This is a genomic window from Collimonas silvisoli, assembly GCF_018305005.1.
In the GTDB taxonomy this organism is placed as follows: Bacteria; Pseudomonadota; Gammaproteobacteria; order Burkholderiales; family Burkholderiaceae_D; genus Collimonas; species Collimonas silvisoli.
The window spans coordinates 1-57457 of sequence record NZ_JAGQEG010000010.1 but is presented as its reverse complement, the minus strand read 5'-3'; the positions used below and the strand labels follow the sequence as shown (position 1 = coordinate 57457).

The window sequence follows — 57457 nt, the reverse complement described above, 5'->3', positions numbered from 1 at the left end:
AATTCTCATGCATACCAAAACTCTCAAGCAACTGTCGGTGCTGCTGCACGAAAAGAAGATTTCGGCCGTAGAACTGGCGCAACTGTATCTGGCGCGGATCGGGCACAGCGACCTGAATGCATTTCTGCATGTCGATCAGGAATTGACGCTGCAACAGGCGCGCGCCGCCGACCAGCGCCTGGCGCAAAACGACAGCACGCCGCTGACTGGCGTGCCGATCGCCCACAAGGATATTTTCGTGACACGCGGATGGCGCGCCACCGCCGGTTCGAAGATGCTGGAAAACTATATCAGCCCGTTCGACGCCACCGTAGTGGAACATTTCAACAACGCCGGCATGGTGACCTTGGGCAAATTGAATTGCGATGAATTCGCGATGGGTTCGTCCAATGAAAATTCGCACTTCGGCGCGGTCAAGAATCCTTGGGACAAGACGGCGATTCCGGGCGGCTCCTCGGGCGGTTCGGCGGCCGCCGTGGCGGCACGCCTGACGCCAGCTGCTACCGCTACCGATACCGGCGGTTCGATCCGCCAGCCGGCTTCCCTGTGCGGCGTCACCGGCATCAAACCGACTTACGGCAGCGTCTCGCGCTACGGCATGATCGCCTTCGCTTCGTCGCTGGACCAGGCCGGCCCGATTGCCAAGACCGCGGAAGATTGCGCGCTGCTGTTGAACGCCATGACCGGTTTCGATCCACGCGATTCGACCAGCCTGGAACGCAAAAAAGAAGATTTCAGCAACGACCTGAACCAGGATTTGAAAGGTCTGCGCATCGGCATTCCGCGCGAATATTTCAGCAGCGGCCTGGCCGCCGATGTCGAACAGGCAGTACGCGCAGCGCTGCAGGAATATGAAAAGCTGGGCGCTACGCTGGTCGATATCTCGCTGCCGAAAACCGAGCTGTCGATCCCGGTCTATTACGTGATCGCACCGGCCGAAGCTTCGTCCAACCTGAGCCGTTTCGACGGTGTCCGTTACGGCCACCGCGCCGCCGATTACAAAGACCTGGCCGACATGTACAAGAAGTCGCGCGCGGAAGGTTTCGGCGAAGAAGTGAAGCGGCGGATTCTGGTCGGCGCTTATGTGCTGTCGCACGGTTATTACGACGCCTACTATCTGCAGGCGCAAAAAATCCGCCGCCTGATCGCCCAGGATTTCCAGAATGCGCTGAGCGGCCCGAACCGCCAGTGCGACGTCATCATGGGACCGGTATCGCCGACCGTGGCGTGGGATCTGGGCGCCAAGGCGGACGATCCGGTCGCCAACTACCTGGCGGACATCTACACGCTGTCAACCAGCCTGGCCGGTTTGCCGGGCATGTCGATACCCTGCGGTTTCGGCCAGGGCGAGAAGAATGCGCGGCGTCCGGTCGGCCTGCAAATCATCGGCAATTATTATGACGAAGCCAAGCTGCTCAACGTCGCGCATCAGTATCAGCGCGTCACCGACTGGCATTTGCGCAGCCCCGATTAAAAAGCCTTCGCCAAACCATGCCATCGATCTTGCGCTCTGTTCCCGTCCGTCACCCTAAGCTGTCGGCGTCGCTCTGGCTGCTGCTCAGCGCCGCGTTGTTGGCGCCGGCAGTTCAGGCACAACAGCTGCAGGCCAAATTCGGCTGCTCCCTGACGCGCGATGAAAACGGCGAAAAAGTGATTTACGGCGATACCGGCGAATTCAAGCTGGACGGCGACAAGATCGAGGTGCTGCGCTGGGAATCGGCGCAATACCGGCCGACCCATGGTTTCGAATGCAGCATCGATACTTACGACGAACCGCAGGCCGAAGTCCGGCAGGATGGGCAGAAGGACAACTGGCGCATCACCTTGAAAGATCCGGCCGCGGCGCGTCAACAGCGCGGCTACGATTTTTTCAATCACGGCATGAATTGCAGCATCCGCCTGCAGCGCGATGGCGACAAATTGCACGTTTTGCCAAGCTGCCCGGCATTATGCGGATCAAGAGTAAACTTTACTGAGCTGTCGGTGAATCTCAAAACCGGCGACTGCAGTTACCAAGACAAATGAGGAAATAATTATGCAGTGGGAAGTCGTGATCGGTCTGGAAACGCATACGCAACTCTCGACCCAGTCAAAAATTTTCAGCGGCGCATCGACCCAGTTCGGCGCCGCCCCCAACACTCAGGCCAGCCCGGTCGATCTGGCGCTGCCGGGCGTGCTGCCGGTGCTCAACCGCGGCGCGGTGGAGTGCGCGATCCAGTTCGGCCTGGCGGTGAATGCGAAGATTGCGCCGCAATCGGTCTTTGCCCGCAAAAATTATTTCTATCCAGACCTGCCGAAAGGTTATCAGATCAGCCAGTTTGAAATCCCGGTGGTGCAAGGCGGCAAGGTCTCCTTCGTCCTCGAAAAAGACGGCAAGAGCGAACTCCGGACCGTGCAGCTGACGCGCGCCCATCTGGAAGAAGACGCCGGCAAATCGCTGCATGAAGACTATCAAGGCATGACCGGCATCGACCTCAACCGCGCCGGTACGCCGCTGCTGGAAATCGTCACCGAACCGGACATGCGCAGCGCTGCCGAGGCGGTCGCCTACGCCAAGGCCCTGCACTCGCTGGTGATGTGGCTGGGGATTTGCGACGGCAATATGCAGGAAGGCTCGTTCCGCTGCGACGCCAATGTCTCGGTGCGCCCGGTCGGCCAGGCCGCCTACGGCACCCGCAGCGAGATCAAGAACCTCAACTCTTTCCGCTTCCTGGAAGAAGCCATCAATTACGAAGTGCGGCGCCAGATTGAAGTGATCGAAGATGGCGGCAAAGTGGTGCAGGAAACCCGTTTGTACGACCCGGACAAGAAAGAAACGCGCTCCATGCGCAGCAAGGAAGATTCCCAGGATTACCGCTATTTCCCGGATCCGGACTTGCCGCCGCTAGCGATCGGCGCGGAATGGGTCGAGCGGGTGCGGGCCACCATGCCGGAACTGCCAGGTGCGATGCGCGAACGTTTCGTGCGCGATTTCGGTTTGTCGGAATACGACGCTGCCGTGCTGACCCAATCGAAAGCCATGGCCAGCTACTTCGAAGCGGTGACGGTGAAAGCCGGCAAGGAACAAGCCAAGCCCGCCGCCAACTGGCTGATGGGCGATCTGTCGTCGGCGCTGAACCGGGAAAACGTCGACGTTGCCGCAGCGCCGGTGAGCGCCGCGCAACTGGCCGTGCTGCTGCAACGCATCGCTGACGGCACGGTCTCCAACAAGATCGCCAAGGAAGTATTCGGCGCCATGTGGGAAGCCAATGCGACGCAAGAAAACCTGGCCGACGAGATCATCGAGAGCAAGGGACTGAAGCAGATTTCCGATAGCGGCGCGCTGGAAAAGATCATCGACGAGGTACTGGCGGCGAACGCCAAATCGGTCGAAGAATTCCGCGCCGGCAAGGAAAAAGCCTTTAACGCCCTGATCGGCCAAGCCATGAAAGCCACCAAGGGCAAGGCCAATCCGGCGCAATTGACTGAGCTGTTAAAGCAGAAACTGACTGCCTGAAATGCATACCGCCGGCGTTGCCGCCGGTGTAGTGCTTCGTAAGTAGGGGAGCCCCAGAAGTGCTGATTTTTTGTGCCAGGCTAGTAGGCGCAAACCGGAGCGATAGAGGGACTATCGCGAGGATTTGCAACGACGCCTGGCACAAAAAAGCAGTGCTTATGGGGCTTCACTACCGCGCTACTTGCGTCTCAGGCATGGCACTGACCAACTCCCGATAATGCTTCAGCGTTTCATCGAACTTGCCGTTGACGCGTTCCAGCTCGGCTTGATGATCCGCCATATTTTTCTGGTTATGAATGATGTCGCGATTGGCTTCGTCAATCTTGTCGCGCAGCGAAACCGGCAAGGTTTTCCTGTGCTTGTAAAACTCGGCTTCGGTATTGGCAGCCTTTAACTGATTCTGTGCATCGTCGATGGCGGCCTGGTCGCGCTTGATCAAATCGTGCGACAGCGACAGATAGTAGCGGCGCGAAGACTCGATGTCGGCTTCGCTGTGATAGCGCGCCAGCAGCGCGCGATCCTGCTGGCGCCGCTGCTCTTCCACCGCCGCCTCGGCCCGGCGTTTTTCTTCCAGCGCTTGCTGCTGGCGTTTTTGCTCGGCGTTCAGCGGCGCCGGGATTTCCCGTTTGACCACCCCCGCCTTGCTCAACTCCAGGATTCTGCGATCAGCGCATTCCGGCATCGGATGGTCGCCGGTAATCGTGTGTCCGGCCGCATCCTTGCAGGTATAAATCTGGCCGTGCGCAAGCAGCGGCAGTAAACCTGCCGCACTGAAAAACAAACCCCTTTTGAGTCTGAGAGCAATACGATTCATTCCATCATCCACGACATAAGTCGACACTTTGCTTGCTGCAATCACGCTACGCCATAACGTTCCCGGTAAGCCGCCACTGCGGCTTGATACCGGTTCAGCTCGGCGTTAGCGCCAGCGCCGGAAATATATTCCAGCAAGTCGTTCAGATTGCCGATCGAGATCACCGGCATGCCATACGCTTGCGTCACTTCTTCCACTGCCGAATTGGCCGACAGCGCATCATCCTTGCCCGAACGTTCCATCCGGTCCAGCGCGATCACCACCGCGCAAGGCGTGGCGCCGGCGGCGCGAATCATCTCGACCGACTCGCGCACCGAGGTGCCGGCTGAAATCACATCGTCGATAATCAGCACCCGCCCCTTCAATGGGCCGCCGACGATGTTGCCGCCCTCGCCGTGATCCTTGGCTTCTTTGCGGTTGTAGGCAAACTGCACATTACGCCCTTGCGCCGCCAACGCCACTGCGGTTGCCGAGGCCAGCGTAATACCTTTGTAGGCCGGCCCGAACAGCATGTCAAACTGCAAACCAGAATCAATCAGTGTGCGCGCATAAAATTGCGCCAACTGACCCAGCGCGGCGCCCTCATTGAACATGCCCGCATTGAAAAAATACGGCGAGGTACGCCCTGCCTTGGTCACAAACTCGCCGAACTTCAGCACCCCGGCGTCCACCGCAAATTCGATAAATTGTTGACGTAAATTGTTCAAAATGCACTCCAGACGGTTGAGGCTGACAAATTTTGTCGCTATGTGCAGCGCATTAGCGACACCAGACCGCCATTTTAAATGGAGTTCATCCCTTCCACAGCAGTAACTGCAAACCCCGTGCCTGCCCGCGGCTCCCATCACACACAACGACGGCCCTTCGGTTATCCTTAGAACCTGTCCGCGCATCCCCCTTTTTAATTTTTTATCGATCAAACATGCCAAGAATAATTTCCGCCAATCTCAACGGTATCCGCTCAGCTGCCAAAAAGGGTTTCTTCGAGTGGTTGGCCAAACAGTCTGCCGATTTCGTCTGCGTCCAGGAACTGAAGGCGCAAGCCGCCGACATGACGCCGGAATTCCTGGCGCCCGAGGGCTACATCGGCCACTTCCATTACGCCGAGAAGAAGGGCTATTCCGGCGTCGGCCTATATAGCAAACGCAAGCCGAACGCGGTGCGGATAGGTTTTGGAATGCGATTTTGGCGATCTGACGGTGATTTCGCTGTACTGCCCGTCCGGCTCCTCCAGCGAAGAGCGGCAGATCGCCAAGTTCCGCTTCATGGAAGCCTTCCTGCCGCACCTGCAGCAACTTAAGGAAAGCGGCCGCGAAGTGGTCATTTGCGGCGACTGGAATATCGCGCATCAGGAACGCGACTTGAAAAACTGGAAGGGCAACAAAAAGAATTCCGGCTTCCTGCCGGAAGAACGCGCCTGGCTCACCCATCTGTTCGAACAAATCGGCTTGGTCGACGCCTTCCGCGAGGTCGACCAGCGCGATGAGCAATACACCTGGTGGAGCAATCGCGGCCAGGCCTGGGCCAAGAACGTCGGTTGGCGCATCGATTATCACATCACCACGCCGGGCATCGCCGCCAATGCGCATGCGGTGGCGATTTACAAGGACGAGCGCTTCTCGGACCACGCGCCGCTAACCATCGACTACTCTTGACCGGCTATTCCTGAACCTGGAAAAAACCGGCACTAGACTGGCTGCGGCTGGCCGTCGACAAAGACGATCAGCTCGCCCTCGCCAAATTTGGTCCAGACCTCATTGGTGGTCAGCGGTTCGGTGACGATCACCGCTACCCGGTCCTGCGGCGTCGTCACTTGCGAGAAATCGACACTGACATCCTCATCCGACAGATGGGCTTCGGCAAACGGAAACTGGCGCACGATGTAATACAGATTGGTGGAGCAATGCGTGTACAGGGCCGAGCCATCCGACAGCATCATGTTGAAAGTGCCGTGGCCGGCGATCTCTTGCGTCAGTACGCGCAAGGTGGCCGTCAGCTCAGCCTGCGATGGCGGCGTATCGCCGAAGCGCTGCCGCAGCTGCTGCAACAGATAGCAAAATGCCAGTTCGCTGTCGGTATTGCCGACCGGCCGGTACGGCCCGTTCAGGTGCGGCGCAAATTCCTTGAGATCGCCGTTATGGGCGAACACCCAGTAACGCCCCCATAATTCGCGCACGAACGGATGGCAATTTTGCAACGCCACCTGGCCTTGCGTGGCTTTGCGGATATGGGCAATGACGTTTTTCGACTTGATCGGGCAGCGCCGGATCAGTTCCGCTATCGGCGACGCGATCGCCGCCTCGTAATCGACAAAATGACGCACCCCGCTGCCTTCGAAGAAGGCGATGCCCCAGCCGTCGCTATGATGCCCGGTCTGGCCGCCGCGGGTGGCAAAGCCGGTAAAACTGAACACAATGTCGGTCGGCACATTGCAGTTCATTCCAAGTAACTGACACATATTCCTGAACCAAGTGAGATAAACATGAACTACAGACGCAAACTACGGATCCTTAGCTGATAACGGTATCACGCAAAAGCCGTAATAAAAAGCTAAATATGGCGACGGCGCGGCCGCATATCAGTTCGGCGCTATACCTTGTATGGCCGCCGTCAAATAGCCGGACGCCGCTTTACCAGCAATATGTGTAGCAAACGCGTGCCGACACCGGATTCGGCGCCTTATAACAAGGAAGAGACAATGCAGCCGATCCCCCATAAGTCCTGCGCAGACGCAGGCTCCGCTATTGCCAGACCGGAATGCCATGAAGCGCGTACACGCTGGTGGCTTCTATTGCTGCCATTGGCGTTGCTGCTGGCAAGCGTGAGCGCCATCAGCAGCGCCGCCGATCTGCCCAAGATCATTTATGTGCGGCCGGTGCCGAATAATGACGACGTACTGCTGCAGCAAGGAACCAGCGGCGTCAACAACGCCGCCAAGCTGTACCGGCTGCAAGCCAGCACGCTGGAAAGCCAGGCGACCCGCGCCGGCCGCCAGCAGCAGCTGGAAAACGCGGTCAGGCAAGACGCCAGGATGGTGGTGGTGATCGGCATCGAATTCAAGGAAATACTGGATCAGGTCGCGCGCCAGGCGCCGCAAACCCGCTTTGTGATTCTGGAGCATTGCATCGCCAACGCCGCTGCCAACATCACTTGCATCACGTTCCGCGAAAACGAGGCCAGCTACTTGGCCGGCATGCAGGCGGCGCTGGCGTCGAGCGCCGGCAAGATCGGCATGATCGGCGCCATCAACACTACCTTGCGCCAGAAAAACAGCCAGGCTTTCATGGCTGGCGCGCGCGCCGCCAAGCCGGGTATTTCGATCCATGAACCGTTGTGGGTGGAAGGCGCGCAGCCCTTCAACGACCCGCCGCGCGCAGAAATACTCACCAAAACCATGCTGGGCGACGGCGTCGACGTCATCTGGGCGGCAGCCGCCGGCAGCAATCCCGGCGTGTTCAAGGCATTGACGCCGCAGTCGCGCGCCAAGGCGATCGGCAGCGGCGTCAACCAATGCATACAAGCGCCCGGGCGCGTGCTCGACAACGTCGAAGTGCATGCCGACACGGCAATTGTGCTGGCGGTAGGCTTGCTGATCAACGGCTCGACCGCGCCGCGCTTTGACTTCGGCTTGAAGGAAGGTGCGGTGACCTTGACCGCACTAGGTCTGGACGCCGCCTATTCGGAATGCGAAATCCTGCACCAGCGGCCAGTGCTGCTAAAACTGCGTGAGGCCAACAGCGCCATCGTCAGCGGCAAGCTCAGCATGGATTAAATCGGGCGATTCTGATAGCGTTTGGTTTTTGTTCCGGGTGGAGCGGCATGGATCAACTGGCAGCAATGCGCGCGTTCCGGCGCGTAGTCGAGAGCGGCAGCTTCACGGCTGCCGCCGCAGAACTCAACCAGTCGCACACCATCGTCTCGCGCCAGGTGCGCCAGCTGGAGCTGCAGCTGGGCGCGCAATTGCTGAATCGCACCACGCGCCGCTTTGCGCTGACCGAAGCCGGCCAGGAATATTACGAACGCAGCCGCCAGATTATCGATCAGGTAGATGACGCCGCCCAGGCACTGTCGGCGCATCAGGCGCGCCCCTCCGGCGTGTTGCGGATCAATGCGCCGATGGCGTTCGGCACGCTGGAACTGGCGCAATGGCTGCCGCAATTCATCATGGCCAATCCGCAACTCAAGGTCGATCTGGTCTGCAACGACCGTCTGGTCGACGTGATTGAAGAAGGCTTCGATGTAGCGTTGCGCCTGACCCGCTCCCTGCCTGATTCGACCTTGGTTGCCAAGCGACTGACGCGCTGCGAGATACTGCTGGCGGCCGCACCGGCTTATCTGAAACTGCATGGCGCGCCACAACAGCCGGCCGATCTGGCCCAGCATAATTGCCTGACTTATACGCTGGCGCAAAAATCCAATGAATTCCAGTTCTACGCCGCCGACGGCAGCGAGCACACGGTGAGCGTGCACGGCAACCTGCAAGCCAACACCGGCATCGCATTACGCTCAGCGGCATTGGCCGGCCTCGGCATCGCCGCCACCAGCTCTTTCATCGTGCATGAGGATTTGCGGCGCGGCGATCTGCTGCACGTTTTGCCGGACTTCACGCTGAAACCGCGCGACCTGTACGCGATCTATCCGCAGAACCGGCATCTGTCGCCCAAGGTCAGGGCGTTTGTCGATTTTGCGACTGCCTGGTATCGCACCCCGCGCTGGGAATGAAGTCCCGCAAACTGTCTATAGGTGCAAGTGGAAATGGCCGCCGCCGAACAAACCGATCAGACCGATAGCGATCAGATAGAAGGCGACGATATAGTTCAAAAGTTTTGGCATGACCAGGATCAGAACCCCGGCGATCAGGGAAACCACAGGTACGAGCGAAAGATGAATATTCATAGGCAATCTTTTTATGATGGAAAATGGCAGGCGCAACCTGCCTCGCGCTGGGCATTTTACAAGACCGCCGCCATCATGCGGTGATTTAGCAGACGCATTTTAGAGGACCGCAGGATGTCATTTGCACCAGGCGAATTCACTGTTCGGATTGAACCAAGGGGATGGACGTTTGTTACGTCCGGCGCGATTCCCTTGCTGGAGGCTGCGCGCCATTCGGCCATCAATTTGCCGAGTTCTTGCAGAAACGGCACATGCCGCACCTGCATGTGCCGTCTGTTGAGCGGTCAAATACGTTATCAGATCGAATGGCCGGGCCTGAGCAGCGATGAAAAGAGGGAGGGCTACATATTGCCCTGCATCGCCTATCCGCAATCGGATCTGGTGATCGAAGATCCCAGGGCCAGTGCGTTACCGGCATCAGACTGACGCCAGGCTTTGCAGACGCGCCGCCACCGCCCGATGCGTTTGCGTCAGTCCGCCGAAGCCATAAGCTGCACCACGCACGTCGTGGACATGGACATAGCTTTCGTGGTGCAGTTCGCCCAGCAATGCACCTATTTCCTTGAAGACGGCATCGATATACGCCGCTTTTTCATCGGCGGTATTGGTTTCATCGGTGATCCGGATATCGAGGAAAAAGCTGGTTTTTCTTTGCGCCGCCAAGGACGGGCCGCCGACAAACCAGTGCGCCGGATCGACATGCGAAATCGCAATCGACGTCAGCTCCGGCTTCTTGTGCAGGATCGCCGCGGTCAGACGAGACAAGGTGCCGGCGACCTTGGCGGAAACGGTAGTGTCGGGTGGCGTGGACAGCAGTACGGTAAGGATAGGCATGATGCAAGCTCCATGTTTAGTTAAAAATACAAGCCTTGCTGAGTTACTCACTCAGTTACTTACTCAGTTACTTACTCAGTTACTTACTCAGTTACTTACTCAGTTACTTAATTAACCAGTTCAAGAATCGCGCTGGTAGTACGGATTTCAGCAGCCGCATCGGAGATCCCGGCCAATACCGCCCGATGCAGATCCTTGTGATTGATCACGCTGCCGTCCCAGGTTTCGAGATCGCGGGTGGCGCTGGCGTCGCTGGCGACGATGACCTTATGGCCATTGGCGACACCATCGAAGGCGGAAGCCGCCACGCAATTATTGGTCATCAAACCGCTGATGATCAGTGTCTTGATACCCTTTGCCTGCAATTGCTGCTGCAAATCGGTGCCGGCAAAAGAGCTCGCAAAAATCTTGCGGATGGTCGAATGGTGCGGCGCGCGCTGCACTTCCGGATGAATCTCGGCCATCACGGTATTTTGCGTGAACAGCGGCCGCGCAGCCGGACTCCATTGCTGGATGTGAAACACCGGCATGCCGTGCCGATCTGCCAGCGAGATCAGGCGATTGGCGTTACGCACTACCAGCATGCCGTCGGGAATCGGCAATTGGCCGCTGAAATATTCGTTCTGGATATCAATCACCAACAGGGCCGTCGACTTTGGATCGAGACTGGTGCTGGGGGCGGCGCCAACGATGGTGCGAATGGTTGGGTTGCCGTTCAGTTTGCTGGTCGAGGTGGTCATGTGAGCTCCTTGTTGTTTGTTGTGATCCGGAGTACACAGATTAAGCCCGCAGCCATGCAGAGAACAGCAGGCTGGCGGCACATGATTTGTGCTGGAATCGCACAAATGCCTGAATCGGACAAAGATGGAGACTAAATTCAGACTATAATTAGTCCGCCCAACCGTGGCAGAAACACACAATCCCCCAGGCAACAGCGTAAGGAGTTCCGTGATGAAATTCTCGACTCAGGTCAAACCGATCAGCTATCTCAAGAGCCATGCGGCCGAGATTATCAAAGAGATCACGGAGAGCCGCGAGCCCATGCTGATCACTCAGAACGGTGAAGCCAAACTTGTCGTGATGGATGTCCGTTCATATGAGGAACACGAAGAGACCCTATCCTTATTGAAGATTCTGGCGCTGGGCAACCGTGAGATTGAGCAGGGACAAACTCATACGGCGGCTGATGTATTTGCGGAACTAGACAAAGAAGATGCGAAAGAAGATGCGAAAGAAGATCGGCAATGAGTTTTCAAGTCGTTTTCTTGAATTCGGCAAAACTGGATTTGCAGGAGCTGAGGGCTTACGTCACAAAAAATCTTGGTCAGGAAACGTGGCAGCTCAGTTACAGAAAACTCAAGGAATCTGTGGATAATCTTGGGGCGTTCCCTCTCAAAGGAAAAGTACCTGAAGAAATTCAAAGCTTGAACCTCACGCAGTATCGGCAGGTAATCTCTGGCGTGAACAGAATCATTTATGAAATTCGCCAGCAGACCGTCTTTATCCACATCGTTTGCGATACCCGCAAGGACATGAGATCGCTGCTGATAAAGAGACTGTTGAGAGTCTGATTCAGGCTCCACTATTCATCGCCAGCCCTCAATCCGCCAATGGCAAGGGACTGGACGGCTTGATCTCTTCCAGGCAAACCATGGACCGCACGCCGGCCACTCCCGGCACCTGCATCAAGCGATCGGTCAAGAACGCCGACAGCGATTTCAGATCGCTGGCCGCCACCTTCAGCAGATAATCGAAATCTCCCGAAATCGTGTAGCACTCCAGGATTTCCGGAAACAGCCGGATCGCCTTTTCCAGCTTGCGCACCTGCTTGAACTGCTCGCGCGCTATGTTCAGGTTGACGAACGCAACCACGCCGAGCCCGATGGCGGCCGGCTCCACCTGCGCCGCATAACCGCGAATGATGCCGTCTTTCTCCAGCCGCTGGACGCGCCGGTAACACTGCGGCGGCGATAAACTGACTTGCTCGGACAGCTCCACATTCGAAGCGCGGCCGTTGGCCTGCAAAGTTCGCAGCAAAATACGGTCGTAGCGATCTAATTTTTCCATCCAAATCTCCTTTTATGCATGATTCGTGCAGATTACAGCGAATCGCCGAGCAATTACGCAAAAATATTTCCAACACTTGTGATTACCATGTAACCAGATGCAGCACACCTATAAAACAGCATTTTGCAGCTACCTCTAAGCGCCTCAGCCAGCGTCCGCCGCGGGCCAGATGTCATCGGCATATCGGCCCTTGTGCAGGCTAGGTTCTTAGAAGTGGCCTCACCTGGAGCCGACCATGAAGAACCATGCAATAACTCTCGAAGACCGCTATTGCGCGCACAACTATGAACCGCTGCCGGTAGTGCTCAGCAGCGGCAAAGGCATCTGGCTGTGGGATCAGGACGGCAAACTTTACATGGACATGATGTCGGCCTATTCCGCTGTCAGTTTCGGTCATAGTCACCCTGCCCTGGTGGCGGCATTGAGCAAGCAGGCTGCCCAGTTGGCAGTCGTCTCCAGGGCGTTTTATAGCGACCAGCTGGGGCCGTTCCTGCAATTGCTGTGCGAAATGACCGGCATGCCTAAGGCGTTGCCGATGAATAGCGGTGCGGAGGCGGTTGAAACCGCCATCAAGGCGGCCCGCAAATGGGGTTACAAGGTGAAAGGCATCGCCGAAGAAGGTGTCGACGGCGGCGCCGAAATCATCGTCTGCCACGGCAATTTTGCAGGCCGCACCACGACTATCGTCGGTTTTTCTTCGGAGGCGCAGTACCGCGACGGTTTCGGGCCGTTTTCCGGCGGTTTCGTCAGCGTTCCGTTTGGCGATGCTACCGCGCTGGAAGCCGCCATTACCCCCCGTACCGCAGCCTTCCTGGTGGAACCGATCCAGGGCGAAGCCGGCATCATCGTGCCGCCCGAAGGCTACTTGGCAAAATGCCGCGAAATCTGCGATCGCCACAATGTGCTGCTGATCTGCGACGAAGTGCAAACCGGGCTGGGCCGCACCGGCCGCCTGCTGGCCAGCGACCATGACGGCATCAAGCCGGACGGTTTGATTCTCGGCAAAGCACTCGGTGGCGGCCTGCTGCCGGTATCGGCGTTTTTAGCCAGAGAAGACCTGATGGCCGTATTTACCCCCGGCGATCACGGCAGCACCTTTGGCGGCAATCCGCTGGCGGCCGCAGTCGGTCATGCCTCTTTGCGCCTGCTGCGCGACGACAAGCTGGCGGACAACGCGCAACTCATGGGTGAGCGCCTACTGACCGGCTTGCGGGCGATACGGCACCCCGCGATTCGCCAGATCCGTGGCAGAGGCTTGCTGATCGGTATGGATCTCGACCCCAGCTTCATTTCTGCGCGCGAATTCTGCGAACGCCTGATGCAACAAGGGATTTTATCGAAAGACACGCATGACACCGTAGTCCGTTTTGCGCCGCCATTGATTATTAGCGCCAACGATATCGACGCTGCATTGGCAGCGATAAAACATGCATTTTCTTCTCTACCAACCCTGACCGAAAGGAGCTACGCATGACCAACCACCTGCTGGACCATACCGCGGAGGACACATTCCTGATGTGTGCTCCTGACCATTTTGAAGTTTCCTACGTCATTAATCCGTGGATGGCTGGCAATATTGCGCATGGCAACCGTAGCGTCGCCATGCAACAGTGGCTGGCACTGGTGGAAGCCATCGGGCAAGTAGCGAAAATCAAGATGATGCCGGCCATGCCGGGGGTTCCTGATCTGGTATTTACTGCCAATGCCGGCGTGGTGTTGGGTAATAAAGTGGTGCTCTCGCGGTTCCGCCATGTCGAACGGCAAGCCGAGGAAGTTTATTTCGAAGCAGCGTTTACCGCGCATGGCTTCGAAGTGCTGACCTTGCCGCAGGAACTGCCTTTCGAAGGCGCCGGCGACGCTTTGATGGACCGCAGCGAAAATCTGCTGTGGTTCGGTCACGGCCATCGCTCGGATATTGCCTGCGCCACCAAGCTTTCCGAATTGCTGGAAATTGAAGTCCAGCCGCTGAAACTGGTGGATGCCCGTTTCTATCACCTGGACACCTGCTTTTGCCCGCTCGCCGGCGGTTATGTGATGTATTTCCCGGAAGCCTTCGACGCCGTTTCGCAAGCACACATTGCAGCGCGGGTTCCAGCCGACAAGCGAATCGTCGTCAGCAGCGAAGACGCCCTGCATTTTGCTTGCAATACCGTCAACTCGGGCCGCCATATCTTCCTGAACCAGGCATCCGATGCCTTGGTCGCGCAGCTGCAAGCGCACGGCTTTATTGTTCATCAGACAGCACTGACCGAATTCCTCAAGGCTGGCGGTGCTGCAAAATGCCTGACCCTGAAGCTCAACGAGCCGCAGCAAACCGTTGCGCAGCTGGTGAGTCGGCAAGCAGCCTGAAGCATACGCAAGCCCTTGATTTAACGTATAATTTCCGGCATTGCCATTGCAAACAACCCGGCGCTATCGGCGACCGGGTTTTTTGCGTTCATACCGACCAGAGTACGCTAATGACGCCTTCCGCTACAACTTCGACCGCCGCTTCGACCACTGAGACCCGCCTGCGCCAGCTGCTGGCGCAACGCATCCTGATCCTGGATGGCGCGATGGGCACCATGATCCAGCAATACAAGCTGACGGAAGAAGACTATCGCGGCGGTCCCAAGGGCCGTTTCATCGACTTCACCGGCCCCGGCCGCGAGTTGTTCGTCAAGGGCAATAACGAGCTGCTGTCGCTGACCCAGCCGCACATCATCAGCGAAGTCCATGAGCAGTATCTGGCGGCCGGCGCCGACCTGATCGAAACCAATACCTTCGGCGCCACTACGGTGGCCCAGGACGATTATCATATGGCGCATCTGGCCTATGAAATGAACGTGGTCTCGGCAAAGCTGGCGCGTGCCGCCTGCGATAAATATTCGACGCCGGACAAGCCGCGCTTCGTCGCCGGCGCATTGGGACCGACGCCGAAGACAGCGTCGATTTCACCCGACGTCAACGACCCGGCTGCGCGCAACGTCACCTTCGATCAACTGGTTGCCGCCTATCTGGAACAAACCCGCGGCCTGGTCGAAGGCGGCGCCGACGTGCTGCTGGTCGAAACCATTTTCGATACGTTGAATTGCAAAGCCGCGCTGTTCGCCATCGATACCTTCTTCGAGGAATCGGGCCTGCGCTTGCCGATCATGATTTCCGGCACCGTGACCGATGCCTCCGGACGCATCCTGTCGGGACAAACCGTACCGGCGTTCTGGAACTCGATCCGCCACGCAAAACCGCTGACGGTCGGCCTCAACTGCGCGCTGGGCGCGGCCCTGATGCGTCCCTACGCCGAAGAATTGTCGAAAATCGCCGATACCTTCGTCTGCATTTATCCGAACGCCGGCCTGCCCAACCCGATGAGCGATACCGGCTTCGACGAAACCCCGGATGTGACATCGTCGCTGCTCAAGGATTTCGCCGAAAGCGGCTTCGTCAACATCGCCGGCGGCTGCTGCGGCACCACGCCGCCGCATATCAAGGCGATTGCCGACACCGTCGCCAGCATCGCGCCGCGCACCGTGCCTGAAACCACGCACGAAATGCGGCTGTCGGGTCTGGAACCATTCACCATCGACGACAACTCCTTGTTCGTCAACGTCGGCGAGCGCACCAACGTCACCGGCTCCAAGGCTTTTGCCCGCTTGATCCTCAACGAGCAATACGATGAGGCGCTGACGGTAGCAAGACAACAGGTTGAAAACGGCGCGCAGGTGATCGATATCAACATGGATGAGGCGATGCTGGATTCGGTGGCGGCGATGCAGCGCTTCCTGAACCTGATCGCGTCGGAACCGGACATCGCCCGGGTGCCGATCATGATCGATTCGTCCAAATGGTCAGTGATTGAAGCGGGCCTGAAATGCGTGCAAGGCAAAGCCGTCGTCAATTCGATCTCGATGAAAGAAGGCGAACCGGAATTCCTGCGCCAGGCCAAATTGTGCCGCCGCTACGGCGCCGCCGTGATCGTCATGGCCTTCGATGAAAAAGGCCAGGCCGACACCTTCGAACGCAAGATCGAGATTTGCGCACGCGCCTATAAATTGCTGGTCGAGCAGATCGGCTTCCCGCCGGAAGACATCATTTTCGACCCGAACATTTTCGCCATCGCGACCGGCATCGAAGAACACAACAACTACGCAGTCGATTTCATCAACGCCACCCGCTGGATCCGCGAGAACCTGCCGTACGCCAAGATCAGCGGCGGCGTCTCCAATGTCAGCTTCAGCTTCCGCGGCAACGATCCGGCGCGCGAAGCGATCCACACGGTGTTCCTGTATCACGCCATCAAGGCCGGCATGACCATGGGCATCGTCAACGCCGGCATGATGGGTGTGTACGATAACCTGCCGGCCGAATTGCGCGAGCGGGTCGAAGACGTGGTGTTAAATCGCCGTGAAGACGCCACCGAACGCATGATCGAAATCGCCTCGACCCTGAAGGCCGGCGACAAGAAAGAAGAAGCGACGCTGGAATGGCGCAGCGGCACGGTGCAGCAACGGCTGGCGCATGCGCTGGTGCAAGGCATCACGCAGTGGATCGTGGAAGATACCGAAGAAGCGCGCCAGGAATTGCTAGGCAATGGCGGCCGGCCGATTCATGTGATCGAAGGGCCGCTGATGGATGGCATGAACATCGTCGGCGACCTGTTCGGCCAGGGCAAGATGTTCTTGCCGCAAGTGGTCAAATCGGCGCGTGTGATGAAACAGGCAGTGGCGCATCTGATTCCCTACATCGAGGAAGAAAAACGCCTGCACGAAGAACTGACCGGCATCGCCGCCAAGCCCAAGGGCAAGATCGTGATCGCCACCGTCAAGGGCGACGTGCATGACATCGGCAAGAACATCGTCTCGGTGGTTTTGCAATGTAATAATTTCGAAGTGGTGAACATGGGCGTGATGGTGCCGTGTTCGGAAATCCTGGCCATGGCGAAAGCGGAAAATGCCGACATCATCGGCTTGAGCGGCTTGATCACGCCGTCGCTGGAAGAAATGGCGCATGTCGCCAAGGAAATGCAGCGCGATCCGTATTTCCGCAGCGTCAAGATGCCTTTGCTGATCGGCGGCGCTACGACTAGCCGTGCGCATACCGCGGTCAAGATCGCGCCGAACTACGAAGGCCCGGTAGTCTACGTGCCGGACGCTTCGCGCTCGGTATCGGTGGCGCAATCCTTGCTGACGCCGGAACAACGCGATCAGTACATCGATGAAATCGCCGTCGATTACGAAAGAATCCGCGAGCAGCACGCCAACAAGAAAGCGGTGCCGCTGCTGACGCTGGCGGCGGCTCGCGAGAATCGTACACGCTTGCAGTTTGCGCCGGTCAAGCCGAAGTTCATCGGCCGCCGCGTATTCAAGAACGTCGATCTGGCGACACTGGCGCGTTATATCGACTGGGGTCCGTTCTTCCAGACCTGGGATCTGGCCGGTCCCTATCCGGCCATCCTCAAGGACGAGGTGGTGGGCGAAGCCGCCAGCAAGGTATTCGAAGAAGGCCAGGCGCTGCTGAAGAAACTGATCGACGGCCGCTGGCTGACCGCCAACGGCGTCATCGCGCTGATGCCGGCCAACACGGTGAATGACGACGACATCGAAATCTATACCGACGAAACCCGCAGCAAGGTCGCCTTCACCTACTACGGCTTGCGTCAGCAAACCGTCAAGCCGGTAATCGACGGCGTGGCCCGTCCGAATCAATGCCTGGCCGATTTCATTGCGCCTAAATCGTCCGGGATTGCCGACTATATCGGCTTGTTCGCCGTCACCAGCGGCATCGGCATCGAGAAGTACGAAAAGCGTTTCGAAGACGCCCATGACGATTATTCGTCGATCATGCTGAAGTCGCTGGCCGACCGTCTGGCGGAAGCCTTCGCCGAATACATGCATGAGCGGGTGCGCAAGGATTTATGGGGTTACGTGCCCGATGAAAACCTGTCCAACGAAGCCTTGATCAAGGAAAGCTACAGCGGCATCCGCCCTGCCCCCGGTTATCCGGCCTGCCCGGAACACACGGTCAAGGCCGACATGTTCCAGCTGCTGCAATGCGACGAAATCGGCATGCTGGTCACCGAGTCATTCGCGATGTTCCCAGGCGCTGCAGTATCCGGCTTTTATTTCGCTCACCCTGAATCGAAATATTTTGTGGTCGGCAAGATCGGCGACGACCAGGTCAGCGATATGGCGGCTCGGCGCGATGTCAGCAAGGACGACGTCGAGCGCTGGCTGGCGCCGAATTTGTAAAAACAAAAAAGGGGTGCTATACAGCCCCCCTTTTTTAATCTACCTTGCAGTCAATCACCACCCAGATGAATGAACTTGAACAGAAAGATTGCCGCAATAATCCAGACCATCGCCGGCACTTGTTTGGCGCGGCCTGTGAATAGTTTCAGCGCTGCATAAGCGATAAAACCGAAGGCAATCCCGTTGGCGATCGAATAGGTGAACGGGATCATCAATACGGTAATCACGGCGGGTACGCTTTCGGTGCTGTCTTCCCAGTTCAGGTGCGCCAGCTCGCGCAGCATCAGGCCGGCAACATAGAACAAGGCCGGCGCCGTGGCGTAGGCTGGCACCGCGCCGGCCAGCGGCGAGATGAACAGGCAAGCCAGGAACAGGATGCCGACCGCCAGCGAGGTCAAACCGGTGCGGCCGCCTGCCTGGACCCCGGCGGCGCTTTCGACATAGGCGGTAGTGCTGGATGTACCCAGCAAGGTGCCGGCCACAATCGCCGTACTGTCCGCCAGCAAAGCCTTGTTAAGACGCGCCATCTTGCCGTTGACCAGCAAGCCGGCGCGGTTCGCCACACCCATCATGGTGCCGGTCGCGTCGAACATCTCGACCAGGAAGAACACCAGCACGATGTTCATGATGCCCATCGACAGGGCGCCCATGATGTCGAGCTTGAACAGGGTCGGCGCTATCGATGGCGGCATCGCCACCACGCCGGCGAAGGTATTGCCGCCAACCACAAAGCTCAATACGGTAACGGTCAGGATGCCGATCAGGATCGCGCCCTTGACCTTCAGGTGATCGAGCACCACGATCAGCAGGAAACCGATAATCGACAGGATCACCGGGATCTGGTGGAGGTCGCCGATTTGCACGAAAGTGGCCGGATTGGCGACCACCAGGCCCGAGCTCTTGAGCGCGATAAAACCGAGGAACAAGCCGATGCCGGAGGTGATCGCAGTCCGTATCGTGGGCGGAATGCCGTTGACGATCATGCCGCGGATGCCGACCAGGCTGACGACGATGAACAGGCAGCCGGAAATGAAGACTGCCCCCAGCGCCACCTCCCAGGACACGCCCATGCCCTTCACCACCGCGTAAGCAAAATAGGCGTTGAGGCCCATGCCGGGCGCCAGTGCAATCGGATAGTTGGCGTACAGGGCCATGACCAGGGTGCCGATGGCAGCCGCCAGGCAGGTGGCGACGAATACCGCCCCCTTCGGCATGCCGGCGTCGCCCAGGATGGCCGGATTGACGAAGATGATGTAAGCCATCGTCAGGAAGGTGGTCAGGCCGGCGATCAGTTCGGTGCGAACGTCAGTACCGTTGTCTTTGAGTTTGAAAAAATTATCGAGTAACTGCATTGCTTGTGTCTCCTTGATTATTGTTGTTTTTGGTTTTCTGGCTGCCGCGTTGCTCTGCTTGGTGCGGAGTTCCGCCAAAGTAAGGTGTTACAGGAAGGGGTCACAAATATGCTCCAGGGTAAATATCGATTATTCCAGCGTGATGATAACCGCTCCCGCCACGGCATTGATAGCCCTGCAATTGTCGCCGCCAAAAATGTCATGCCTCTTAAACACCTCGAAAATTATCAAATGCATCACAAAGAAATAATGGCTCGTCGCCGATAGTGATATTTGCATCTATGTATGACTTACGTGTTCTCTATTCCATTTCAGAGATACCTGACATTAGCCGTTTCGCTATATGGAGCGACGGCGCGAATGCTAATCTAAGCTCATAATTAATACACCGCTGCAAAGTCAGTCTAGCCATCGCTGACATGTACCTATGTACTGCTCCGCAGCCGGGAAATACCGGCAATACGGTCCAAAAGGCATGGTTCTTGCAGCAGTCGCCACATCTGATTGGAGGTCGTCTTGTCTACATCCGCATCTAATTCCACGGCCGATAATGTCATCCGTTTCTACTACCGCGGCGAAATCCATTCGGTAGATAAAACCGCGCCTACCCGCACCATCCTGCAGCATTTGCGCGAAGACCTGCACTGTACCGGCAGCAAGGAAGGCTGCGCCGAAGGCGATTGCGGCGCCTGTACCGTCGTCATCGGCGAACAGACGGCGGACGGCGTCACGCTCAAATCGGTCAATTCCTGCATCCAGTTTCTGCCGACGCTGGACGGCAAGGCCTTGTACACAGTCGAAGACTTGAAGCAAAGCAATGGCGCCTTGCATCCGGTGCAGCAAGCCATGGTCGAATGCCACGGCTCGCAATGCGGTTTCTGCACCCCGGGTTTTGTGATGTCGCTGTGGGATTTGTACCTGAAAAACGATGGCAGCCAGGCTCCTTCTTGTGCCTCGACAAGCGGCGGCGCAGCTGCGTGCCAGTCGTTGCAGCGCAAGGACATCGACATCGCGCTCTCAGGCAACCTGTGCCGCTGCACCGGCTATCGGCCTATCATCGACGCTGCGCACCGGATGGGCGAATTGCCCGCAGTCGGCTTCGACCGCCACGCCTTGCAACTGGCGCTTCAGCCCTTGCAACGCGACGAAACATTCGTCTACCGCTATGACGGCCAGACTTTCTACGCACCGCGCACGCTGGCGCAACTGGTGGCGGTACGCGCTGCCAATCCGAGCGCACGCATCTTGGCCGGCTCGACCGATGTCGGCCTGTGGGTGACTAAACAAATGCGCGATCTGGGCGACATCATCTACCTCGGCCAGGTGGCCGAGTTGAATGCGATGGCCAGCCGCGACGGCCTGCTCGAAATCGGCGCCGGCGTGACCCTGAACGATGCCTATGCCGAGATCTGCAAGCACTATCCGGAATTGTCGGAAATGTGGCAGCGCTTTGCTTCGCTGCCGATTCGCAACGCCGGCACCCTGGGCGGCAACGTCGCCAACGGCTCGCCCATCGGCGACTCACCGCCATGGCTGATCGCTCTTGGCGCACAAGTGGTGCTGCGCGGTCCTGCCGGGCAGCGCGTCATGCCGCTGGAAGCTTTGTATCTGGACTACATGAAAAAAGACATGCAGGCCGATGAGTTCGTCGAAGCTGTGCGCTTGCCATTACCGCATGCGGGACAACGTTTCCGTACCTACAAACTGGCCAAGCGTTTCGACCAGGATATTTCAGCCGTCTGCGCCGCGTTTTCAATCACGCTAGCCGGCGACAAGATTGACGATATCCGGATCGCCTACGGCGGCATGGCGGCAACGCCGAAGCGCGCCGCGCTGACCGAAGCTGCAATACGCGGCCAGGTCTGGAGTGAAAGCGTGCTGGAAACTGCAGTCGCACTAATGACGGATGATTACAAACCGCTGTCCGACATGCGCGCCTCCGCCGAATACCGGATGAAGACGGCGCAAAACCTGCTGCGCCGATTCTGGCTGGAAACCCGCATCGATGCGCCGTTGCGCAGCGATCAGGTGAATCCTTTCGTGTGCGCTTGAATTAAAAATGAGTTCAAAATGAGTTCGCCGCCGACGCAGATCAAGAGTAGAGACCATGAACAAGCAAACTGAAAATTTTATGAAAACCGCACAGCCGGGCAGCAGCACCGCCTGGGCTGAAGTCGGGCAATCCCATCCGCACGAATCGGCGATATTGCATGTGCTGGGCGAGGCCACCTACACCGACGACATCCCGGAAGCGCAAGGCACCCTGCACGCCGCGCTCGGCATGTCGCAGAAAGCCCACGCCCGGATCCGCTCGATCAATCTCGACGCCGTACGCAGCGCTCCTGGCGTAGCGACGGTCTTGACTGCGGCAGACATCCCCGGCACTAACGATTGCGGCCCGATCATCCACGACGATCCGATCCTGGCCGACGGCCTGGTCGAATATGTCGGCCAGCCGATCTTCGCGGTCATTGCCGACACCCACGACAACGCTCGGCGCGCAGTGCGCAAAGTGGCCATCGACTATGAAGAGTTGCCCGCCATCCTGACGCCGCAAGCGGCGCACGCTGCGAAGTCTTATGTTTTACCGCCGATGCATCTGGCGCGCGGCAATCCGCAGCAAGCTTTCGAGACCGCGCCACACCGTGTCAGCGGCGAGTTGCATGTCGGCGGCCAGGAACAGTTTTACCTGGAAGGACAGATTTCCTACGCCATCCCGAAAGAGCAAAACGGCATGCTGGTGTTGTGTTCGACCCAGCATCCGACCGAAATGCAACACGTGGTGGCGCACGCGCTGGGCGTGCATTCGCATAACATCGTGGTGGAATGCCGGCGCATGGGCGGCGGCTTCGGCGGCAAGGAATCGCAATCCGCCTTGTGGGCGGCGGTGGCGGCAATTGCCGCTGCCAAGCTGAAACGCCCGGTCAAGCTGCGCGCCGACCGCGACGACGACATGATGGTCACCGGCAAGCGCCATTGCTTCCATTACGATTACGAAGTCGGTTACGACGATGCCGGCCGGATTGTCGCTGCAAAAGTCGACATGGTGAGCCGCGCCGGTTTCTCGGCCGACTTGTCGGCGCCGGTAGCAACCCGTGCAGTATGCCATTTCGATAATACCTACTACCTGTCCGATGTCGACATCAAGGCTAGTTGCGGCAAGACCAATACCCAATCGAACACAGCCTTCCGCGGTTTCGGCGGACCGCAGGGTGCGATTGCAATCGAATACATCGTCGACGAAATCGCCCGCAACCTGGGCCGCGATGCGCTCGATATCCGCAAGCTGAATTTCTACGGCCGCAACGATGAAGAAGGCCGCAACGTCACCCAATACGGCCAGAAGATCATCGATAACGTGATCCACGAACTGGTGGCCGAACTGGAAGCCAGCAGCGAATACCGGCAACGGCGCGCCGCTGTCGAGGCGTTCAACGCCACCAGCCCGGTGCTGAAAAAAGGCCTGGCGCTGACGCCGGTGAAATTCGGCATCGCCTTCAACGTTACTCATTTCAACCAGGCCGGTGCGCTGGTGCACGTGTACACCGACGGCTCGGTACTGGTCAATCACGGCGGCACCGAAATGGGCCAGGGCATCAACACCAAGGTGGCGCAGGTAGTCGCGCATGAACTCGGGATTCCGCTGGAACTGGTGCGCGTCAGCGCGACCGATACCAGCAAAGTCGCGAACACCTCGGCGACTGCAGCCTCCACCGGCGCCGACCTGAACGGCAAGGCAGCGCAAGATGCGGCGCATACGATTCGTCAGCGCCTGGCGGAATTTTTCGCCAAATTGCACGGCGGCGACGCCAAGGCGGTAACGTTTGCCGCCGGCGCAGTCCATCTCGGCGAGCACAGCATGGCGTTTGGCGATCTGGCGCAAAAGGCTTATCTGTCGCGGATGCAATTATGGTCCGACGGTTTCTACGCAACGCCCGGCTTGCATTGGGATCCGAAAACCATGACCGGCCGGCCGTTCTCATACTTTGCCTACGGCGCTTCAGTATCGGAAGTAGTGGTCGACACCCTCACCGGCGAATGGAAATTGCTGCGCGCGGATGCTTTGTACGATGCCGGCCAGTCGCTCAACCCGGCAATAGATATCGGCCAGGTCGAAGGAGCCTTCATTCAAGGCATGGGCTGGCTCACCACCGAAGAGCTGTGGTGGAACAAGGACGGCAAGCTGATGACCCACGCGCCGTCGACTTACAAGATTCCCGCCATTTCCGATTGCCCTGAGGATTTTCGCGTCAAGCTGTTCAAGAACCGCAACGTCGAAGACAGCATCCATCGCTCCAAGGCCGTCGGCGAGCCGCCGTTGCTGTTGCCATTCTCGGTATTTTTCGCGATCCGCGATGCGATCGCCAGCGTTGGCGGCAACCGCTTCAATCCGCCGTTGAATGCACCTGCCACCAGCGAAGCGATCCTCAAAGCGGTCGACGCGGTGCGCGCCATGGCCGCTACCGCGCCGCGTGCGGGCTGATTCAGGCATATCGGAGAATCACCATGAGCAACTGGCTGGACGCACTCACCACGCTGATCACGCAGCCCTCGCAAATCACCACGGCGATCCTGGTCACCGTGGCCCAGGTCGAAGGTTCCGGTCCGCGTGAGCCGGGCGCAAAAATGGTGGTGACCGCAGTCGGCCAGTTCGACACCATAGGCGGCGGCCATCTCGAATTGCAAGCGATCAGAATCGCTCGCGAAATGCTGGACGAAGGCTTGTCGCTGAGCCGCGAGCGGCGCTTGCAACGTTTTTCTCTGGGGCCGTCGCTGGGTCAATGCTGCGGCGGCGTCGTGCATCTGGCGTTTGAACGGGTGACGGCTGCCTCGGCCGACTATTTCAGTTTCCTGCAGCGCCGCTTGCGCGAGGGTGAAGACAGCTGGCGTCTGGTCGCCTTGGATGACGCCGCGCCGCCGGCATTGACCGATGGCGATGGCGAGCGTCTGCACGGACCGGGACGCTTGCCGACGCTGCCTTCTTTATCGACGCCATCTGCCAAGGCGCTCGGCGCTTGCCTGATCTTGCGCGACGATCACGGCCGGCGCTGGTTGCTGGATGCCTGTCTGGCGACCCGGCCGCTGCTATTCCTGTTTGGCGCCGGCCATGTCGGCGCCGCAATCGTCAAGGCGCTCGGCGATTTGCCGTGCCGCGTGGTCTGGGTCGACGAGCGGGAAGAAATGTTTCCTGACGAGTTGCCGGCCAACGTCTGCGTGGAAGCGACCGATACGCCGGAGGCCTTGGTGGATAGCGCTCCAGCCGGTTCCAGCTTCCTGGTGATGACCCATAATCACGCGCTCGATCAGCGCTTGTCGGCGCAGATTCTGCAGCGCGATGGGGTTGCCTGGTTCGGCCTGATCGGTTCGAAGAGCAAGCGCATGCAATTCGAGCATCGCTTGCACGAACGCGGCATAGCGCTCGAACGGCTGGCCGACATGGTCTGTCCTATCGGCATTCCGGGCATTGTCGGCAAGGAACCGGCGGTCATCGCCGCCTCGGTCACCGCGCAGTTGCTTCAGGTTTGGGAGCAGATTGCCAAGCAACAGCAGACAGCAGTGCCGCAATTACGGCTGCAACTTGTCAGCGAAATATAAATTCAGTTATTCATCGCAGCGTTAGTTCGCGCATTCATTCAAGGACAGTTTCATGGCAGCCATCAGTTTCAGCAATCTCGACCAATCTGCATTGCAGGCATACCGCGCTAGCGTTTTTCATTTCAACGCCGATCCAGCGCTGCATGCAGATGCTTATGCATGGCATGAGGATGGCTTGCTGCTGGTCGCCGATGGCAGGGTTGTTGCGGCTGGCGACTATCAGCAGTTGTCGGTGCAATTGCGGGCTGAATTCAAAGGTGAGCTGAAGATCCAGGATTACCGCGGCAAGATCATCATGCCGGGCTTTATCGATACCCACCTGCATTATCCGCAAACCGACATGATCGCCTCGCCGGCGCCGGGCTTGCTGCCGTGGCTGGAAAAATATACCTTCCCGACCGAGCGCAAATTCAGCGATCCGTCCCATGCCGGCGATGTCGCCACCTTCTTCATCGATGAGTTGCTACGCTGCGGCACCACCACGGCGATGGTGTATTGCACCGTCAATCCAGTCTCGGTGGATGCCTTCTTCAGCGCCAGCGAAGCGCGCAATCTGCGGATGGTGACCGGCAAGGTGCTGATGGACAGGAATTGCCCCGAGTTCTTGCAAGACACCGCGGAAGGCGGCATCCGCGACAGTGAAGAGCTGCTGAAGAAATGGCATAAGCGCGGCCGTCAGCTGTATGCGATCACGCCACGCTTCGCGCCGACTTCCAGCAACGCTCAGCTGCAATTGGCGGGCGAGCTGGCGCAGGCTTATCCGGACGTCTATCTGCAAACCCATGCTGCAGAAAATATCGATGAGATAGCCTGGGTCAAATCGCTATTCCCCGATTCGCGCAGCTATATGGATGTCTACGACAAGTACGGCATGTTGCGGCCGCTCTCCATGTATGGCCATTGCGTCTGGCTCGACAACCACGATCGTCAGCGCATGGCGGAGACGCAATCGGCGATCGCGATTTGCCCGACTTCGAATCTGTTTCTCGGTAGCGGCTTGTTCGATTTCAAAGGCGCCGACGCGGCAGGCGTGCCATTATCGCTGGCGACCGATGTCGGCGGCGGCACCAGTTTCTCCATGCTGCAAACCATGAACGAAGCCTACAAGGTAGCGCGTATGGCTACCACCTATCTGCCGGCAATGCGGATGTTCTACCTGGCGACATTGGGTGGTGCACGCAGCATGCAGCTGGAGGGGACTATCGGTAATTTCGGCGCCGGCGCCGAGGCCGATTTCATCGTGCTCGATCCGCAAGCCACGCCGCTGCTGGCGCGCCGCAGCGAGCGTACCGAGAGCCTGGAAGAGTTGTTGTTTGCGCTTGCGCTGCTGGGCGATGACCGGGCTATTGCCGCCACTTACGCAGCCGGCAAACTGGTGCATAGCCGGGTTGCAAAGAGCGTATAAGTTACCAGCTCGGAACTAGCTCGGATTAAGCCTGCATAATCCGAGCTAGTTCCGAGCTGGTCGTAGGATCGACATTCTGATGAAATTTTAAGGCCGCAGCACATACTTGTTTTCGCTAACGCATTCATAGCGTTGCAAAACATTGCCGCTGTCGTCGACGCTCTCCAGATACACATCGAACTGCCACAGGCGCGCCATGTGCCGCAGCATTTCATCGGTGCCATCCGCCAGCGGCCTGCTGTCGCTGCGGAAATGACGCAGTGTCAGGCTGCGGTCGCCGCGCGTGTTGACCGACCAGACCTGGATGTTCGGCTCGCGGTGGTTAATATCGTATTGCCGCGACAAAGCTTGCCGCACGTACTGATAGCCGGCCTCGTTATGGATTGCCGAAACTTCCAGTTCGCTGCGATTCTCATCGTCCAGTACGGCAAACAGACGCATGTCGCGTATCAGTTTCGGCGACAGGTATTGGGCCACAAAACTTTCATCCTTGAAATTGCGCATCGCGTAATGCAAAGCATCCAGCCAGGGTGTTCCGGCCAGTTCGGGAAACCATTGCCGGTCTTCATCGGTGGGCTTTTCGCAGATACGGCGGATATCGCTCATCATGCCGAAACCAAGGGCATACGGATTGATGCCGCTGTAATACGATTTGGTCACCGGCGGCTGATACACCACATTGCTGTGCGAATGCAGAAACTCCATCATGAAGCCGTCCGTCAAACGGCCTTCATCGTATAGCGTGTTGAGAATCGTGTAATGCCAGAACGTGGCCCAGCCTTCATTCATGACCTGGGTCTGACGCTGCGGGTAAAAATACTGGGCGATCTTGCGCACGATGCGAATCACTTCACGCTCCCACGGCTCCAGCAGCGGTGAATTCTTCTCGGCAAAGTACAACAGATTTTCTTGCGTCTCAGGCGGAAAACGCCCTTCAACCTGCTCGGCCGCTTCTGTCTTTTTCTCCGGCAGGGTGCGCCACAATTCATTGACCTGCGACTGCATGTAATCTGCGCGTTCGCGGCGCTGCGCCCGCTCTTTTTCCAGCGACAGTTTTTGCGGGCGCTTATAACGGTCGACGCCGTAATGCATCAGTGCATGACAGGAATCCAGCAGTTCCTCGACCTTGGAGAAGCCGTAGCGTTCTTCGCATTCGGCGATGTAACTCTTGGCGTAAACCAGATAGTCGACGATTGCATGGGCGTCGGTCCACAGCTGGAATAGGTAATTACCCTTGAAAAAAGAATTATGCCCATACGCCGCATGCGCTATCACCAGCGCCTGCATGGTCATGGTGTTTTCTTCCATGAGATACGCGATGCAGGGGTTCGAATTGATGACGATTTCGTAGGCCAGCCCCATTTGCCCGCGTTTGTAGTCGCGCTCGGTCATCAGAAAATGCTTGCCGAACGACCAATGCCGGTAGTTCACCGGCATGCCGGCGGAAGCGTAGGCATCCATCATCTGTTCGGCGGTGATGATTTCCAGCTGGATCGGATAAATATCCAGTTTGTAATTGGCCGCGACACGGGCAATCTCGACGTCGTACAACTCGATCAGGTCGAAACTCCAATCGGACGGGCACGGCAAGGTCTGCTTGATCAAACGGTCATTCATGCGTGCACCTGCTTTTCAAACAGTTCGCGGAAAACCGGGTAGATCTCGCTGGCGGCCTGCACTTTTTTCATGGCAAACTGCGAGTTGACAGCAGCGATCTGCTGATATTCGGTCCATAGATTCTGCTCTTCGACCGTCACCTGGATGTAGGCGAAATAGCGCGAGCGCGGCAGAATTTCCTGCTCCAGCAATTGCCGGCACTTGGGCGAATCGTCATTCCAGTTGTCGCCGTCGGAAGCCTGGGCGCCGTAGATATTCCAATCGCCCGGCGGATACCGGTCGTCGATGATCTGTTTCATCAATTCCAGTGCGCTCGATACTACCGTGCCGCCGCTTTCCTGCGAATGAAAGAAAGTATCTTCATCGACCTCGTCGGCGCGCGTGTGATGGCGGATGAAGACCACTTCGATGTGTTCATAATTGCGGGTCAGGAACAGGTAGAGCAGGATAAAGAAGCGCTTCGACAGATCTTTGCGTTGCTCGTCCATCGAGCCCGACACGTCCATCACGCAAAACATCACCGCCCGGCTGGACGGTTGCGGTACCTTGATCCGGTTCACGTAACGCAGGTCGAAAGGATCGATGAATGGAATGCGCCAGATGCGGCCTTTCAGGTGGTGGATATCTTCTTCCAGGCGCTTGATTTCATCGCGCCGGTCTTGCGGATCCGCCTTGAGCGTTTCCATCAGCAGTTCCAACTCGTGCAGCTTGGCCACCAGCGGCGAACCGAGTGCAATCCTGCGTCCAAGTGAACTGCGCAGGGAGCGCACGATATCGATATTGTTGGGTGTACCTTCGGTCGAATAGCCGGCGCGCATGTTTTTCCAGCTCGGCACAGCCAGCAGGTTGGTCTTGATCAGGCGCGGCAATTCAAGGTCTTCGAAGAAGTACTGCATGAATTCCTCGCGCGACAATTGGAACACGAAGTCGTCTTCGCCTTCGCCGCGATCGCTGGCCGAACTGCCGCCACCGCCGGCGCCGCCGTCCGGGCGGGGAATGCGGTCGCCTTGCAGATAATCCTGGTTGCCGGGATGGACCATCTCGCGCTTGCCGCCGGGGCCGTGGCCAAACACCGGCTCGCTGATCCCCTTGCGCGGAATGCTGATGCTCTTGGCGTTCTCGATTTCCTTGATGCCGCGATCGCGCACGGCCTCCGTCACCGAGCGATGGATAGCTGCCCGGAAGCGCCGTAAGAAGCGCTCTCGATTGGCAATGCTTTTGTTCTTGCCAGACAGTCTACGGTCGATTATCTGATGCAACACGGTCGGCTCTCCTAATCGAATGCGTCCGGTGAGTCGCTCGGCTCACCTTACGACGATTTACGCACGCGCAGATACCATTCGCACAGCAAGCGCACTTGTTTCGGCGTGTAACCTTTGCTGACCATGCGATTGACGAAATCTTCATGCTTGCGTAATTCTTCGTTCGAACCTTTGGCGTTGAATGAAATAACCGGCAACAAATCCTCGGTATTCGAGAACATTTTTTTCTCGATCACCACGCGCAATTTTTCATAGCTGGTCCAGAGCGGATTCTTGCCAGCGTTCGAGACCCGGGCGCGCAACACAAAGTTGACGATTTCGTTACGAAAATCCTTGGGATTGCTGATGCCGGCCGGCTTTTCAATTTTTTCCAGCTCAGCGTTCAAGGCAGCGCGGTCAAAGCTTTCGCCGGTGTCATGGTCGCGGAATTCCTGATCCTGTATCCAGAAATCGGCATAGGTGACGTAACGGTCAAAGACGTTTTGGCCATATTCAGAATACGATTCCAGATAGGCGGTCTGAATTTCCTTACCGATGAATTCGGCATAACGCGTTGCCAGCGTGTCCTTGACATAGGACAGGTATTTTTGTTCCAGCTCCTGCGGGAATTGCTCGCGTTCGATCTGGGTTTCCAACACATACATCAGATGCACCGGGTTGGCCGCCACTTCGGTCGAATCGAAGTTGAATACGCGTGACAATATCTTGAAGGCGAAGCGGGTCGAGACCCCGGTCATGCCTTCATCGACGCCGGCATAATCGCGATACTCCTGGAACGACTTGGCTTTCGGATCGCTGTCTTTCAGATTCTCGCCGTCATACACCTGCATTTTCGAGAAAATGCTGGAATTTTCCGGTTCGCCGAGGCGCGTCAGGATCGAAAATTGCGCCATCATTTTCAGGGTGCCCGGCGCACAAATCGCCTTGCCCAGCGAAGAGGTGCGGATCAGTTTCTCGTAAATCTTGATTTCTTCCGACACCCGCAAGCAATACGGCACCTTGACGATGTAGATACGATCCAGCAAAGCTTCATTGTTCTTGTTGTTGCGGAACGCCTTCCATTCCGATTCATTCGAGTGCGCCAGGATAATGCCGTCGAACGGAATCGCGCCAAAACCTTCGGTACCCTTGAAGTTGCCTTCCTGGGTTGCCGTCAGCAGCGGATGCAGCACCTTGATCGGCGCCTTGAACATTTCGACGAATTCCAGCAAACCCTGATTCGACAGGCACAAGCCGCCGGAGTAGCTGTAGGCGTCGGCGTCGTCCTGCGAATACTGCTCCAGCTTGCGGATATCGACCTTGCCGACCAGAGAGGAAATGTCCTGGTTATTTTCGTCGCCCGGCTCGGTCTTGGAAATGGCGATTTGCCGCAAGATCGACGGATAGCGTTTGACCACGCGGAATTTGCGGATGTCGCCATTGAATTCATGCAAACGCTTGACGGCCCATGGACTCAATATCGATTTCAGATAACGGCGCGGAATGCCGTATTGTTCTTCCAGAATGGCGCCGTCCTCTTCGTAATCGAACAGGCCCAGCGGCGACTCGTTGACCGGCGACCCCTTGAGAGCATAGAACGGCACATGCTCCATCAACTGTTTGAGGCGCTCGGCGATCGACGACTTGCCGCCGCCAACCGGACCGAGCAGATACAGAATCTGTTTGCGTTCTTCCAGGCCTTGCGCTGCGTGCCGGAAATAAGCGACCACTTGTTCGATCACTTCTTCAGCGCCGTAGAATTCCTTGAAAGCCGGATAGACCTTGAGCACCTTGTTGGCAAAGATGCGCGATAAGGAAGGATCGTGGCGGGTGTCTACTTGTTTCGGTTCGCCTATCGCCATCAGCATGCGTTCCCCTGCTGTTGCATAACAGCTGGGATCAGTCTTACAAAGCGCAAGATATTCTTCTAGGGAAAACTCTTCTTCTCTGGTTTTGTCGAACCGACTCGCAAAGCTGCTGTAGATATCCATATCACCCCCGCATCAACGATGTTGCGAAAACAAATTGAACAAATTACTTTCACTAATTCGACCTCTTCAGCTTTTCGCAGTTCCTTGATCGGCTACTGTCATCTTTTGACTAGGCCCAGAAGAGGATTATACGATTTGATTCTAATCCTTTTTCTAAGATGCAACAGGGTTTTCTATGTTTCGACAACATCTAACTTTTCATTCCACGGTGCGACCTTGAACAGAATCAACATCCCCGGCAATGCCAGCCCGAAACATAAAATGAAAAAATGGAACCAACCGGTTTCGGCAACAATGTAACCGACCGAAGAATTGATAAAGGTACGCGGCACTGCAGCAAGGCTGGTGAACAAGGCATATTGCGTTGCCGTGTAGCGGGGATCGGTAGTGCGCGCGATATACGCCACGAAAGCGGCGGTGCCGAGACCGACGCCAAATGCCTCGCCGCCGATCACAATGGCCAACACCAACGGATCGGGTCCAACCTGGGCCAGCCAGGCAAATCCGAGAATAGTCACCGCTTGCACCACGCCAAAAATCCACAAGGCGCGATTAATCCCGATCTGCACCATCCAGACACCGCCCACCAGGCCGCCGACCAGGCTGGCCCACAAGCTGGTGGTTTTGGAAATGACGCCTATCTGCGTCAGCGAAAAACCAAGATCGATATAAAATCTGGTGGCAAGCGCGGTTGCCATGCTGTCGCCGAGCTTATACAGAAAAATAAAAGCCAAGATCCACAGCGCGCTACGCCAACCGTCCCGAACAATAAACTCTTGAAATGGCAACAAAACGGCTTCCCGCAGATTCTTTGGCGGCGTGCCGTACACCGTCGGCTCTTTAATCATCAACGTGCAGATCAGACCCGGCAGCATGAAGCCCGCCGTAATCCAGAATACCGTCTGCCAGCTCACGTGATCGGCCAGAAACAGCGACAAGGCGCCCGGCACCATGCCCGCCACCTTATAGGCATTGACGTTGATGGCCGCACCCAGGCCCTGCTCGCTGTCCGGCAGGATTTCACGCCGATAGGCGTCGATCACGATATCCTGGCTGGCGGACAGAAACGCCACCAGCGCAGCCATACAGGCAATCGTCGCCACCTGCGTATGCGGATTGAGCATGCCCATGCCGCCGATGGCGACGAACAGGCTGGCCTGGGTCAACATCATCCAGCTGCGCCTGCGGCCTAGTTTGCCGAAATGGAAGCGATCCATCAACGGCGACCAGACGAATTTCCAGGTGTAAGGAAACATCACCAGCGCGAACAAGCCGAGCGCCTTCACGTCAAGGCCGGATTTACTTAGCCAGGCTTGCAACAAACTGAGCAGGATGAACAGCGGCAGACCGGAACTGAAGCCGAGGAAGGCGCAAATCAGCATGCGCCGGTTGAGATAGTGATGCCAGGGATTTGAATCTGATGTCATGGATGCGCCCGCGGTTGCGGGAGTTTAGGATATGACGCCAGACCGTGGCGCAGATTAATTCAAGCTCCGGTCCAGCGTCATATCCGTTATTTTTTACAGGTTTATTTCTTACGAAAGCGAAATACCGCCAGACTACCACGCCAGTTAGGCAGTACCGAAATCGGCTGGCCATCATGCAGGGCGACGCATTCCAGCACTTCCAGGCCGACCTCATTGGCCAGTTCTTCAAAATCCTTGATGGTGGCGCAACGCAGATTGGGCGTGTCATACCATTCGTAAGGCAAGGACTTGGAAACCGGCATGCGGCCGCGCAATAGCGCCACTCTATGCGGCCAGTAGGCAAAATTGGGGAAGGAGACGATCGCTTCGCGTCCGACCCGGGCGATATCGCGCAATACGCCTTCGACATTTTTCATCATTTGCAAGGCCGACAGGCACAGCACGGTATCGAAGGCATCGTCGGCAAACAGCGTCAGACCGGCCTCCATATCCTGCTGAATTACCGAAACCCCGCGCGCCACGCAAACCGGAATCTTGGCGTCATCGATTTCCACGCCGTAGCCGGCGCATTGCTTGTCGGATTGCAGATAATCGAGCATGACGCCGTCGCCGCAACCCAGGTCGAGCACTTGCGACTGGCCGCGCACCCAGTGCGCGATAAAGGCCAGATCGGGGCGCAAACTGCTTAATTGTTCAAAATTCATGTACTGCTCCTGCTACCTCAGTGACTGCGCTCGATGCGGCCGGCTGCGCCAGCTCCTGCCAGATACGGTTGTAATATTCGCCCACCACCGCCATATAGCGCGGGTCGTCCAGCAAAAAGGCATCGTGGCCATGCGGAGCGTCAATCTCGGCGTAACTGACGCGACGCCTGTTGTTGACTAAAGCCTGCACTATTTCACGGCTGCGTTGCGGCGAAAAACGCCAGTCGGTCATGAACGACACGAGCAGGAATTGCGCCTGGGTCTTGCTCAATGCGCGCGTCAGGTCGCCATCGAATTCCTTGGCCGGGTCGAAATAATCGAGGGCTTTGGTGATCAGCAGATAGGTGTTGGCGTCAAAGTATTCGGAGAATTTATCGCCTTGGTAGCGCAGATACGATTCGATTTCGAAATCGATGCCGAAGCCGAACTGGTAGGCGCCGGAACGCAGGTCGCGGCCGAATTTCTCTGCCATGTCGTCATCCGACAGATAGGTGATGTGGCCCACCATGCGCGCCACCCGCAAACCGTTCTTGGGCACCACGCCATGGGCGTAATAATCGCCGCCGTGAAAGCCCGGGTCGGTCAGAATGGCCTGGCGCGCGACGTCGTTGAAAGCGATGTTTTGCGCCGACAGCTTGGGGGTCGAGGCAATCACCACGCAATGACGCAGGCGGGTCGGATACATCAAACTCCAGGCCAACGCCTGCATGCCGCCCAGCGAGCCGCCCATGACGGCGGCGAATTGCGTAATGCCCAACGCATCGGCCAGGCGCGCCTGGGCTTGCACCCAATCCTCCACCGTCACTACCGGGAATTCTGCGCCGTAAGGTTTGCCGGTGGCGGAATTGATGTGCATGGGGCCGGTAGAGCCGAAACAGGAACCCAGGTTGTTGACGCCTATGACGAAGAATTTATTGGTGTCAAGCGCCTTGCCGGGCCCCACCATATTGTCCCACCAGCCGACATTCTTTTCGTCGTCCTGATACACGCCGGCGACGTGATGCGAGGCGTTCAAGGCGTGACAGACCAGCACCGCATTCGACTTGTCGGGATTGAGACTGCCATAGGTTTCGTACACCAGCGTGTAATCCGCCAGCAGCGCGCCGCTTTGCAATTGCAGCGGCGTCGCGAAATGCATGGATTGCGGGGAAACTATTCCAAGGGACATGGTAAGGACCTGATCCTGATAACAATAAAAAAAGCCCGAGAGCTTTCGCTAATCGGGCTAAATTCTGGGCTTGTACTTCAAGCTCGCTTTAGCCGTATTTATTTGGCATCGCCTGATCCGGAGACCGGGTGATGCCGCGCGCCCGCAAGCTGAGGTGGTGAAACCATTCAAATCGGCGCGATAGCTCAAGAATAACCAAGTCAGGGCTTGGCGTCAAACTGGAACGATAAGTTGCGTAAATCCTAAACAAGTATCTTTCGTGCTGTCATGCGCATCTGGTTGACTGCCGCCGCAATCGCGCTTGGCTCGGTGCTGCGCAGGATTTTCCTGGTTTGCAGCGTCAGGTCATCCAGATCGCTGTTCAACACTTCCTGCTTCACCGCCAGCAACTGCGCCGGATGCATGGAAAACTCCAGCAAACCCATGCCCAGCAACAAACGCGTAAATTTAACGTCGCCTGCCATTTCGCCGCATACCGACACCGGAATCCCGGCCTTGCGGCCCAGCGCAATCACGGTCGACAACAAAAACAAGACCGCCGGATGCAGCGGGTTGTACAGATGCGCCACTTCGTGATCGACGCGGTCGATCGCCAGCGTATACTGGATCAGGTCGTTGGTGCCGATCGACAGGAAATCCATGCGCTTGATAAACATCGGCAGGGCTAACGCCGCTGCCGGAATCTCGATCATGGCGCCGGTCTGGATCGTTTCGTCGAAGGCGACGCCCTCGTCGCGCAGCTGTTGCTTGGCTTGCGCGATCATGGCCAGGGTCTGATCGATTTCAAAGGCATGCGCCAGCATTGGAATCAGCAGCTTCACCTTGCCAAACGCGGAAGCGCGCAAAATTGCCCGCAGCTGCGTCAGAAACAGTTGCGGCTCTGCTAGGCAGTAACGGATCGCGCGCAAGCCCAGCGCCGGGTTGAGCGCGGTCTGCTCCTCGGTATTGATCGGCTTGTCGGCGCCGACATCCAATGTGCGGATGGTCACCGGCCGGCCCTTCATTGCTACCACCGCCTGCCGATAGGATTCGAACTGTTCATCCTCGTTCGGCAACTCATGCTGGGTGCCGATGCGGCCCATGAACAGGAATTCCGAGCGGAACAGCCCGACCCCGCTAGCGCCGGCATCCATCGCCGCCGTGCAGTCGCTGGGCAGTTCGATATTCGCCAGCAAGGTGATTTCGGTGCCGTCCAGCGTGACCGCGCGGGTCTTCTTGATCTTGCCTAACTTCCTGCGCGAACGCAGCAGATGCGCCTGCCGCTCGCGGTATTGCTTGAGTATCACCGTTGCCGGATCGACAATCACAACCCCGGCATCGCCGTCGATGATGATCCAGTCGTCCTGCTTGATCAGGCGCGAGGCGTTATTCATGCCGACTGCGGCCGGGATATCCAGGCTACGCGCCACAATCGCCGTATGTGAATTCTGGCCGCCGAGATCGGTGACGAAACCGGCGAACGCGCGATCGCGGAATTGCAGCATGTCGGCCGGCGAAATGTCATAGGCGACCACCACGATATTGGCAAAAGAAGCGCCGTCGCTATCGACTTCCGGCAATCTGGTGGAGGTGCCGGTGAGCACTTTCAACAGGCGCTCGCCGACCTGCAGCACGTCCATTTTGCGCTCGCGCAGATAGGGGTCTTCGATTTCGTCGAACTGCGCCGACAACTCATCGATCTGGGTCACCAGCGCCCACTCGGCGTTGTATTGGCGGTTGCGGATGATATCGAGCGACATCTCCGCCAGCATCGGGTCCGACAGGATCAGCAGATGGACGTCGACAAAAGCGCCCAGCTCGGGCGGCGATTCTTTCGGCAAATCGCTGCGGATGGTCTGCAGCTCGGTGCGTACCTTGGCGACTGCGTTTTGCAAGCGCTGGACTTCTGCTTCGACCTCGGCTTCGCCGATCAGGTAGTGTTTGACGTCCATCGCCGCCGGCGCCAGCATATGGGCGCGGCCGATCGCGATGCCGCGCGAAACCGGAATGCCATGTAAAGTAAAGGATGCCATCTGGTCAGCCCGCTGAAAAATATGTTTTTATTAATTGCGAGACAGAGTCAGGAACCGCCAAGCCGGCGGCAACACTCCATCTCCAAGGCAACCGGGCTAAAGCTGTCGAAGGTGGCCTAGGAGTAAGCCGTTTTTTTATTCACCTTCGCCGAACTTGTCTTGAATCAGCTGATTTAAGGCATCAAAGCAGGTCTTCTCATCCTCGCCGTCGGCTTCCAGCAATATCATGCTGCCCTTACCGGCTGCCAGCATCATCACGCCCATGATCGACTTGGCGTTGACGCGGCGCTTGTTGCGGGTCATCCAGACTTCACTTTTGAATTTACTTGCCAGTTGTGTAAATTTGGCTGACGCGCGAGCGTGCAGGCCGAGTTTATTGATAATTTCGATTTCTTGTTGAATCATTGGTCTTTTATCTAATATTTAATATCTAATGTATTGAAAAACCCAGGCATTGAAAACCCGGTGCTTAATGCGCCACCCGCACCCGGTTATCGACCCTGACCGCCCCGCCCTGACCGCCAGCCAGCGCCATTTCGGCCACCACGTCGAGCGTATCGTTGCGATAGGTCAAGGCGCGCAGCAGCATCGGCAAACTGATGCCGGCAATCACCTGAGTCTGGTTGCCGGTACAAAACGGCAGCGTGCAATTGGATGGGGTACCGCCCATGACGTCGGTAATCACCAATACGCCGGAACCGTCGTCCAGGCGCGCCGCAGCCTGCTTGGCCAGTTTTTGCACTTCGGCAGGATTCTGGTCGGCGACGACATCAATCGCTTCGAGCCGCTCCGGCGTCTGACGAAACACGTGAGAGGCGGCTGCGATAAATGCCTGGCCCAAGGGGGCGTGGGTTAAAAGGAGAATGCCAATCATAGTGTCAATCTCAAATCCGAATTGCGGATTTGTCCGGGTTTACAACGGTTTTACGTCAACGACCATCCTGATCCCTGAATTAAAGCTAACGATCAGGACAATACAAATCTCTTATTGCAACGCTGCTTCCAGTGCATTGATGAACATCTCGGCAACATCAAAACCGGTTTGTTGCTTAATTTCCTGAAAGCAAGTTGGACTGGTGACGTTGACTTCGGTCAGATAATCGCCAATCACATCTAATCCTACCAGTAACAAGCCTCGCTGTGACAACACCGGCCCAAGTGCTTCGCCAATTTCGCGGTCGCGCGCCGTCAGCGGCTGCGCCACGCCGATGCCGCCAGCCGCCAGATTGCCGCGCACCTCGCTGCCTTGCGGAATCCGCGCCAGCGAATAGGGAACGACCTCGCCGCCGATCACCAGCACGCGCTTGTCGCCGGCAACGATTTCTGGAATGAAACGCTGGACCATGATGGTGCGATGACCGTTGTCGGTCAGGGTTTCAATGATGGAGCCGAGATTCATGCCGTCTTGCCGCACCCGGAAAATGCCGATGCCGCCCATGCCGTCGAGCGGCTTCAGGATCACGTCGTGATGTTCTGCATGGAAGGCGCGCAAGCGGGCCGCGTCACACGTCACCAAGGTGGGCGAGGTGTATTGCGAGAATTGGGCAATCGCCAGCTTTTCATTGTGGTCGCGAATCGCCTGCGGCTTGTTGAATACCCGCGCACCCTGTGTTTCCGCCAGTTCCAGCAGATATGTGGTGTAGATATATTCCATGTCGAAAGGCGGATCTTTGCGCAACAGGATCGCATCGAACTCTGACAGGAACATGGCCGCCGGTGCGCTGGCGCGGTACCAGTCCTTATCTTCCCCGGTCAAGCTGACGCGGACCACATTGGCCGTGACAATCCCGCTTTCCAGCGCCATGTCTTTTTGCTCGAACGCATAAATGGTATGGCCGCGTTTGACGGCTTCGACCATCATTGCGTAAGTTGAATCCTTATACGTCTTGAAGGTGTTGAGCGGATCGGCGAGGAAGGCAATTTTCATTTTTTTTGGACCCTATGGTTGTCAGGACAGAGCGCTAATTAATATTCTTCCGGATTCGGATCGGTCTTTTCCATTTCCAGCGAAGCCGCCAGCAAACCCAGGCGCGCGACCACGCCGTACATATAGAACCGGTTCGGGGCGGTAGTGCCCGGTTTCGCCAGCATGTCCGGCAGCGCATGTTGCTGGGCAAAGGCCAGCGGTACGAAATGGGCGCCCGGTGCGTTCAGGTTTTCATTGATGCCGCGCTCGGCGTGCACCCGGTAAAAACCGCCGACCACGTAGCGGTCGATCATGTACACCACCGGTTCTGCCACCGCGTCATTGATGTGCTCGAAAGTATGCACGCCTTCCTGGATGATCAAGTCGTGAATTTCGTTGCCGGCTTTGCCCAGCGACAGCTTCTCGCGCTGTTTGCGGCTCAATTCCTTGATCTGGCTGACATCGGTCACGCTCATCACGCCCATGCCGTCGGTGCCGGCATCGGCCTTGACGATCACGAACGGCTTTTCCGTGATGCCGTATTCCTTGTATTTCTTGCGTATCTTTGCCAGCAGCGAACTGACGCTGGCGGCCAGCTTGTCGTCGCCGCCGCCGTCGACGGCCTGGAAATCCACCTGGTCGACCTTGGCGAAAAACGGATTCAACATCCACGGATCGACATCCACCAGCTTGGAGAATTTCTTGACCACTTCATCATAGGCGGCGAAATGGTTGCTCTTGCGGCGGACGGTCCAGCCGGCGTGCAGCGGCGGCAACAGATTTTGCTCGTTAAGATTTTCCAGAATCGATGGCGTGCCGGAAGACAAATCGTTATTCAGCAAAATGGTGCACGGGTCGAAATTCTTCAGGCCCAGCCGGCGGCCGTTGGCGGAACGTTCGAGCGGCTCCAGCGTGATCGTGCTGCCATCCGGCAGCTCGATGGTTTGCGCTTCCTTCAAGTTTTCATCAAGCGTACCCAGCCGCACATGCAAACCGGTCTGACGGAAAATCTGCATCAGCCGCGCCACGTTTTGCAAATAGAAAGTATTGCGCGTGTTCAGCTCCGGCAGCAGCAACAGATTCTTGGCATCCGGACAATATTTTTCGATAGCCGCCATCGCCGCCTGTATCGCCAGCGGCAACATCTCCGGCGAGAGATTACTGAAACCGCCCGGGAACAGGTTGGTATCGACCGGAGCCAGCTTGAAGCCTGAATTGCGCAGGTCGACCGAGCAATAGAACGGCGGCGTGTGCTCCTGCCACTCCATCCGGAACCAGCGCTCGATGGCCGGCGTGGCTGCAAGAATTTTCTTTTCCAGGTCGAGCAAGGGACCGTTCAGGGCAGTGACAAGGTGGGGAACCATATAAAACTTTCTTTTGGGAACTATGTAGCGTCTGCAACTAGCGCAACTGCCTGTGATAAAAGTGTTGTTTCGGGATCTCCACAACAATCCACAACGTGCAAGAGACGCCGATTCTAACGGGAAATGCATTCTTCCGCCGCTCACCCGATGTGACGCCATCCAAAACGATAGCCCCGCAACCGAGTCTATAAGCCAAGTTTACATCGGGCCAGTTGGGAATTTTTAAAGTCCGGAAAAACAAAAAAAGCGCCGCCAGGACGCCTTTCTTTGTGTCATATTGCTATCGAATCCGGCCCGATTTCCCGCTTGCCTTTATCTTGCGATACTCAAATCCGCTTGTACATGAAGCTGCTGTCAGTCAGCTTGCCCGCCGTCGAGCGGGCATAGGCGGGAATGACGCCGGCCAGTTCGAACCCTAGCGAGCGATACAAAGATTCTGCCGCATCGCCGGTGCGTGTATCCAGGATCAGCAAGGAGCGGCCGTCGGCGCGTGCGATGGCTTCTGCCCGCTGCATCAATATGCGCGCCACGCCTTTGCGCCGCACATCGGGATGCACCAGCAACTTGGAAATCTCAGCGCGGTGATGGCCGTTGGCCGGCGCGGCCAGCACCAGTTGCACGGTGCCGACGATCTGGCCGGCAAAACGCGCCACCAGCAAACGCCGGCCGCCGCTTACCAGCGAGCCGTTGACGCCGTACCAGAATGAAAACGCATCTTCGGCATTCGGTGTACTCAAAAAACCGACAATGGCTCCTTGCCTCACGCAGGCCATCAGAATATCGGTGAGCGGCCCCACCACCTGATCGAACTGGTTCGGCCTGACGTCCTCGACCGTGCATGTGCTCAAACGCTGCGGAGTGATGCTCGGGTCCACGCTGAAATCTCCTGAAACGGACATACAAAAAAACAAAAATCCCGGGTCGTGGCTATCGACCCGGGACTAGGTAGAACATCGCGCCGGATAGCCAGTGCTGCAGCTATCCGGCGCGGTCAGGCATGACTTAGTCGTGATAAGCAGATTCGCCATGGCTGGAGATATCCAGGCCTTCGCGTTCTTCTTCCTCGGTCACACGCAATCCCATGACGATATCGACCAGCTTGAATGCGATCAGCGCAACCAGGCCGGACCAGACCAGGGTCGTCAGCACGCCTTGAAACTGGATCCACAACTGGCCGGAGATCGAATAGTCGGGCAATACGGCGTTGGTGACGTAATCATAGATGCCGACGCCGCCCAGGCTAGGCGCTGCAAACACACCGGTCAGCAAGGCGCCCAGGATACCGCCGACGCCATGCACGCCGAACACATCCAGCGCATCGTCCGCACCCAGCAAGCGCTTCAGGCCGGTGACACCCCACAGGCAGACGAAGCCAGCCAGCAAGCCCATGATCAAGGCGCCCATCGGGCCGACAAAACCGGCGGCAGGCGTAATCGCCACCAGGCCAGCGACAGCACCCGAAGCGCCGCCCAGCATCGAAGGCTTGCCCTTGCCGATCCATTCGCCGGCGCTCCAGCTCAACACCGCAGCGGCAGTCGCCAGCAAGGTATTGATGAAGGCCAGTGCGGCGCTGCCGTTGGCTTCCAGCGCAGAGCCGGCGTTGAAACCACACCAGCCGAACCACAGCAGCGAGGCGCCGACCATGGTCAAGGTCAGGCTATGCGGCTTGAACGCTTCCTTGCCGAAACCGACGCGTTTGCCGATCACATAAGAACCAACCAGGCCAGCGACAGCGGCATTGATATGCACCACGGTGCCGCCAGCGAAATCCAGCGCGCCCTGTTGGAACAGCCAGCCGCCGGTAGCGGTCAGTTTTTCAGCGGCAGCGGCATCGGTAAAGCCATCCGGACCAGGCCAGAACCAGACCATATGCGCTATCGGCAGATAGGCGAAAGTGAACCACAACACGGTGAATACCAGGATCGCGGAGAACTTGGCGCGCTCGGCGAAAGCGCCGATGATCAGGGCGCAGGTAATCGCGGCAAACGCACCTTGGAACACCACATAGGCAAATTCAGGTACCACCACGCCCTTGCTGAATGTGGCGGCCGCCGAATCAGGCGTCATGCCGTGCAAGAACAGGCGGCTGAAACCACCGAAGAAGGAATTGCCTTCGGTGAACGCGATGCTGTAACCGTAGAGTATCCACAGCACGATGATCAGCGAGAACACGGTGAAGCATTGCATCAGCACCGACAGCATGTTTTTGCTGCGTACCAGGCCGCCGTAGAACAAACCCAAACCTGGCAAGGTCATCAGTATCACGAACGCGGTAGACACCAGCAACCAGGCAGTGTCGCCCTTGTTCGGCACCGGCGCTGCAGGTGCAGCAGCCGGAGCGGAAGCGCTGGCAGCAGCGGCGGCCGGTGCTGCGGCGGCTGGTGCTGCAGCCACCGCTGCAGGCGCAGCAGTTGAAGCAGCTGACGCGGCGGATGCATCTGCACTGGCCGCTGCTACGCTTGCGCTTGCAGACGCTTCGTCGGCGGCCGACGCTGGCAACATGGAAGTAGCAGCGATCAGCGAGCAAGCCGCTAAAATCGTAGCAAACGTTCTTTTGATGTTCATATTTTTTATCCCCTTAGATTGCATCTTTGCCGGTTTCACCGGTACGAATACGAATAACTTCCTGCAGATCAAACACAAAGATCTTGCCGTCGCCGATCTTGCCGGTACGGGCTGCGGTTTCAATTGCTTCTACCGCTTGTTCCAGAATGCTGTCGTCTACCGCTGCTTCGATTTTCGTCTTCGGCAAAAAGTCGACCACGTACTCGGCGCCGCGATATAGCTCGGTATGGCCTTTCTGGCGACCGAAACCCTTGACCTCGGTCACGGTAATGCCCTGCACGCCGATCGCCGAAAGTGCTTCACGCACTTCGTCGAGCTTGAATGGTTTGATGATCGCTGTAATCAGTTTCATGTCGGCCTCGTTTGTTGTGTGAGGCGGCAGCTGCCGCCGTGTTGCTGCTGTCTGATGTCGATTAGAAGGTCTTCGCTACAGAAAACACAGCGCCGTTCCTGCCCAGATTCTTGCCGCTCGGGCTGACATAAGCGCCGTCCTTGGCGTCGGTGCCGACATAGGCCAGCCCCAAAGTCACGCCAGCCAGTTGCTCAAAGGTCTTGGTGACGCCGACTTTCCAGTCGGTGTAGCTGGCGAAGCTGGTGTGCTCCACCGTCTGATGGCCAAGATGCAGGCCCAGCGTAACGCCCGCGCCGACATCGATATTGGCGCCGGCATCGTAGTAAGCGCTGTTCTTGCTGTTCACGGTGCCGAACAGATTGGTCATTGCATGCGAATATTTGAAATAGGCCGGACCATAGCCGAGCTGGCCATACAGTTCGAAAGTATTGGCGTTTTTGCCGATCTGGCTGTAATTGTTGGTCGGGTAGTAGTAGTACAGACCGCCGACGTCATAGGTGAAACCGCCAGGCAGATCGCCGCGCTTGCCGCCGTAGATGTCCCATTCGATCGGGCCCTTGCCGCCGGTGCCCGTATTGGCGCTGTCGACGGCATCCTTGATCCACTTGATGTTGGACAGCCAGGTACCTGCATACAGGCCGGTCGGATTATTGGTGTAGTCCGCGCCGCCCTGCAGCGCCGGGTCGAAACGCGTTTGCGAGATACCGCGGTAGCGATAGTCGTTGACGGCGCCGATGTTGTAACTGATCTCGTTGTCCGGTTTGGCATCTTCGGCATGCGCAAAGTTCGTGGCAAAACTCGTTGCTATTGCTGCGGCTAAAATCAGCTTTTTCATGGGTGTCCTGTTGGTATGTTGAATGAAAAACCGATAAATCATTACTCTTCAAACTTTCCATAGCAGAACCCATGCCAACTGCTTTGCTCCTCCTTTTTCTTCAGCAACAAACCCTTATGGGGCATTTTGCCGAGGACTTTTTACTGATTGTTAATTAAAGAGCTTTCTTGCAAAAAATATTGGCAAAAAAAAGCACCAAATTAAGGCGTCAATTTAAATTAGCCTCATTTTGGTGCAAAAATATTCAGAATAAACTACATGACAATATGTAGTCGACTACAAATCAAAGCCAAGCTTGTTGCAGAGACAGCAATGCGCGCCGGATCGACGCCTCGTCGACGCCGGCAAAACCTAAAGCCAAACCTGCGCGATGCAGCGGGTTGAGGTTTTGGCCAGGCAGGCAAAAATGGCTGAGCGGATTGATCTCGACGCCCACAGCGAGGGCCTTGGCCACCAGCTCGGTCTCCTGTCCGGCGCTTGCCAGGGGCAGACTCAGATGCAAACCCGCGGCAACCTTCGGCAAAGGCAGTTGCTGCCCGAACAACGGCGCCCAGGCGTCCATCAGGGCGTCGCGGCGGGCACGGCTGGCGCGCCGCATGCGTCGGATGTGGCGCTGGAAATGCCCGGCCGCGATAAACTCCGCCATCACCGCCTGGTCCGCCGCAGGCAGATGCCGATCCCCCATGGCGCGCAGCGCAATCAGCGCTGGCATCAGTTTGGGCGGCAGCACCAGATAACCCAGCCGCAAGCCGGGAAAAGCGATTTTTGAAAAAGTGCCAACATACAACACACGCCCGCTGTGATCGAGCGCCGCCAGCGGCGCCAGCGGCGTGCCGTCATAGCGGTATTCGCCGTCATAATCGTCTTCGATGATCCAGGTATTGTGGCGCTCGGCCCAAGCCAGCAATTCGAGCCGGCGCGCTAACGACAGCGTCACCCCGACCGGATACTGATGCGACGGCGTCACATACGCCATCCGGCAGTCCGCATGCTGCGCCAGCTGCGCGGTGTCCATCCCATCCTGGTCTAGCGCAATTCCTACCAGCTGCGCGCCGGCCACGGTCAGCGCCGCCGCCGCCGAGGGATAACAGGGATTCTCGATAGCGACCTTATCGCCCGCATCGAGCAGCAATTGTGCGCACAAGGCGATGCCGTGCAGCGCGCCGGCGGTGATCATGATTTGCGACGGCGCGCAGACCAAGCCGCGCGCTTGCCGCAGATAAGCCGCGATCAATTCACGCAGGCGAACGCTGCCGGCGGCGTCGCCGTAGCCCATCTGCGCCAGCGGTGCGTGACGCCAGAACTGGCTATGCAAGCGCCCCCAGATCTCATTCGGAAACAAATCGTAGGCCGGGATCCCGAGCCGGAAGGCGCGCGCCGGGCCGTCCGACATGCGGCGCCGCGTGTCATATCCGCGCAAGCGCTGCAACATGGACGATTGCTGCATGACGGGTGCTGCCGAGATCCGTGCATCAGGTTTAGGAACGGCGGCGGCTAGGCCGTCGGCGTAGGTACCGTCGCCGACCCTGCTGTTGATAATTCCCTCGGCATACAGCTGATCGTAAGCCCGCACCACGGTATTGCGCGATACCTGCAGGGCCAGCGCAAGGTTGCGTGAAGTGGGCAATTTGATGCGGTAAGTGTCAGGGGTTGCCAGAATCCGCTGCCGCAACGCCAGGTAGAGTTGCTTGGCTAGACCTTTGCCGCCGTTGAGCGTGATGCCGGCCGGATCCAGATTCATAGAAAGAGACGGCGCTGCGGTTTTCACATTGGACCTATAAATATAATCAATCTTGGATCTTTGATGATACCAACTTATGACGCTACGATAAACGCTGGTTTTTTACTTGTTTTTTTACCCGCTTCTCGCTCACCAGCGTTTATCGCCATCGCATTCTCACAGGAGGTTATCTTGGCTTCAGAATCAACAGCACGCCCGCAAATTCAGATCAAACCGCTCAGCGAGCAGGACTTTGCCATCTGGCAGCTGCAATGGCAGGGTTACCAGGATTTTTATGAAGTTCAGATTCCGCAAGCTACGCGCCTGGTGACCTGGCAACGCATCCTGGACCCCAAAGAGCCGATATTCGGCGCGCTGGCAATGGCGGATGGCGAAGCGCTCGGCCTGGTCCACTGGATTTTCCAGCGCACCTGCTGGACAGTGGAAGATTCCTGCTATCTGCAGGATTTATACGTCTCCCCGCAACATCGCGGCAGCGGCGTCGGTCGGCAACTGATCGAGCATGTATACGCACAAGCCAAAGCCGCCGGCAGCTCACGCGTGCACTGGCTGACCCATGAGACCAACAGCACCGCGATGCAGCTGTACGACCGCATCGCGCAACGCTCCGGTTTCGTCCAATATCGCAAACAGCTCGACTAACAATGCGGCTGTTCTCGGCCGAGTTACCCTTATTCATTCAAATAAAATACAGCATGCCCCAGCAATCCATCAAATCAGAAACCGGCAGACCGCTTCCCGACTGGAAACCGGCAGCGCTGCCGCAGCGCATTCCATTACAAGGGAGCAGCATACGGCTGCTGCCGCTGGATGCCGAACGTGACGCCCCGGCCTTGTATCTGGCCGAACACCCGGTCGACGCCGATCCGGCCCAATGGGACTACCTGGCGGCCGGCCCGTTTGACAATCCGCAGGACCTCAACACCTGGCTGCAGAACTGCGCCGGCAGCACGAATCCCTTGTTCTTTAGCGTCTTTGATCGGCAGAGCGGGCAAGCCACCGGCGCGCTCAGCTACCTCGTCATCACGCCGGAACAGGGCTCCATCGAAATTGGCCACATCTGGTTTAGTGCAAGGCTGCAGCGCAACCGGCAGGCGACAGAAGCGATTTACCTGCTGGCGCGGCATGCTTTCGACGATCTTGGCTATCGGCGCCTGGAATGGAAATGCAATGCACTCAACCTGCGCTCGCAACAGGCGGCATTGCGCTTCGGCTTCGCTGCCGAAGGTCTGTTCGAGCAACATCGCGTGTTCAAGGGCAAGAATCGCGACACCGCCTGGTTCTCGATGTTCGATAGCGAATGGCCGGCGCAAAAGGCGGTTTTCGAAGCCTGGCTGCGGGTGGATAATTTCGATGCGCAGGGGAGGCAGAAAAAAACGCTGCAGGAAATTCGCGCTGAATTTCTTGAGATGCAAGGCAACTCTGTGGCAGCAGTAATGGCTTAAACTGCCGCGCGGAATCATAATTTCCATGTCGGGTTTGCTGGTATCGGTTATCATTTTTCTCTAACTGACATTCTTTGCAATTTAACCGTTTTATCTAGTCAGTTGGAGGACAGAGCGATTCGCCGCAAGGTTAGCCAGGCGGCTCTTACACTCTGTCCCACAATGATTTTCAAGAGGCGATCATGAACAAACCCAATTTTTTTGAAGACATCCAAGCCAAGATCAATCACGCTATCGAAAATTCTCCCGCCAAGGATATCGAGAAAAACGTCAAAGCAATGCTAGGCCAGGGTTTCTCCAAACTGGATCTGGTCACGCGCGAAGAATTTGACGTGCAAGCCCAGGTGCTGGCCAGCACCCGTGAAAAACTCGAAGCGCTTGAAGCCCGCGTAACCGAGCTTGAAACCCAATTGAAGCGCCCATGACGGCGCACCAGTGACGCTGGCTGTATTGAAAAGCCGGGCGCTGGCAGGCATGCAAGCGCCCGCAGTCACAGTTGAAGTCCATCTGGCCAACGGCCTGCCATCTTTTACCATCGTCGGCCTGCCCGAAACCGAGGTCAAGGAATCCAAAGACCGGGTCCGCGCAGCGCTGCAAAACGCCCGTTTTGAATTTCCCTCGCGCCGTATCACGGTCAATCTGGCGCCCGCCGATTTACCGAAAGAATCAGGCCGCTTCGATTTACCGATTGCGCTCGGCATCCTGGCTGCATCGGGACAAATGCCGTCCGACGAACTCGATCAATATGAATTTGCCGGGGAGCTGTCGCTGTCAGGCGAATTAAGACCGATACGCGGTGCATTGGCGATGACTTTCGCCATGACTGCAGATTGCGACGAACAGCGTGCATTCATCCTGCCGCGCGGCAATGCCGACGAAGCGGCACTGGTCGGCGATGCTCGCATTTTCCCGGCGGACAGCCTATTGCAGGTGTGCGCCCACTTTTCTTCCAGGCAGCAAGAAACCAGGCTGTTACGCCACACGGCGGAACCGCAGCGACGGCCGCCACCTTACGCCGATTTCAGCGATGTCAAAGGGCAAGTGCAAGCCAAACGCGCGCTGGAAGTAGCGGCTGCCGGAGCGCATAGCGTCTTGCTGGTAGGGCCGCCGGGTACCGGAAAATCCATGCTGGCGGCACGTTTCCCAGGAATTCTGCCGCCCATGAGCGACCGTGAAGCGCTGGAATCGGCGGCAGTGCAATCGCTCACCAGCGGCTTTTCCGGTGCGCGCTGGAAGGTGCGCCCGTACCGGGCGCCTCATCACACCGCGTCTGGCGTAGCGCTGGTCGGCGGCGGCAGCCCGCCGCGCCCCGGCGAGATTTCGCTGGCGCATCGTGGCGTATTGTTTCTCGACGAACTGCCGGAGTTTGATCGGCGCGTGCTGGAAGTATTGCGTGAGCCGCTGGAATCCGGCCACATCACGATTTCGCGGGCGGCGCGCCAGGCTGATTTCCCCGCGCAGTTCCAGCTGCTGGCGGCGATGAATCCCTGCCCTTGCGGCTACCTGGGGCATGCAACCAGGCAATGCCGCTGCACACCCGACCATATCCTGCGCTATCAAAACAAAATCTCGGGGCCGCTGCTGGACCGGATCGACATGCAGATCCAGGTGGCGGCAGTGCCCCACGATCAATTGCTGAAGCAGGCCGACGGCGAATCGTCAGCCACGATAGCGGCCAGGGTGGCGCAAGTGCACGCAGTACAACTAGCGCGCCAGGGCAAACAAAACAATGGCTTGTCAGCCAATCAGATCGACGATTATTGCAAGCCCGACGGCGCCGCCGAAAAGATCCTGCGAGACGCGATGACACATCTGAACTGGTCCGCGCGCGCCTATCATCGCGTGTTGAAAGTGGCGCGCACCATCGCCGATCTGGCAGCAGCCGATGCCATCGGCTCTGCACACGTGGCGGAGGCGATACAGTATCGGCGTGCGCTGCAGGGCATGTGAGTCTTGCCGCTTCGGAAACACGCCAAGGAAACTCGCGGCGCCATTGGCAGTCCAAAAATTATCAGGACTGGAGGCCATATGTTTAGCAAACGGAAAGACTACAAAGTCGGCCATGATGGTTATGTCTCGGAAATCACACAGTTCCTGAACAAATTTCTCGAAGAACATCCGGAAGAGATCGACGAGCAAAGCCGGGGCTGGCACATATTCTGGGATCGCGACGTCGATCTTGGCGAATTGAAAAAAGCTAACGAGGATAGCGTGCCGACCAAACCTTACTACTACAGCTGATCGGGTTAATAACAAACCTGCGGCAAATCCGACGCAGCAAACCCGATTTAAGCGCATTTTAATTTTCGGCCACTAAGATGCATTCTGTAGGCGTGCCGAATTTCTTCATAGTCGCGTCAACGTGTTTTTCCCCATTCAGCCATCCCCCATGCCGGGAGACGCATTTTTGGAGGAAGCATCATGAACCAGCGCTCTCTTTTTGTCCTGTCTGTATTGATGGCGGCCAACCTGGCATTTGCAGCCGATGCTACGCAGGGCCGGCTGCAGCCGACCACCAGCGGCGCCACCACCTACCTGTCAGGCGGTATCGGAGAAGACGAATCGACCGCCATCCAGCAAATGGCAAATAACTATTCCCTGGAACTCGAATTTGTCATCAAGGCCAAGCCTAAGGATGAATTTACTTCCGACGTAAAGGTGAAACTGAGCGACGCCAGTCGCAACACCGTGCTGGACACCGTGTCAAAAGGGCCTTTCTTCCTGGCGCGGCTGCCAGCCGGGCGTTATCACCTGGAGGCAAGCAAGAACGGTCAGACCAAGGCACAGGATGTGACCATCAAACCTGGATCACATCAACACATCATGTTTGAATGGCTTGAGTAGCAGATCCGCAACACCAGCAGCACAATTTGGCAACGGCGATTCGAGCATGCATTGCTCACGAGATATAGTGATTTTGAATGGCTCTTAGGAAAAATGCACAGCCTTCATCAACATTTAGTTCGTGACAAATAAAGGCGGTGGCGTAGTATATAAATGAAACTAATACTTAAATTCTTCACCAGATAAATATGTCTCATTTGAAACATGTCTCTCGGAAAAGGAGTTAAAAAATAATATTTTCATTTGCTGGCTTGAAAACTGCTTACTCGATCATTACCTTCTGTCTTAATTACCGGGAGCGCATATGAACCTGATTTATAACAGTGACCAATACAGCGTCGTCGAATTTGGTGCCGATGAACAACGTGAAGCCTTGCGCTTCGGCGGCTATGAAATCGTCGATAAATCATTCAAGCGTGAGATTTTCATTGCTGGCGCTTTGGCCGAATTTTTCCGTAAAGGGGTCGAAGATCTGATCGCGACCGAGCCAAGCATCGAAGATATCGATGCCTTTTTGGGCAATTATGACTCGATGATGAGTCAGCCCGTAACCTTGCAGTAATTCCCTTTCCGATCCACCTCGTTTCAGTCAACCTGCGGTTGCCGACGCCGTCGACAATCATCGGGAAGACTGGGACGGTTTAGGTATTGCCGTAGTTATGTTTTCGGCTTGTCTCCATGTACGCCAATTCCAGCCCGATTCACAGTGCCCAGAGCGGCGTCCATGACCAGCTTGCAGCCACCGTCGCCAAACACGCGGCGCATGCTTTTCAAAAACCGATAAGCGCTTACAACCAGCGCGCTTTCGATGACAGCATCGCTGCCTGGCGCGCTGCCGGCAGCCTGCCCTTGATCCTGGACGCGGGTTGCGGCGTCGGCCTGTCGAGCATGCATCTGGCGGCGCAGTATCCCGATCATTTCGTGATTGGGGTCGACCAGTCGGCAGACCGGGTTGGCCGCAATACCTTATGGCCTGGCGCTACGCCATTGGCCCAGAATTTCATGCGGATTCGCGCTGATCTGGTGGATTATTGGCGCCTGCTTTTAGCCGCGCGCATTTTTCCGGCGCGGCACTATTTGCTGTACCCGAATCCCTGGCCGAAGATTGGCCAGCTGAGCCGCCGCTGGCACGGCCATCCGGTGTTTCCGGATATCGTCGCTCTGGGCGGGATTCTGGAATGCCGCAGTAACTGGCAGATTTATGTGGAGGAGTGCGCCAGCGCCTTGCGCCAATTGAGCGGCCTGGAGATTGGCTGCGAGGCATATCTGCCGCAGCTGCCAATCACCCCGTTCGAGAGTAAATACCTGGCTTCCGGCCATCATTTGTGGCGTTGCCGGGCAGACCTCGGCGCTCGGTGAATCCCGCAAGCCGGAACGGCTTGCGGGGGTAATCCTGGCAGCTTAGATTTCGACCTTGGTGCCCAATTCAACCACCCGATTCACCGGGATATGGAAAAAGTCAGACGGCTTGGCGGCATTCTGATACATCCAGGCGAAGAGTTTTTCACGCCATAGCTGCATGCCCGGAATCTTGCTCGGGATCACAGTATCGCGCGCCAGGAAGAAGGAAGTATCCATCACGTCGAATTCGAGACCGAACTGACTGCTGGCCAACGCCATCACTGTCTGTACATCAGGCGCTTCCTTGAAACCAAAGGCGGAACGCAGGATATATACATCGCTGCCCAATTCCTTCAAGGTCAGACGTTCCTTGTCTGCGACGAAGGGGACGTCCCAGATGCTGATTTTCAGGAAAAACACGCGCTTGTGCAAAATGCGGTTGTGCTTCAGGTTGTGCAGCAGCGCCACCGGCACGGTCGCCACATTGCCGGTCATGAATACCGCAGTGCCTTCCACCCGGTGCGGCGGGTGGGCCAGCAAACCTTCGACGAAGGGTTCCAGCGGAATGCCTTCGTCCTTGCTGCGATCGCGCAACAGCATGCGGCCGGAGTACCAGGTCATCAGCAGGAAAAATGCAAAGCCGCCGAGCAATAGCGGGAACCAGCCGCCGTCAACGATCTTCAGCAGATTGGCGGCAAAGAAAGCAAAGTCGACGATGAAGAAGGCGCCGATGACCAACGCTACCAGGAACGGATTCCATTTCCATATGGTGCGCATGACGACCGCTGCCAGCACTGTCGTAATCAGCATGGTGGTGGTGACTGCAACGCCGTAAGCCGCGGCAAGATTGTCGGATTTCTTGAAGGCCAGCACCACCGCAACCACCAGTATCAGCAGCATCCAGTTGATCACCGGCACATAGATCTGGCCGCGTTCATCTTCAGAAGTGTGCAAAATCCGCATGCGTGGAACGAACCCCAGCAAGATGGCTTGGCTGGTCAGCGAGAACGCGCCGGAAATCACGGCCTGCGATGCAATCACGGTAGCGGCAGTCGCCAGGATCACCATTGGCATCAGCAAGGCGTCCGGCACCATCAGGTAAAACGGATTCTGAACCGCGCTCGGGTTGATCAGCAAATTCGCGCCCTGGCCAAAATAATTCAGCATCAGGCAAGGCATGACGGTAAACAGCCAGGCAAAGCGGATCGGCCGGATGCCGAAATGCCCCATGTCAGCATACAAGGCCTCGGCGCCGGTCAACACCAGCACCACCGAGCCCAGCACGACAAAAGCTTGCAGCGCATGCTGCTGCATGAAAGCAATGGCGTAATAAGGATTGATCGCCACCAGGATTTCCGGCGCCTTGAGCACGTTGAAAATGCCCAGCAGACCGAGCGACAAGAACCAGATGAACATCACCGGGCCAAACAATTTCCCCACCAGCGCGGTGCCATGTTTCTGGATCAGGAACAGTCCGATCAGGATCACCAGCGACAGCGGCACCACATAGCTACTTAGTCCGGGCGTGGCGATCTCCAGCCCTTCTACCGCCGACAGGACCGAGATGGCGGGCGTAATCACGACGTCGCCATAAAACATGCAGGCCCCGAATACACCCAGCATCATCAACAGTTTGGCGCGGCCCGAACCGGTTTTGGCGGTGCGCAGCGACAAGGCCATCAAGGCCAGCACCCCGCCTTCGCCGTTATTGTCGGCGCGCATCACGAACAATACGTATTTCAGCGAGACCACAATGGTGATCGCCCAGAACAGCATCGAGATAATCCCCAGCACCGCAGCCGGCGTAAACGGGATGCCGTGCTCGGCGCTAAAACATTCTTTCAACGCGTACAGCGGACTGGTGCCGATATCGCCGAACACGATGCCCAATGCAGCCAGCGTAATGATGTGTAGACGGGCTGACTTGAATCCGGCGCTGCTGGTTTGCGTATTACTCATGTTTTCTCTCATCTTATTGGTAAGGGCAAGTCTGGCAAATGTGTGGCCCACTTACTTTAATTTGATTGCTTTTCCTGAAACTTCCTACCGCATTGCGCAAGGTGGCGGATTTTACTATCGAACCCGGCGCCGGAACTAATTTGCAATGTCGTCGCCGTTGCTAAAATACATCGCTGCACCTATCAATCTGTGCATATTCATGGGCAAGTCTAAGGAATTAAGAGCGCATTCCTTGATAGCAGAAAATTTTCTTTTATATCCAATTTGCCATCTTATTCAGCGGCTTTTAATGCCAGCGCCCGCTCATACAAGGCATTTTTCTTTTGTCCGGTAATTTGCGCCGCCAGAGCCGAAGCTTGCTTGATCGACAATTCTGCCAGCAATATCTGCAAAACCCGCTCCCCTTCCGCGCTATCGTCGAGCGCGGCCGGCGCGGCTTCGATCAGCAGCACGAATTCGCCCTTCTGCCGATTGCCATCGGCCGCCAGCCAGGCCGGCGCCTCGCCCAAGGAACAACGGTGCACGCTCTCGAACAATTTAGTCAGCTCACGCGCCAGCACGATTTGACGCGCCGAACCGAAGGCTTGCAACAAGGCGTCGACGGTTTCTATGATCCGGTGCGGCGCCTCATACAACACCAATGTCGCAGTGGCCCCGACCAGGCCGGCCAGTACGATCTCGCGCTGCTTTGCCTTGCTCGGCAAGAATCCGATGAACTGGAACTGATCATTGACCAGGCCGCTGACCGACAGCGCGGTGATGGCCGCCGACGGCCCGGGCAGCGGCAAGGCGCGCAAACCGGCGTGCAGCACGGCGTCGACGATACGCGCGCCGGGATCGGAGACCGCCGGCGTGCCGGCATCGGAGACCAGCGCGATGCGTTCGCCGGCCTGCAGACGGGCGACAATCTTTTCCGCGGCTTCCCTTTCGTTATGCTCGTGCGCCGCCAGCAAGGTCTTGGATAAACCGTAGCGGCTCAGCAAATGCGCGGTATTGCGCGTGTCTTCGCAGGCCACGGCGTCGACCATGGACAATACATGAAGGGCCCGCAGGCTGATATCGCAGACATTTCCGATCGGTGTGGCCAACACATATAATGTCGACGCTGGATACGCTTGCTGCGCCACCTCATCCAAAATCGCTGGGTTGATGAGGCTGCTGGCAAATTGATGAGTCATGGGGAGTGATAAATGTTATATAAGTGGGCCAGGCTGGCGTGGTGTTTTGTACTACTGGCGGGTATCTTGTTGAACGGATTGTGCCCGCCTGCGCTGGCAAACACAACCATCGCCGGATCAGCCAGCCCGGATGGCGGCGCCGACACGATCCCGCTGGCCAGCATCGCCTTGCTGCTGCCTTTGCGCTCCAGCCCTCTCGGCGCAGCTGCCGACGCCGTGCGCGGCGGCTTTCTCAGCGCTTACGAACGCGACAATAATGGCCTGGCCGTAACCGTGATAGAAGCTGCCGACACGCCTGGCGAGATGCTGGCCGCCTATCTCGCTGCCAGCAAGAAATACGATATCCTGGTCGGCCCGCTATCGCGCACCGGCCTCACCGCCATCATCCAGAACGGCAAAGTGGAAAAGCCGACGGTCGCCCTGACTCAGCCGGATTTTTCCGCCGGCCGGGAAATGACATTGCCCAAGCAATTGCTGCCGATAGGTTTGTCGATCGAGGCCGAAGCGCGGCAAGTTGCGAGCTGGGTCGGCGCCGATTATGCGCCTGGCACGGTGTTCGTATTGAGCACCAACGCCGCCTGGCAAAAACGCGTCGCCAACGCCTTCGCACAACAGATCCAAGGCAGCGGACTGCGCGCCGATCTGCTGACCTTGAACCTGGAAGACGGTAGCTTCACCGCCGGCGCGCTGACGCAATTGCAGCAACGCATACAAAGCGAAAATCCGCGTTTGCTGTTTGCCGCGCTGAGCGCCGACCAGACCAAGCAGGTGCGCAGCGCGATTGGCCAGGAAACGCCGATCTTCGGCATTTCCCAGTTGAATCCGCTGATCCTCAACGACAATAACCCGGAACATCAGATCCCTGAACTGAACGGCGTGCAACTGCTGGATATTCCATGGCAGGTGCAGCCCGATCACCCGGCCGTCATGATCTATCCGCACCAGCCGCTGGCCGCCGATCAGCGCCCCAATGCCGATCTGGAGCGCCTGTATGCGCTGGGCATCGATGCTTTCCGCATCGCCCATGAAATCGCTGCGCGCAATACCGTCTTCCAGATCGATGGCGTGACCGGCCAGTTGAAGGTCAGTTTTGGCGTAGGCACGCCCAGCTTTGAACGCATAGAACCGGGCGCCGTCTATCGGAACGGCGTCGTCATGCCGCTAGTCGCACCTTGATTCAAGTTAGCGCTCTGATGAAATTCCTGACAGCGCTATCGCCACGCCAGGCCAGCGGCCAAATCGCGGAAGCGCGCGCGCTGAGCTATTTGCAGCAACACGGGCTCAAGCTGATTGAGCAGAATTTCCGCTGCAAGGGTGGCGAAATCGATCTGATCCTGGCTGAACCAGCCTCGGATCTGCTGGTTTTTGTTGAAGTCAGGCAGCGCAGCAGTCCGCGCTACGGCGGCGCCGCAGCCAGCGTAACGCGCAGCAAACAGGCCAAACTCATCGTTGCCGCCCAAATTTTCCTGCAGCGTTACGCCGATCCACCGGCCTGCCGCTTCGATGTCGTTGCGATTGAGGGCGACGCCATCGAATGGATCAGGCAAGCCTTCGAGGCCTGATTGAGTTACCGACGATGAGTTGCCGACGAAAACAGTAACGACCGCTATAATCAGGCCACGATAGCCACAGCCGGCATATTAACCAGAAAACAATCCCGCAAATATCGGCCGACATCAAGCAGCCGACCAGCAGCATCCACACTCAATACCGACATCATGATAAATCAACGCATCCTGGCGCACTTCAACGAAAGTGCCGAACTCAAGGCCCGCGCAGCAGAAGTCCTGGCGGGGCCGATTGCCAGCGCAGTTGAACTTATGTTCTCTGCGCTGTCCAATGGCAACAAGATTCTTGCCTGCGGCAACGGCGGTTCTGCCGCCGACTGCCAGCATTTTGCGGCTGAACTGGTGGGACGCTTTGAGCGGGAGCGGCTGCCGCTGCCGGCACTGGCGCTGACGACCGATACCTCGATCATCACGGCGGTCGGCAACGACTACAGTTACAACGAAATCTTTTCCAAGCAGGTGCAAGCGTTTGGACAAGCCGGCGACGTGCTGTTGGCGTTCTCGACTTCGGGCAACTCAGCCAACGTGCTGGCCGCCATCGATGTCGCGCTGGAGCGTGACATGCGGGTGGTTGCCATGACCGGCAAAGGCGGCGGCGCCATCGGCAAGAAACTGACTGAAGCAGATGTCCACATCTCTGTGCCGCATGACCGTACCGCGCGCATCCAGGAAGTCCATCTGCTAACGATTCACTGCTTATGCGACGGCATCGATGTCGCTTTATTTGGAGGAGATGCGAATGATTGATCGGCAAAACCGGTGGCAGGCAGGCAGGAGCAACTGGCAACGCCCGTTGGCTGCAATAGCATTGTGCGGCACAGTGGTGATGGGTTTGCAAGGTTGCGTGGCGCTGGCCTTGGGCGGCGCTGTCGCCGGCGGCTTTGCCGCGACGGATCGCCGCACCCTGGGCGCGCAGACCGAGGACAAGGCCATCATGGTCAAGGCCGAAACCCGGATTCCCGGCGTCGTCGGCCAGGACGGCCATGTCAATATCACCAGCTACAACCGCAAGGTGCTGCTGACCGGCGAAGTGCGTGACGATGCAGCCAAGGCGGCAGCGGAACGCGAAGCGCAATCCATCGAAAACGTCCATGCCGTGGCCAATGAATTGGCGATCGGCGCACCGTCGACTTTCTCGGCGCGCTCCAACGATACCTTCATCACCAGTAAAGTCATCGCTTCCCTGGTGGATGCCAAAGACGTGTTCGGCAACTCGATCAAAGTGGTGACCGAACGCGGCAATGTCTACCTGATGGGCCGCGTCACCGAACGGGAAGGCAAACGCGCCGCCGAAATCGCTGCGGGCGTCAGCGGTGTGCAAAAAGTGGTCAAGGTATTTGAATACATCACCGAAGATGAATTGACGCAAATGTCATCGGCGCCGAGGGAAAGCGCCAAGGAAAGCGCTAAGTAGTGGCATTGCCTTGAAACGCCGGATCGGAAGCGGCTTGCTTTTCCGCTTCTTGTCATATAACGTTGCCGCTGGACAAATTGTCCGGCGGCTTTTTTTTTT

At 57.5% G+C, this 57457-nt stretch carries 53 protein-coding genes and 1 pseudogene; 28 read left to right on the top strand and 26 right to left on the bottom strand.

The window, feature by feature from the left end:
- The first annotated feature begins 7 nt into the window (after positions 1-7).
- From gatA to gatB, 3 genes are read left to right on the top strand one after another with little or no spacing between them, the layout of a single operon-like run.
- Positions 8-1474 carry an Asp-tRNA(Asn)/Glu-tRNA(Gln) amidotransferase subunit GatA gene (gene gatA / locus KHU33_RS04150; protein ID WP_211461250.1) on the top strand — a complete coding sequence of 489 codons (1467 nt, stop codon included), beginning with the start codon at positions 8-10 and terminating at the stop codon, positions 1472-1474.
- Positions 1475-1491: 17 nt separating this feature from the next.
- Positions 1492-2025 (top strand): hypothetical protein, encoded by a 534-nt coding sequence (locus KHU33_RS04145; protein WP_211461249.1) that lies wholly within the window; start codon positions 1492-1494, stop codon positions 2023-2025.
- A 10-nt stretch (positions 2026-2035) separates the two neighbouring features.
- Positions 2036-3496, top strand: a complete 1461-nt coding sequence (gene gatB, locus KHU33_RS04140) for an Asp-tRNA(Asn)/Glu-tRNA(Gln) amidotransferase subunit GatB (RefSeq protein ID WP_211461248.1) — start codon at positions 2036-2038, stop codon at positions 3494-3496.
- 169 nt (positions 3497-3665) lie between these two features.
- On the opposite strand, the gene KHU33_RS04135 is transcribed toward gatB, so the two are convergent.
- Together KHU33_RS04135 and pyrE are read right to left on the bottom strand one after the other, a co-directional pair.
- On the bottom strand, positions 3666-4310 hold the full coding sequence (locus tag KHU33_RS04135; protein WP_211461247.1) for a DUF4124 domain-containing protein: 645 nt from the start codon (positions 4308-4310) through the stop codon (positions 3666-3668).
- Between the two features lie 41 nt (positions 4311-4351).
- Positions 4352-5017 carry an orotate phosphoribosyltransferase gene (pyrE, locus tag KHU33_RS04130; protein WP_211461246.1) on the bottom strand — a complete coding sequence of 222 codons (666 nt, stop codon included), beginning with the start codon at positions 5015-5017 and terminating at the stop codon, positions 4352-4354.
- A gap of 215 nt (positions 5018-5232) precedes the next feature.
- On the opposite strand from pyrE, the pseudogene KHU33_RS04125 reads away from it, so the two are divergent.
- Positions 5233-5965: pseudogene (locus KHU33_RS04125) on the top strand (exodeoxyribonuclease III).
- A 32-nt stretch (positions 5966-5997) separates the two neighbouring features.
- On the opposite strand, the gene KHU33_RS04120 reads toward KHU33_RS04125, so the two are convergent.
- Positions 5998-6768: a class II glutamine amidotransferase gene (locus KHU33_RS04120; protein ID WP_211461245.1), complete on the bottom strand. Its 771-nt coding sequence runs from the start codon at positions 6766-6768 to the stop codon at positions 5998-6000.
- A gap of 240 nt (positions 6769-7008) precedes the next feature.
- On the opposite strand from KHU33_RS04120, the gene KHU33_RS04115 reads away from it, so the two are divergent.
- Positions 7009-8082 (top strand): BMP family ABC transporter substrate-binding protein, encoded by a 1074-nt coding sequence (locus KHU33_RS04115; protein WP_211461244.1) that lies wholly within the window; start codon positions 7009-7011, stop codon positions 8080-8082.
- 47 nt (positions 8083-8129) lie between these two features.
- On the top strand, positions 8130-9032 hold the full coding sequence (locus KHU33_RS04110) for a LysR family transcriptional regulator (RefSeq protein WP_211461243.1): 903 nt from the start codon (positions 8130-8132) through the stop codon (positions 9030-9032).
- A gap of 15 nt (positions 9033-9047) precedes the next feature.
- Here KHU33_RS04110 and KHU33_RS04105 read toward each other — a convergent pair whose 3' ends face one another.
- A complete protein-coding gene (locus KHU33_RS04105; protein WP_092357961.1) occupies positions 9048-9206 on the bottom strand; it encodes a DUF3096 domain-containing protein in 159 nt (52 codons plus the stop codon).
- Positions 9207-9320: 114 nt separating this feature from the next.
- Here KHU33_RS04105 and KHU33_RS04100 point away from each other — a divergent pair, with 114 nt between their 5' ends.
- On the top strand, positions 9321-9632 hold the full coding sequence (locus tag KHU33_RS04100) for a 2Fe-2S iron-sulfur cluster-binding protein (protein ID WP_211461242.1): 312 nt from the start codon (positions 9321-9323) through the stop codon (positions 9630-9632).
- On the opposite strand, the gene KHU33_RS04095 is transcribed toward KHU33_RS04100, so the two are convergent.
- Entirely contained in the window at positions 9624-10040 is a 417-nt protein-coding gene (locus KHU33_RS04095) for a tautomerase family protein (RefSeq protein WP_211461241.1), read from the bottom strand. The genes KHU33_RS04100 and KHU33_RS04095 overlap by 9 nt on opposite strands.
- Positions 10041-10147: 107 nt before the next feature.
- Complete coding sequence (locus KHU33_RS04090; protein ID WP_211461240.1) at positions 10148-10780, bottom strand: cysteine hydrolase family protein; 633 nt, start codon at positions 10778-10780, stop codon at positions 10148-10150.
- Between the two features lie 211 nt (positions 10781-10991).
- Between KHU33_RS04090 and KHU33_RS04085 the strand changes: the two genes are divergently transcribed.
- Positions 10992-11288, top strand: a complete 297-nt coding sequence (locus tag KHU33_RS04085) for a type II toxin-antitoxin system Phd/YefM family antitoxin (RefSeq protein ID WP_211461239.1) — start codon at positions 10992-10994, stop codon at positions 11286-11288.
- A complete protein-coding gene (locus KHU33_RS04080) occupies positions 11285-11611 on the top strand; it encodes a type II toxin-antitoxin system RelE/ParE family toxin (RefSeq protein WP_211461238.1) in 327 nt (108 codons plus the stop codon). Before KHU33_RS04085 ends, KHU33_RS04080 begins: the two co-directional genes overlap by 4 nt.
- Before the next feature lie 28 nt (positions 11612-11639).
- Here KHU33_RS04080 and KHU33_RS04075 read toward each other — a convergent pair whose 3' ends face one another.
- Positions 11640-12107, bottom strand: coding sequence for an Lrp/AsnC family transcriptional regulator (locus KHU33_RS04075; RefSeq protein ID WP_211461237.1), 468 nt, complete (start codon positions 12105-12107; stop codon positions 11640-11642).
- A gap of 235 nt (positions 12108-12342) precedes the next feature.
- Here KHU33_RS04075 and rocD point away from each other — a divergent pair, with 235 nt between their 5' ends.
- The 3 genes from rocD to metH all read left to right on the top strand — a co-directional run bounded on the left by rocD (position 12343) and on the right by metH (position 18334).
- Entirely contained in the window at positions 12343-13581 is a 1239-nt protein-coding gene (rocD, locus tag KHU33_RS04070) for an ornithine--oxo-acid transaminase (protein ID WP_211461236.1), read from the top strand.
- Positions 13578-14456: a dimethylarginine dimethylaminohydrolase family protein gene (locus tag KHU33_RS04065; RefSeq protein WP_211461235.1), complete on the top strand. Its 879-nt coding sequence runs from the start codon at positions 13578-13580 to the stop codon at positions 14454-14456. Before rocD ends, KHU33_RS04065 begins: the two co-directional genes overlap by 4 nt.
- A 110-nt stretch (positions 14457-14566) precedes the next feature.
- Entirely contained in the window at positions 14567-18334 is a 3768-nt protein-coding gene (metH, locus tag KHU33_RS04060; RefSeq protein WP_211461234.1) for a methionine synthase, read from the top strand.
- A gap of 50 nt (positions 18335-18384) precedes the next feature.
- On the opposite strand, the gene KHU33_RS04055 is transcribed toward metH, so the two are convergent.
- Positions 18385-19686, bottom strand: coding sequence for an NCS2 family permease (locus tag KHU33_RS04055; RefSeq protein ID WP_211461233.1), 1302 nt, complete (start codon positions 19684-19686; stop codon positions 18385-18387).
- Between the two features lie 516 nt (positions 19687-20202).
- Here KHU33_RS04055 and xdhA point away from each other — a divergent pair.
- The 4 genes from xdhA to guaD are packed head-to-tail and all read left to right on the top strand — an operon-like array spanning position 20203 to position 26686.
- A complete protein-coding gene (gene xdhA / locus KHU33_RS04050) occupies positions 20203-21738 on the top strand; it encodes a xanthine dehydrogenase small subunit (protein WP_230414037.1) in 1536 nt (511 codons plus the stop codon).
- A gap of 55 nt (positions 21739-21793) precedes the next feature.
- On the top strand, positions 21794-24169 hold the full coding sequence (gene xdhB / locus KHU33_RS04045) for a xanthine dehydrogenase molybdopterin binding subunit (protein ID WP_211461231.1): 2376 nt from the start codon (positions 21794-21796) through the stop codon (positions 24167-24169).
- Between the two features lie 23 nt (positions 24170-24192).
- On the top strand, positions 24193-25281 hold the full coding sequence (gene xdhC / locus KHU33_RS04040; RefSeq protein ID WP_211461230.1) for a xanthine dehydrogenase accessory protein XdhC: 1089 nt from the start codon (positions 24193-24195) through the stop codon (positions 25279-25281).
- Between the two features lie 52 nt (positions 25282-25333).
- Positions 25334-26686, top strand: a complete 1353-nt coding sequence (gene guaD, locus KHU33_RS04035) for a guanine deaminase (protein WP_211461229.1) — start codon at positions 25334-25336, stop codon at positions 26684-26686.
- 87 nt (positions 26687-26773) lie between these two features.
- On the opposite strand, the gene KHU33_RS04030 is transcribed toward guaD, so the two are convergent.
- The 16 genes from KHU33_RS04030 to pdxR form a co-directional block, all read right to left on the bottom strand.
- Positions 26774-28303, bottom strand: a complete 1530-nt coding sequence (locus KHU33_RS04030; RefSeq protein WP_211461228.1) for a SpoVR family protein — start codon at positions 28301-28303, stop codon at positions 26774-26776.
- Positions 28300-29565, bottom strand: a complete 1266-nt coding sequence (locus KHU33_RS04025) for a YeaH/YhbH family protein (RefSeq protein ID WP_211461227.1) — start codon at positions 29563-29565, stop codon at positions 28300-28302. The genes KHU33_RS04030 and KHU33_RS04025 overlap by 4 nt, the downstream gene beginning before the upstream one ends.
- Positions 29566-29612: 47 nt before the next feature.
- Positions 29613-31535, bottom strand: a complete 1923-nt coding sequence (locus KHU33_RS04020; protein WP_211461226.1) for a PrkA family serine protein kinase — start codon at positions 31533-31535, stop codon at positions 29613-29615.
- A 173-nt stretch (positions 31536-31708) separates the two neighbouring features.
- The gene (locus tag KHU33_RS04015; protein ID WP_211461225.1) at positions 31709-32962 is read right to left on the bottom strand and encodes an AmpG family muropeptide MFS transporter; all 1254 of its coding nucleotides are present in this window, start codon (positions 32960-32962) and stop codon (positions 31709-31711) included.
- Between the two features lie 101 nt (positions 32963-33063).
- Entirely contained in the window at positions 33064-33666 is a 603-nt protein-coding gene (gene metW, locus KHU33_RS04010; RefSeq protein WP_211461224.1) for a methionine biosynthesis protein MetW, read from the bottom strand.
- On the bottom strand, positions 33656-34834 hold the full coding sequence (gene metX, locus KHU33_RS04005; protein ID WP_211461223.1) for a homoserine O-succinyltransferase MetX: 1179 nt from the start codon (positions 34832-34834) through the stop codon (positions 33656-33658). Before metX ends, metW begins: the two co-directional genes overlap by 11 nt.
- Before the next feature lie 242 nt (positions 34835-35076).
- Positions 35077-36846 (bottom strand): phosphoenolpyruvate--protein phosphotransferase, encoded by a 1770-nt coding sequence (gene ptsP / locus KHU33_RS04000; RefSeq protein WP_211461222.1) that lies wholly within the window; start codon positions 36844-36846, stop codon positions 35077-35079.
- Positions 36847-36981: 135 nt separating this feature from the next.
- On the bottom strand, positions 36982-37251 hold the full coding sequence (locus tag KHU33_RS03995; RefSeq protein WP_211461221.1) for an HPr family phosphocarrier protein: 270 nt from the start codon (positions 37249-37251) through the stop codon (positions 36982-36984).
- 64 nt (positions 37252-37315) lie between these two features.
- Positions 37316-37720: a PTS sugar transporter subunit IIA gene (locus KHU33_RS03990; protein WP_211461220.1), complete on the bottom strand. Its 405-nt coding sequence runs from the start codon at positions 37718-37720 to the stop codon at positions 37316-37318.
- A gap of 111 nt (positions 37721-37831) precedes the next feature.
- Positions 37832-38773 carry a glutathione synthase gene (gshB, locus tag KHU33_RS03985; protein WP_211461219.1) on the bottom strand — a complete coding sequence of 314 codons (942 nt, stop codon included), beginning with the start codon at positions 38771-38773 and terminating at the stop codon, positions 37832-37834.
- A gap of 38 nt (positions 38774-38811) precedes the next feature.
- Positions 38812-40116 (bottom strand): glutamate--cysteine ligase, encoded by a 1305-nt coding sequence (gene gshA / locus KHU33_RS03980; RefSeq protein ID WP_211461218.1) that lies wholly within the window; start codon positions 40114-40116, stop codon positions 38812-38814.
- A gap of 326 nt (positions 40117-40442) precedes the next feature.
- Complete coding sequence (locus KHU33_RS03975; RefSeq protein WP_329956020.1) at positions 40443-40991, bottom strand: GNAT family N-acetyltransferase; 549 nt, start codon at positions 40989-40991, stop codon at positions 40443-40445.
- Positions 40992-41118: 127 nt separating this feature from the next.
- Complete coding sequence (locus tag KHU33_RS03970; RefSeq protein WP_211461216.1) at positions 41119-42681, bottom strand: ammonium transporter; 1563 nt, start codon at positions 42679-42681, stop codon at positions 41119-41121.
- A 13-nt stretch (positions 42682-42694) separates the two neighbouring features.
- The gene (locus KHU33_RS03965) at positions 42695-43033 is read right to left on the bottom strand and encodes a P-II family nitrogen regulator (protein ID WP_038493850.1); all 339 of its coding nucleotides are present in this window, start codon (positions 43031-43033) and stop codon (positions 42695-42697) included.
- 61 nt (positions 43034-43094) lie between these two features.
- Entirely contained in the window at positions 43095-43868 is a 774-nt protein-coding gene (locus tag KHU33_RS03960; RefSeq protein ID WP_211461215.1) for a TorF family putative porin, read from the bottom strand.
- 283 nt (positions 43869-44151) lie between these two features.
- Complete coding sequence (gene pdxR, locus KHU33_RS03955) at positions 44152-45609, bottom strand: MocR-like pyridoxine biosynthesis transcription factor PdxR (protein WP_211461214.1); 1458 nt, start codon at positions 45607-45609, stop codon at positions 44152-44154.
- A 171-nt stretch (positions 45610-45780) separates the two neighbouring features.
- Here pdxR and KHU33_RS03950 point away from each other — a divergent pair, with 171 nt between their 5' ends.
- The 8 genes from KHU33_RS03950 to trmB all read left to right on the top strand — a co-directional run bounded on the left by KHU33_RS03950 (position 45781) and on the right by trmB (position 51257).
- Complete coding sequence (locus tag KHU33_RS03950; RefSeq protein WP_230414036.1) at positions 45781-46251, top strand: GNAT family N-acetyltransferase; 471 nt, start codon at positions 45781-45783, stop codon at positions 46249-46251.
- Positions 46252-46304: 53 nt separating this feature from the next.
- Positions 46305-47054, top strand: a complete 750-nt coding sequence (locus tag KHU33_RS03945; RefSeq protein WP_211461212.1) for a GNAT family N-acetyltransferase — start codon at positions 46305-46307, stop codon at positions 47052-47054.
- A gap of 182 nt (positions 47055-47236) precedes the next feature.
- Complete coding sequence (locus KHU33_RS03940; RefSeq protein ID WP_211461211.1) at positions 47237-47479, top strand: accessory factor UbiK family protein; 243 nt, start codon at positions 47237-47239, stop codon at positions 47477-47479.
- A gap of 10 nt (positions 47480-47489) precedes the next feature.
- Complete coding sequence (locus tag KHU33_RS03935) at positions 47490-49004, top strand: YifB family Mg chelatase-like AAA ATPase (RefSeq protein WP_211461210.1); 1515 nt, start codon at positions 47490-47492, stop codon at positions 49002-49004.
- 78 nt (positions 49005-49082) lie between these two features.
- Positions 49083-49295, top strand: a complete 213-nt coding sequence (locus KHU33_RS03930) for a DUF3460 family protein (protein ID WP_211461209.1) — start codon at positions 49083-49085, stop codon at positions 49293-49295.
- 180 nt (positions 49296-49475) lie between these two features.
- Positions 49476-49898, top strand: coding sequence for a carboxypeptidase-like regulatory domain-containing protein (locus KHU33_RS03925; protein ID WP_211461208.1), 423 nt, complete (start codon positions 49476-49478; stop codon positions 49896-49898).
- Between the two features lie 304 nt (positions 49899-50202).
- Positions 50203-50460, top strand: coding sequence for a BTH_I0359 family protein (locus KHU33_RS03920; RefSeq protein ID WP_014008142.1), 258 nt, complete (start codon positions 50203-50205; stop codon positions 50458-50460).
- A gap of 116 nt (positions 50461-50576) precedes the next feature.
- A complete protein-coding gene (trmB, locus tag KHU33_RS03915) occupies positions 50577-51257 on the top strand; it encodes a tRNA (guanine(46)-N(7))-methyltransferase TrmB (protein WP_211461207.1) in 681 nt (226 codons plus the stop codon).
- A 42-nt stretch (positions 51258-51299) separates the two neighbouring features.
- On the opposite strand, the gene KHU33_RS03910 is transcribed toward trmB, so the two are convergent.
- Together KHU33_RS03910 and rsmI are read right to left on the bottom strand one after the other, a co-directional pair.
- Positions 51300-53198, bottom strand: a complete 1899-nt coding sequence (locus KHU33_RS03910) for a potassium transporter Kup (protein ID WP_211461206.1) — start codon at positions 53196-53198, stop codon at positions 51300-51302.
- A gap of 272 nt (positions 53199-53470) precedes the next feature.
- Positions 53471-54376 carry a 16S rRNA (cytidine(1402)-2'-O)-methyltransferase gene (gene rsmI / locus KHU33_RS03905; protein ID WP_211461205.1) on the bottom strand — a complete coding sequence of 302 codons (906 nt, stop codon included), beginning with the start codon at positions 54374-54376 and terminating at the stop codon, positions 53471-53473.
- A 12-nt stretch (positions 54377-54388) separates the two neighbouring features.
- Here rsmI and KHU33_RS03900 point away from each other — a divergent pair, with 12 nt between their 5' ends.
- From KHU33_RS03900 to KHU33_RS03885, 4 genes are all read left to right on the top strand, one after another.
- Positions 54389-55552: a penicillin-binding protein activator gene (locus KHU33_RS03900; protein ID WP_211461204.1), complete on the top strand. Its 1164-nt coding sequence runs from the start codon at positions 54389-54391 to the stop codon at positions 55550-55552.
- A gap of 17 nt (positions 55553-55569) precedes the next feature.
- On the top strand, positions 55570-55938 hold the full coding sequence (locus tag KHU33_RS03895; RefSeq protein WP_211461203.1) for a YraN family protein: 369 nt from the start codon (positions 55570-55572) through the stop codon (positions 55936-55938).
- Between the two features lie 156 nt (positions 55939-56094).
- Entirely contained in the window at positions 56095-56691 is a 597-nt protein-coding gene (locus KHU33_RS03890; protein WP_211461202.1) for a phosphoheptose isomerase, read from the top strand.
- Complete coding sequence (locus tag KHU33_RS03885) at positions 56684-57358, top strand: BON domain-containing protein (protein WP_211461201.1); 675 nt, start codon at positions 56684-56686, stop codon at positions 57356-57358. Before KHU33_RS03890 ends, KHU33_RS03885 begins: the two co-directional genes overlap by 8 nt.
- Positions 57359-57457: the final 99 nt, after the last annotated feature.

Coding starts and splice junctions, on each gene's coding strand:
- gatA (WP_211461250.1), top strand. CDS start 8: ATGCATACCAAAACTCTCAAGCAACTGTCGGTGCTGCTGCACGAAAAG.
- KHU33_RS04145 (WP_211461249.1), top strand. CDS start 1,492: ATGCCATCGATCTTGCGCTCTGTTCCCGTCCGTCACCCTAAGCTGTCG.
- gatB (WP_211461248.1), top strand. CDS start 2,036: ATGCAGTGGGAAGTCGTGATCGGTCTGGAAACGCATACGCAACTCTCG.
- KHU33_RS04135 (WP_211461247.1), bottom strand. CDS start 4,310: ATGAATCGTATTGCTCTCAGACTCAAAAGGGGTTTGTTTTTCAGTGCG.
- KHU33_RS04120 (WP_211461245.1), bottom strand. CDS start 6,768: ATGTGTCAGTTACTTGGAATGAACTGCAATGTGCCGACCGACATTGTG.
- KHU33_RS04115 (WP_211461244.1), top strand. CDS start 7,009: ATGCAGCCGATCCCCCATAAGTCCTGCGCAGACGCAGGCTCCGCTATT.
- KHU33_RS04110 (WP_211461243.1), top strand. CDS start 8,130: ATGGATCAACTGGCAGCAATGCGCGCGTTCCGGCGCGTAGTCGAGAGC.
- KHU33_RS04105 (WP_092357961.1), bottom strand. CDS start 9,206: ATGAATATTCATCTTTCGCTCGTACCTGTGGTTTCCCTGATCGCCGGG.
- KHU33_RS04100 (WP_211461242.1), top strand. CDS start 9,321: ATGTCATTTGCACCAGGCGAATTCACTGTTCGGATTGAACCAAGGGGA.
- KHU33_RS04095 (WP_211461241.1), bottom strand. CDS start 10,040: ATGCCTATCCTTACCGTACTGCTGTCCACGCCACCCGACACTACCGTT.
- KHU33_RS04090 (WP_211461240.1), bottom strand. CDS start 10,780: ATGACCACCTCGACCAGCAAACTGAACGGCAACCCAACCATTCGCACC.
- KHU33_RS04085 (WP_211461239.1), top strand. CDS start 10,992: ATGAAATTCTCGACTCAGGTCAAACCGATCAGCTATCTCAAGAGCCAT.
- KHU33_RS04080 (WP_211461238.1), top strand. CDS start 11,285: ATGAGTTTTCAAGTCGTTTTCTTGAATTCGGCAAAACTGGATTTGCAG.
- KHU33_RS04075 (WP_211461237.1), bottom strand. CDS start 12,107: ATGGAAAAATTAGATCGCTACGACCGTATTTTGCTGCGAACTTTGCAG.
- rocD (WP_211461236.1), top strand. CDS start 12,343: ATGAAGAACCATGCAATAACTCTCGAAGACCGCTATTGCGCGCACAAC.
- KHU33_RS04065 (WP_211461235.1), top strand. CDS start 13,578: ATGACCAACCACCTGCTGGACCATACCGCGGAGGACACATTCCTGATG.
- metH (WP_211461234.1), top strand. CDS start 14,567: ATGACGCCTTCCGCTACAACTTCGACCGCCGCTTCGACCACTGAGACC.
- KHU33_RS04055 (WP_211461233.1), bottom strand. CDS start 19,686: ATGCAGTTACTCGATAATTTTTTCAAACTCAAAGACAACGGTACTGAC.
- xdhB (WP_211461231.1), top strand. CDS start 21,794: ATGAACAAGCAAACTGAAAATTTTATGAAAACCGCACAGCCGGGCAGC.
- xdhC (WP_211461230.1), top strand. CDS start 24,193: ATGAGCAACTGGCTGGACGCACTCACCACGCTGATCACGCAGCCCTCG.
- guaD (WP_211461229.1), top strand. CDS start 25,334: ATGGCAGCCATCAGTTTCAGCAATCTCGACCAATCTGCATTGCAGGCA.
- KHU33_RS04030 (WP_211461228.1), bottom strand. CDS start 28,303: ATGAATGACCGTTTGATCAAGCAGACCTTGCCGTGCCCGTCCGATTGG.
- KHU33_RS04020 (WP_211461226.1), bottom strand. CDS start 31,535: ATGGATATCTACAGCAGCTTTGCGAGTCGGTTCGACAAAACCAGAGAA.
- KHU33_RS04015 (WP_211461225.1), bottom strand. CDS start 32,962: ATGACATCAGATTCAAATCCCTGGCATCACTATCTCAACCGGCGCATG.
- metW (WP_211461224.1), bottom strand. CDS start 33,666: ATGAATTTTGAACAATTAAGCAGTTTGCGCCCCGATCTGGCCTTTATC.
- metX (WP_211461223.1), bottom strand. CDS start 34,834: ATGTCCCTTGGAATAGTTTCCCCGCAATCCATGCATTTCGCGACGCCG.
- ptsP (WP_211461222.1), bottom strand. CDS start 36,846: ATGGCATCCTTTACTTTACATGGCATTCCGGTTTCGCGCGGCATCGCG.
- KHU33_RS03995 (WP_211461221.1), bottom strand. CDS start 37,251: ATGATTCAACAAGAAATCGAAATTATCAATAAACTCGGCCTGCACGCT.
- KHU33_RS03990 (WP_211461220.1), bottom strand. CDS start 37,720: ATGATTGGCATTCTCCTTTTAACCCACGCCCCCTTGGGCCAGGCATTT.
- gshB (WP_211461219.1), bottom strand. CDS start 38,773: ATGAAAATTGCCTTCCTCGCCGATCCGCTCAACACCTTCAAGACGTAT.
- gshA (WP_211461218.1), bottom strand. CDS start 40,116: ATGGTTCCCCACCTTGTCACTGCCCTGAACGGTCCCTTGCTCGACCTG.
- KHU33_RS03970 (WP_211461216.1), bottom strand. CDS start 42,681: ATGAACATCAAAAGAACGTTTGCTACGATTTTAGCGGCTTGCTCGCTG.
- KHU33_RS03965 (WP_038493850.1), bottom strand. CDS start 43,033: ATGAAACTGATTACAGCGATCATCAAACCATTCAAGCTCGACGAAGTG.
- KHU33_RS03960 (WP_211461215.1), bottom strand. CDS start 43,868: ATGAAAAAGCTGATTTTAGCCGCAGCAATAGCAACGAGTTTTGCCACG.
- pdxR (WP_211461214.1), bottom strand. CDS start 45,609: ATGAATCTGGATCCGGCCGGCATCACGCTCAACGGCGGCAAAGGTCTA.
- KHU33_RS03945 (WP_211461212.1), top strand. CDS start 46,305: ATGCCCCAGCAATCCATCAAATCAGAAACCGGCAGACCGCTTCCCGAC.
- KHU33_RS03940 (WP_211461211.1), top strand. CDS start 47,237: ATGAACAAACCCAATTTTTTTGAAGACATCCAAGCCAAGATCAATCAC.
- KHU33_RS03930 (WP_211461209.1), top strand. CDS start 49,083: ATGTTTAGCAAACGGAAAGACTACAAAGTCGGCCATGATGGTTATGTC.
- KHU33_RS03925 (WP_211461208.1), top strand. CDS start 49,476: ATGAACCAGCGCTCTCTTTTTGTCCTGTCTGTATTGATGGCGGCCAAC.
- KHU33_RS03920 (WP_014008142.1), top strand. CDS start 50,203: ATGAACCTGATTTATAACAGTGACCAATACAGCGTCGTCGAATTTGGT.
- trmB (WP_211461207.1), top strand. CDS start 50,577: ATGTACGCCAATTCCAGCCCGATTCACAGTGCCCAGAGCGGCGTCCAT.
- KHU33_RS03910 (WP_211461206.1), bottom strand. CDS start 53,198: ATGAGTAATACGCAAACCAGCAGCGCCGGATTCAAGTCAGCCCGTCTA.
- rsmI (WP_211461205.1), bottom strand. CDS start 54,376: ATGACTCATCAATTTGCCAGCAGCCTCATCAACCCAGCGATTTTGGAT.
- KHU33_RS03900 (WP_211461204.1), top strand. CDS start 54,389: ATGTTATATAAGTGGGCCAGGCTGGCGTGGTGTTTTGTACTACTGGCG.
- KHU33_RS03895 (WP_211461203.1), top strand. CDS start 55,570: ATGAAATTCCTGACAGCGCTATCGCCACGCCAGGCCAGCGGCCAAATC.
- KHU33_RS03890 (WP_211461202.1), top strand. CDS start 56,095: ATGATAAATCAACGCATCCTGGCGCACTTCAACGAAAGTGCCGAACTC.
- KHU33_RS03885 (WP_211461201.1), top strand. CDS start 56,684: ATGATTGATCGGCAAAACCGGTGGCAGGCAGGCAGGAGCAACTGGCAA.